This is a genomic window from Flavobacterium sp. PL11 (assembly GCF_035985025.1).
In the GTDB taxonomy this organism is placed as follows: domain Bacteria; phylum Bacteroidota; class Bacteroidia; order Flavobacteriales; family Flavobacteriaceae; genus Flavobacterium.
Genome location: NZ_JAXCIA010000005.1, coordinates 1 through 57,671, shown reverse-complemented (window position 1 = coordinate 57,671; position 57,671 = coordinate 1). Strand labels below are relative to the sequence as shown.

Here is a 57,671-nt window from a genome sequence, read left to right as displayed (position 1 = left end):
TATGGAGCTTAGGCTTCATTTTATAGCAATAGGCGGGAGCGCTATGCACAATCTCGCTTTAGCATTACACAATAAAGGTTATCAAGTTACCGGCAGTGACGATGCTATTTTTGAACCATCAAAATCAAGATTAAGTAAAAAAGGAATTTTACCAGAAGTATTGGGTTGGTTTCCTGAAAAAATAACTAACGACCTAGAAGCAGTTATAATAGGAATGCATGCTAAGGCTGATAATCCAGAATTATTAAAAGCACAGGAATTAGGACTAAAAATTTATTCTTATCCTGAATATTTATATGAACAGTCTAAAAATAAGACACGTGTTGTAATAGGAGGTTCTCACGGTAAAACTACTATTACATCAATGATTTTGCATGTGATGCACTATCATGATATTGCTGTAGATTATATGGTAGGTGCTCAACTCGAAGGATTTGAAACGATGGTTCACCTCACTGAAGAAAATGATTTCATCGTTTTAGAAGGAGATGAATATTTGTCTTCGCCTATCGATAGAAGACCAAAATTTCATTTATACCAACCTAATATTGCCTTGCTTTCTGGTATTGCTTGGGATCATATCAATGTATTTCCAACGTATGAAAATTATGTAGAGCAGTTTGAAATTTTCATTGGCAAAATCACAAATGGTGGAATTTTAGTTTACAATGAAGAGGATCCAGAGGTAAAGCGTGTTGCTGAAGCCGCAACAAATCCTATTCGAAAGATAGCGTATCAGACTCCGCAATATTCAGTGCAGGATGGAATTACATTACTTGCAACTCCGGAGGGCGATATGCCAATTGAAGTTTTTGGTGCACATAACTTAAATAATTTGGCTGGGGCCAAATGGATTTGTCAAAATATGGGTGTTGACGAAGCCGATTTTTATGAAGCAATTGCCAGTTTTAAAGGAGCATCAAAACGTTTAGAAAAAATAGCTGAAAGCAATAATAAAGTCGCTTATAAAGATTTTGCCCACTCGCCAAGTAAAGTAGCGGCGACGACGAAAGCGGTAAAAGAACAATATCCAAACCGCACTTTAATTGCCTGTTTAGAACTTCATACTTATAGTAGTCTTAATGCTGAATTTTTAAAAGAATATGAAGGTGCATTGCAATATGCAGATAAAGCAGTTGTGTTTTATTCGCCAGATGCCGTTAAAATAAAACAACTCGATGAGGTAAGCTATGACCAAATTGCTACTGCTTTTAATCGCAAAGACTTAATAATTTATACGAATCCAAAAGAATTTAAAGATTTTTTATTTGAACAAAATTTTGAGAATTCGGCTTTGTTGTTAATGAGTTCCGGTAATTATGGAGGTTTAAATTTTGATGAGGTAAAAGATTTAATTGTGAGTTAAAATTATGGTTATGAATTAATAAAAAATCGATGTTATGGCTGAAAATTCCTTTTTCCCTATTACCAATTGGTCTGAAGATGACAAACCACGAGAAAAACTAATGCTAAAAGGCAAAAGCGTTTTGAGTGATGCAGAACTGATTGCTATTTTAATAGGATCTGGAAGTAGAAATGAATCAGCCGTAGATTTGAGTAAACGAATTTTGGCCAGTGTAGATCACAATTTGAATGCATTAGGTAAAGTTTCGTTGTCGCAACTTATGCAGTTTAAAGGAATAGGGGAGGCCAAAGCAATTTCGATTATAGCAGCATTGGAGTTAGGAAGACGCCGAAGAACGGAAGATGTTGTCGAGTTAAAAAAAGTGACGTCGAGCAAAATTATTTTTGAGGTCATGCAACCCATTATTGGCGAGTTGCCGCATGAGGAGTTTTGGATTATCTATTTGAATAATTCAAATAAAGTAATTTCAAAGTCGCAGCTTAGTAAGGGTGGAATTACTGGAACTTTAGTAGATGTTAGACTTGTTTTTAAAACAGCACTTGAAGTAGGAGCTACAGGATTAATTTTATGTCACAATCATCCCTCGGGAACTTTAGTTCCAAGCGACGCCGACAAGCAGATTACTAGAAAATTAAAATTAGCAGGAGATAGTTTAGAAATAAAAGTGCTAGATCATCTTATAATTACTGAAACAAGTTATTATAGTTTTGTAGATGAAGGAATATTTTAAAATATAAAAATGAAACACACACATATAAAAGACGTTTTTTTTGATTTAGATCATACCTTGTGGGATTTTGACAAAAATTCAGGGTTAACATTTGAGCGCATTTTTAATGATAAATATCCTGAAATTCAAATTGTGGATTTTATAGAAAAATATGTTCCAATCAATCAAGCATGCTGGAAGCAGTTTCAATACGATCAAATAACTCATGAGGAATTGCGATATAATAGATTGAAACACTCTTTTGATGCAATTAGTTATGCTATTTCAGATGAGGAAATCGAGAAAATAGCAGTTGAATACATAACATTTCTGCCGCAAAATAATCACCTTTTTGACGGCACAATTGAATTATTAGAATATTTGAAACCTAATTATAATTTGCATATTATCACTAACGGATTTGCAGAAGTGCAGTTTAAAAAAATTAATAGTTCGAAAATAGGTTCCTATTTTCAAACTATTACCAATAGTGAAATGGCGGGTGTCAAAAAACCAAATCCGATCATATTTGATTTTGCTATAAATTTAGCTAAAGCCAAAAAAGCAAACAGTATAATGATTGGCGATAGCTTAGATGCTGATGTGCAAGGAGCACTTGATGCAGGATTAGAAGCTGTTTTTTTTAATGAAAGTAATATTGATGTTGAGCCTCATATTAAACAAATAAATTATTTATTAGAACTCAAAAAATACCTATAAATTATGAAAAAAATATTCTTATTGTTACTTGTGTTTTTAGTTGGTCATATTTATGCTCAATCAGTCAACGATTATAGTGCTGTAATTGTCCCAACAAAATATGAATTTTTAAAGTTAGAAAATCAGTATCGCTTAAATACATTAACAAAATTTGCTCTTGACAAAGCAGGATTTGTTGCTTTCTATACTAATGAGACTATTCCAGCTCAATATAATGATCGCTGTAGTTTGCTACGCGCTGATGTAATCAAGGAAAGTGGTTTTCTAGTTACTAAACTATATGTAGTTTTAAAAGACTGTAATGAAAAGGTTATATTTACATCTGCTGTTGGTAGAAGTAAGGCTAAAGATTTTGGTGTTGCGTATAGTGAAGCCTTAAATGATGCATTTCAATCTATTTATGATTTGGAATATAAATATAGTGGCGCTAGTTCAGTTGCAAAAGTGAGAGAGAAGCCTCAAGTAATGTCTGATACAGTAGTAGCAACTTCATTTCCAACAACAACGTCCGACATAAATGCAGCTGATTTACTTTACGCACAAGCCACTCCAACAGGATACCAATTGATCGACGCTACTCCAAAAGTAGTTATGAAATTAATGAAAACATCACAGCCTAATTCATTTATAGCGATTAAAGATACGCTTCAAGGCTCACTTATATTTAAAGAAAATCAGTGGTTTTTTGAGTATTATAATAATGATCAGCTAATTTCTGAGAAAGTGAATGTTAAGTTTTAGTACTTAAATTATTTTCCAAAAGCCAAAAGCCAATGGCAAAAATTTAATATCCATATTTATCTTTCCAGCGGTTTTTAAGAAATTCCCGGATGCTATTTTCTCTTGAATTATTTCCGGGAATATATATTGGTTTTTTAGATAGTCCATCAGGCAAAAATTCTTGCTCAGCAAAGTTGTTGCTATAATCATGAGAATATTTATATTCTTCACCATAACCCAACTCTTTCATTAATTTAGTGGGAGCATTACGCAAGTGAATAGGTACTGGTAAATCGCCTGTTTGTTTCACTAATTGTTGCGCTGTCCCTATTGCTAAATAAGAAGCATTACTTTTAGGTGAAGTGGCAAGGTAAACTGCACATTGACTCAAAATAATCCTACTCTCTGGATAACCTATTGTTGCTACAGCTTGAAAAGTATTGTTAGCCATAATAAATGCAGTAGGATTTGCATTACCAATATCCTCGCTACTAAGGATTAACATTCTTCGTGCAATAAATTTCACATCTTCACCGCCCTCAATCATTCTAGCCAGCCAGTAAACGGCGCCATTAGGATCACTTCCCCGAATAGATTTAATAAATGCAGATACTATATCATAATGTTGTTCGCCTGATTTATCATAAAGCACAGTATTTTGCTGTACTAATTCAAAAACGCGTTTATTAGTAATGATAATTTCATCATCATCCGAAGCGTTTATCACTAGTTCAAAAATATTTAATAGCTTGCGTCCGTCACCACCTGAAAGACGCAGTAGCGCCTCTGTTTCATTTAGTTTTATATTTTTAGTAACTAAGTAAGCATCAGTTTTCATTGCTCGCTCTAATAAAGACTCCAAATCATTTTTAGTAAAAGCATTCAATACATAAACCTGACAGCGGGAAAGTAAAGCGGGAATAACTTCAAAACTAGGGTTTTCAGTGGTAGCACCTATCAGCGTTATCCATCCTTTTTCGACGGCAGCTAATAAGGAATCCTGCTGTGACTTAGAAAAACGATGAATTTCATCAATAAACAAGATAGGATTTTTAGCTGTAAATAGACCGCCGCTTTGTTTTGCTTTTTCAATAACTTCTCTAATATCTTTCACACCAGAGTTAATAGCGCTTAAAATATAAAAGGGACGTTTAGATTCTTGTGCTATAATTTGTGCTAAGGTAGTTTTTCCAGTTCCAGGTGGTCCCCAAAAAATTAATGATGGAATAATTCCTTTCGCTATTTGTTGTGTCAAAGAGCCATTTGGACCAACCAAATGCGATTGACTTATGTAATCTTCTAACTTTTGTGGTCGTATACGTTCCGCAAGTGGTGCTTCCATGTTCTTTTAAAATCTGAAATCAAAAATCGTTAATCAAAAAGTAAGATTCTATAGTAAAAGGGCAAAATTACTGTTTTTTCAGGAGCTATTCCAGCTATCCGTTGCAATCTTGCATGCCGAACACCGGCAAGCAAGGATTTTCACTTTTATCTGGGCTATTGAACTATTTTTTAAAAGAAAAATTGAATAGGGTAGAATGAATTTTCTTTATTGCTTTTCGCTTTGAGACAATTCTAAGATATTTATAACAATCTTTGTCAAAGTTTGGAACTTTGACAAAGACGCTAACTATAATGAATTCCTTTTTAATGTGCTCTTTTATTTGAAGAAATTTAATTCTACGTACAAAGATGACAAAATAGCAATAATTTAGTTTTGGTTACATTTTTGAAATAGGAGAGTTTTGATTTACGATATTTACGCAATGGACAAAGATTTTAAATTTACTAACGCTGTAGTTATTTTACCACTTTCTTTTTTAGTATTATTGTGGTTTGTCTTTTGGTTAGAGGTACGCTTTGATTTTGATTTTATTCAAAACGGAATCTATCCTCGAACTTTTGCAGGATTGCAGGGCATAATTTTTAGTCCATTTATCCATGCTGATTTAGATCATCTCTACAATAATTCGGTTCCTATAATAGTGCTTTTAGCTGCTCTTCAGTTTTTTTATCCAAAGAAAGCCTTGCAGGTAATCCTATACGGAATTTTGGTTTCAGGTGCGATAACGTGGATTATAGGAAGAGAAAATTATCACATAGGAGCAAGTGGCTTAATTTATGTGCTGTTTAGTTTTATTTTTTTTAAAGGAATTCAAACTAAACATATTCGGCTTGTTGCCTTGTCTCTTGCCGTGATCATCGTATACGGTGGTTTAATTTGGTATATTTTTCCAACGCCTGATATTCGGGGCGAAAAATCTATTTCTTGGGAAGGTCATTTAGGAGGATTACTAGCAGGTTTCATTTTATCATTAGTATACCAAACTCCAGAATTTAAAAGAGTGCCTAAATACGAGTGGGAAAAACCAGATTACAATCCCGCCGATGATAAATTCATGCAACGTTTTGATGAAAACGGCAATTTTGTGAATTTACCTATAATTGAGGAGGAACCAATTTATTCTTATTATTCTTCTAATGTTTTAGTTGCTTATAAAATCACTCCTAACGAAAAAAGCGAATCAAAACCGCAGTCTTGATTCGCTTTAAATCTATTTATTTTTAATCCTTTCCCTTTAAAAAGGGTAGTATTAGATTATTGTCTTTGTCTTACCGCTTCATATAAAAAAGCGCCGCATGCAACAGAAACATTTAGTGATCCTATGGTTCCAAACATAGGTAGTTTAGCTTTTTCATCTACAATCTTTAAAACTGATGGGTTCACACCGCGGTCTTCTGAACCCATAATAATTGCTACAGGTTCATTTAGTGAAATATCGTAAATGTTTTTATCTGTTTTTTCAGTTGCTGCTACGGTTTTGATTCCGCTAGCTTGTAAAAGAAAAATAGCATCCTTAATGTGTTCCACCTTACAAATAGGAATATTAAATACTGCTCCAGCTGATGTTTTGACAGTATCTCCATTTACTGGTGCCGAACCCGCTTTTTGTACAATAATACCATTTACCCCAGTGCATTCAGCTGTTCTAATAATGGCGCCAAAATTACGAGCATCAGATATTTGATCTAAAATTAAAAATAATGGCTTCTTACCGTTTTCTATAACAGATTCTATTAAAGTTTCTAAATCAAAAAAGGATATAGGTGAAATGGTTGCAACTGCACCTTGATGGTTATTAGGCGTTAAGCGGTTTAGTTTTTCAACTGGAACATAGGAAAAATTGATATTCCCTCGTTTCATCACCTTCATTAAATCTTTCATTAGTTCGCTACTCGCTTCCTTTTGAATATAGACTTTATCTACTGTTGCGCCAGCTTGAATGGCTTCAATTATTGCTCTAATCCCAAAAATTTGATGTTCTTTTTCCATAGTGCAAATATATAAAAAAAACCATCAGCGAAAGCTGATGGTTTTAGTATTTACATTTTGTGAGAAATTAAAATTTATCCCAGAAAATACGCTTGATAACAGTGTTACCACCTAATTTAGATACTGCCGCATTCAAATTAGTTTCGTTTATTGTTTCTTCAGCTCCCGGATAAGTATATCTCTTAGGAACTTCTGTGATATTACCATAAGTAACAGGCGGTACATTCAATACAGGAAAATCTAAACGTCTATAGGAAGTCCAAGCTTCGAAACCTCTATTGTATAGAGCAATCCATGATTGTTCGCCTAATTTTCTTTGCCATGTACCTGTTGAAGTTGTATAATTTACATCTGTTCTTGCTAAATAAGTTGCAATGTCTGTACTTTCAACACCCCAGTCTTGCAATGAAGCTGTAACGGCTGCATTATAATGACTTTGAGCAGTACCACCCACAGCGATACCTCTTTCAACCGCTTCTGCTAATAAAAATTCTACTTCAGAATAAGTCAATAAAACTCCTGGATATGTAGGCTCTTTAATTGTAGGTGTCAAATGAGAAAAGTTATTATAAGTATTTAATTCACCGTATTTTCCACCTTTATAAATTCCAGAACCAGCAGGGAATTCAGTAAAATATTTAGATCTTCTGGGATCACTAAGCGCATTTAGCTTATTAACAAATGTATCAGCAGGTAAAAAATCATCTCTATTACTCGCTACTAAATCTACATATAAAGGATTAGTATTAGGTTGTACCGCTGCATATTTTAAATAAGCACTATCAGCACTACTCATAATAACACCATCAGCTACAGCTGACAATGCTTGAGCAGTAGCATAAATATGATCAACATCATCTATATTAATTGCCAATCTAAGACGAAGTGTATTGGCAAACTTTTTCCATTTTGATGCATTTCCTCCATAAACTAAATCAGCTCCACCAAAACTTCCAGCACTCACATCTAAAGCAGTTGAGGCATTTTTAAGTTTTAAGATAAGATCTTTGTAGATTGTTTGAGCATCGTCATATTTTGGCTGTGGAAATTTAATAATGTCTAAAGCTTCAGTATAAGGAACATCTCCAAATGTATCGACTAAAATACTATATGAATAAGCCGTCAAGATGTCAATGATAGCGATTTTATTATCGATAATTTTAGCTTGAGCAGGTGTTCCTGTAAAGGTTGCTTTTTGCGCAATTAAAATATCTTTTGCTTCTTTATAATCTCTTAGAACGTCTCTATAATATACTGTCCAGTGACGATCTGGAATAGTTCTACCAGTAAGATCGTATTGACTCTCTTGCGGATATTGTACCTCAGTCCATTGTTGAGCAAATAATCTAAATACATTAAAATTGACATTAGTGCTTGTCACTTGATCCATCATGGCATGCTCTGCACTTGTGAACAAGAAATTTGCTTCTGTGGTCGTAGGACGTTTTGTATCTGTGTTTAGTCCTGTAATATCATCACTACATGATGTTACAAATAAACTAAAAATAGGTATAAGTATTAAAAATTTATTTTTCATAATTTAAAATTTTATTGTTAGATTACAACCAATATTTCTGGTAGTTGGCAAAGAACCAATAGAAAGTCCTAGCGATCCTGCGTTAGATCCTAAACCACTCTCTGGATCTGCATCTGGTAGATTTTTTTGGATAATCCATAAATTTGATCCTATCAACGATATTTTAGCATCATTCAATTTCAACTTTGAAACAAATGTGCTTGGAAAGTTATAGGTAATATTTACTTCTCTTAATTTAATAAATCCAGCATCATATACATAAGCTTCTCTTGGTGCTGTCCCTCCAGTATAAGCTTGTGTAATTGCTCCTCCAGAAGCATATTCAACTCTTTTAGTATTCACAGTACCATCTGCATAAACACCTGGCAATATAACGCCACCACCATCTGCAATGCTACTTCTTTTAGGATTTCCTAAATCGTTGTTTCCAACAGTTTGTACGCCTAATCCTCCACCTACACCATACCACTGGTCAGTAGAAAATACATCTCCGCCGTGTTTGATATCAACTAGGAAACTAAGAGATAATGTTTTGTAAGAAAATTTGTTACGTATCCCCCCAACCCAGTCAGGATTTACATTACCAATAATATTATTAGTTGAGTTATTAAGCACATATCTACCAGTTGTTGCACTAATAATTCTTTGTCCATTTGCAGTATATGTATAATCAGTTCCTTTTAAAACTCCAAAAGGTTGACCAACGACCGCATTAAGAGTAACTCCTCCAGGAAATGAACTTACTTGTAAATTACTTACACCTTCAGCTAATTGAGTAACTAAGTTCTCATTCTTAGACCAGTTTAGATTAATGTCCCAAGCAAAATCATTAGTTTTAATTGGAGTTCCATTCAACTGAAGTTCAATACCTTTATTTTCAATCTTAGCTGCATTCAAAAATCTTGTAGAATTTCCTGTAGCTGTAGAATATGGTACACTTACCGCTTCTCCATCATTTATGTTTTTGTATAAACTTAAATCAACTCCAAGTCTCCTTTTGAACATTTGCATTTCAAGACCTACCTCATAAGTTTGAGTTTTAATAGGTTGTAAATTTGGATTGTTTTTAGTGCTATTTACAGAGTATTGCTGCTCTCCATTAAAAGCATCTGATTTAGAATACGTATCAACAAGAGCCAGTCCAGGTGTTCCCAATGGACTTTCAGAGTAACCTCCTCTTATTTTTCCAAATGATAACCAATCCATTTTTATGCTATTAGAAAAAACCCAGCTACTAGAAACAGAATTACTAAATAAATAGTTGTCCCCAACAGGTAAATTAGAAAAAGCATCTCTTCTAGAAGTAACATCTAAAAATAAGAAATCTCTAAAACCAAGTGAAGCTGATCCAAAATAACTATTAACACCACTCTTATTAGCTCTTTCGAAAGGGAATGGGCTCGTTGATAATGAGTTGTCAAGTGCATATAATTCTGGAACAATAAGTCCACCTTGCGTAGAAGCTATAATAGAATTAAATACATTTCTTCTAGCTGTTCCTCCTGCAACTGCAGAAAGATTAAAATCTTCACCTAAATCTTTTTTGAAAGTCAATAACAAGTCATAATTCTGTTCAGAAAAATTACCGTTATAACGTTGGTATCCTGAAGTTTCATCTAAGTTGTTAATACCAAATGATTTTGGCACAGAACCAACCGCCACTCTTTCCTCACGAATTTCAGAATAGCTATCTGTTGATATTTTACCAGTTACAGATAACCAATCATTGATCTTGTATGTTAAGTTTGCATAACCTACAAAACGATCTCTTGAGTCATTCTGATAGTTTTTATAACGTTCAAAATAAGGATTGTTCCAATACGCAGTTGTTCCATTCGTAGCTGATTTTCTATTCCAAGAAATATTTTGACCTCCTGAATTATTGTAAGCCTGCTCAAGTTGCTTAATGTCTACGTTATTTTGCCACCACTGACGAAAACCAGATACAAAGTTGTCTGCATAACCAGTCATATTTCTTCCTGTTGCAGCTTGATTAGAGAAATTAGCAAATGAAGTAAGTGATAACTTATCTGTAAATTCATGATTTAATTTTAAACTAAAATTATTTTTATTTAAATCACTATTAGGAAGAATTCCAGTTTGTTTAGTATTACTGAAATTAAATACTATGTTGCTTTTTTCGTTAGCATCTTCAAATGATACGCTATTTACAAGTGATAAAGAGTTTTTGAAAAAAGATGTTGGGTCATTCTTACCCGCTAACCACGGAGTAGCTTTTCCAAAATTTTCATTACCAGGATATGCAGAATACGCGTCCCACTGAAATAAGTTTAAGGATGCATCAAAGGGATCACCTACAGATGCGTCATCACCAAAGTATACATTTTTATTGCTATCATAGGATTCGCCATAACCTGCACCATATTCTTTCTGATATTTCACAAATGTGCTTTTGTCAATAGATCCAGATACTACTTCTGAAGAGATCGTTATACCCAATCCTTTTTTAGCTCTACCTTTTTTAGTAGTGATCATCAATACACCATTTCCAGCAAGATATCCGTACAAAGCTGATGCTGCTGCACCTTTTAAAACATTTATACTTTCAATATCGTCTGGATTAATATCCATACCATTATTTCCGTAATCAAATCCTTTTGCTCCTCTGGACTGTCCAGTTGTACCATCTATAGAATTGTTGGCATTATTGATAGGCATACCATCAACAACAATAAGCATCTCATTACTTTGTCCAATAGATTTGATACCACGTGATATTGCGCTAGTTGAACCACCAAAATTTGTATTTCGAGTAATGTTTACCCCAGCAACTTTTCCAGAAAGCTCATTTAAAAAGTTACCACTAGAAGTTCCAGATTTCAATTCCTCTGCTTTAACTTCTTGAGTTGCATACCCTAAAGATTTTTTTTCACGTTTAATTCCTAAAGCCGTAACTACTACTCCTTCAAGTTCTACTGAATCATCTTTTAATCTTACAGTAAGATTTGTAGCATTAGCTGTAACTTCTTGAGATTTCATCCCAATATAACTAAATGCCAAAACCTGTTTTGGCGTTGCTCTGATAGAAAATTTTCCATCGAAATCAGTTTGTGTTGAAGTTTGTGTTCCTTTCACTAATACGTTCACACCCGGTATAGGTAATCCTGCATTATCAGAAACAGTCCCTGTGACAACCCTTTCCTGCGCAAAGGTGATTTGCGCTACTAACACTAATAATAGTGTTAAGAATCCATTGAACTTTACTCTCATTTTTAATTTTTTTGAATTAGTTTTACAAACTTCACAATAAATTGTTAACGATCCTAATTTGTGTGCAGTTTTTTAAAGTATAAGTTTAAAATTTACTATTGATTAATCAGTAATCCTATCTATTTACGATGTTAAAAACAAAAATAATGTAAATTAAAGGCTGATTTTAAAGATTCAATAACTTTATTACTTTAACTAAATTAACTTAAAAATTTAAGAATTAATTTGTTATAATCTTAGCGATTTAAGAAATGTAATTCGAAAAAAAAATTAATTTTAAAAGAGTCAGTTTTAATGAGTAAAAATTATTTGAAACTTAGTTTCTTAAATAATAGCTTTTGATTGTAATTGGCTAAACTTTAAATGATAAAGATATATTGCTAATTTTTTATTTAAATGAATTGCATCTGAAATTAAATTGAAATAAGCTTACTTATAAAAAGCACATTTAATTTTCAATTTAAAAACGTTACTTAAAATATGATTTAAATAAATGTTGCTCAATCAAACCCAAAAGTGGTTTTTATAGACAATGTTAATTAACGAAAAACTTTACCATATAATAAAACGTAGTGTAGCTTTTTATTCTGCAGTTTACTGAAAAAGTATTCGTGACTAATGCATTTTATTTACGTTTTTTTTAAAACAGTAAATGCGAATAAATAATTATGTCATTTTGTATAGTTGAATCTTGGGACTAGCTCAAGCCCAGCTTATGTCGAAGTAGCTATTCTCATAGCCTTCCACTGCATTCAGGATTACAAAAAATTAAGATTTAAAATCATTGTTGCAAATGACAAAGTGCTGATTTTGTGTGTAAATTTGCAACGTTAAATTGTTTCGATTATTTAATCTGAATACCTTTTGAATCAATTTTTAATGACCACTTATAATATGAAAGACTTAAATTATTTAAAATTTTTTATGTAACAAAAAAACCATCAGCGAAAGCTGATGGTTTTTAAAATATTATAAGAGACCTAATAATTTATTCTATTCTACGTAAAACTTCGTAAAATTCTCTAGGCCCATCAGGTGATAAATAACCAACGGAAACATTTATTACATCTTTTCTATCATTTGTTCTTGTGACAAAATTAGAAGTTCCACACTTAGCATTAGTCATATTTCCTGCGTTAGACTCACATGTAATGATAGGCTGATTATTTAATTTGATATTAGCTCCAGAAGGATCTTGTAAAGAAACAGTTATTTTGTTAGCGTCATCAACAGAGAAGTACCATGGCTGTCCCGCAAAACTACCCACGTACTCAGTATGTTTGTATAATGTTTCTGAAATTGCTTCAATAACTCTTTTACCACCACCAGTAGCTGCAAAGGATGCTTGTGGTACACCAATTCTCCAGTAGCTACCTGTAATTATCTCATAAGTTCCTGCTAGACTGTTTGCTCCTAATGCCTTTACGGTAATCGTAATTGTATTCAACTCAGCTACAGATTCAGAAGATTCTTTAATCTCTAAAACTATATCTTTAAATACAAATGGAACCAAACCGCCAGTTAAAATCGATAAAGAACCTTTTGCTGTTTTTGTACCAGCAGGAATAGTAAATGATTTTACAGGTAGTGAAAACTCAACCCCTTCTTTAGCTACAGATTTAGGGCTCGTTGCAATAACCACCGTAACGTCTTTATCTAAGGGTAAACCTTTGCCACCATTATATGTTAAATCAAATTCATATTTTACTGGTGTGTTAGCAACGTCCTTAACAATATTTACCACATTTACTGGTTTAGCAAATGAGGTTAATACTGGGCCATTACCGAAATCTGTTTTATCTTGATCTAATATGGCATCACATGAGCTAAAAGCTAACACGAGCATTACTAGTCCTGCGACTCTTGATTTATTTAATATATTTCTCATGTTTTTAATTTTTATTTCCAAAATGGATTAGCAGTAAAGGGCGTTGTTGCTGTTTGAGCTGGAACATTCAGTGCATTTCGAGCGATTTCTGAACCAGGGTAAAGCAAGCGTACGGGACGAGTTCCACCACCTTCAACAGGTTGTGGTAAATTAGCTGGAAATCCAGTTCTAGTTTTTTCAATCCATAATTCAATTGAAGATGTACCATTTAATGCAACCCATTTTTGAGTGATTATCGCTTGAATTTTATTAGCTGATGATCCCCAGTTTACATTGGCAATGTCTTGAGAATAGTAAGTAGCAGCAGCAACTGCAGGGTTAGCAACACCTAATCTAGTAAATGAGGCTACAATTGCTTCTTCATATTTAGCTTTCGCAGCTGCTTCTCCACCTGCAATATATCCTCTTTGTATTGCTTCTGCCTGTAATAATAATGCTTCTGGCATTGACATTACAACTTGGTTTGCGTCAACAGTTGTAATTAGTCCGGGACCTACCTTAGATAAATTCTTAGAAGTAAATCCAGTACCCGGAAGCGTGGTAATTTGAGGAGCTCCTTTGAAAGCACCGCCAGTTTCAGCTGGGGCATACAATCTGTTTAAACGTGGATCATTAGTAGTTGTTAAGTAATTTAATACATAATCAGTCGCTACAGTAAAATCTCCTCTATCAGTTTGTGTATTTGTAGTAACATTTCTAAAATAGCCATAAAACGGGTTTTGCTTACTTGCATTATCGCTATAGCCTGGATTTGTACTTATGTCAGCTTGAATATAACCAGCGCCGTTAGCATTTATAGAAGCAATTTGCGCTTTGATATATGTATCTTGGTTAGTATTGCTTAGACGAACTAACATTCTTAACTTGATTGTATTAGCAAACCGAGCCCATCTCTTCATGTCTCCTCCATTCATAATGTCTTTACTACCAGGATTTTCAGCATTTGTTGGTAAACTTAATGCAGTTGATGCAGCAGTTGTCAATTCAGCAATAACAGCTTTATAAATAGTTTGCGCATCATCATACTTAGGAGTGATATTAGCACTTCTTAAGTTTGCCTCTGTGTAAGGAACATCTCCGTATAGATCTACCAAATACTGATACTGAAATCCTTTAAGTGTTACAGCGATTGCTTTATATGCGTCATAATTGACTGCACCTGATGCATCATTATAGTTTTGAACATACGTCAAATCTCTAAAAATAGTTGCATAAGAGGATTCAAAAATATTTCCATAAAAATTTGAATTTATAGTGTACCTATAAAATTCTTGATTAGCTGACCAGTTTGAAGGTGTTGCCCAATTGTATGCAAGGTATTGACCAAGGTAAGTCATTTGCTGTGCATTTAAAGCAGTGAGATTACGCTGTGCTGCTGGCAATGTCAAGCCTGGTGTAGATTCAGCAGGATTATTTGGATTTGTATTGACATCTAAATAATCACTACAACTTATTGTAGTCATAGTAGCGATTAATAGCACTACACATGATTTTACGATTTTTATTGTGTTCATATTTTTTATATTAAAATGTTATATTGAAGTTTAGACCAAACTGTCTTGTAGGTGGTGTTTGTGCTTGAGAACCTACACCTACACCGTTACCAGCATCTATATTAAATTCAGGATCTGTAGTGACATTGTCTTTTGGTCTTAAAGTCACAAGATTTCTACCAAATACACCTATATTCATAGACTGAATCCCTATTTTCGATGTAAAGTCACTTGAAAAGTCGTATGACAACGATACTTCTCTTAATTTTAATGTAGTCGCATCAGAAATATAATTTTCAGTAACATCGCTATAATCATCCCAAAAAGCATTTCCTCCACTTGCTGTCAAACGATTTGTATTTGCAATAAATCCTCCAGCACCATCAGAGTAAGACGAATTTGGGAATACAAATGGTTGTCTTCCTGCTGTAACACTATGTTGAGTTAAACCTGTAAATTCTAACAACTGATTTAAATTGTTATAAAATATATGTCCCGTTCTGTAATCAGCAACAGCATATAATGTAAATCCTTTATAAGTAAAGCTGTTATTTAAACCAACAATGTATTTAGGTGTAGTTTGCCCTTGCACTTGGTTTTGAGAGTCTTTTAATGGATTTCCATTATCACCAACTATAATTCGACCTTGTGGATCCCTAGAGTACGCTGGTGTTTTTAATAAAGGATATGATTCTCCTACTCTTGCTACAACAGCTGCTTCACCTAAACCACCTATTGGCACTTCCTCAAGTCCGTCGATCAAAGAAATAACTTCAGAATCAAAACCTGAATAATTCATTCCCAACTTCCAAGAGAAGTCTTCTGTTTTAACAAAAGTTCCCTTTAAATCAAGTTCAATACCAACGTTTTGAATCTCTCCTATATTAGTCAATATACTAGTAGCTCCAGATGTTGTTGACACGTTTATTGGTACAATTTGGTCAGTAGTATTTGTTTGATAGATTGTGCCATTAAATTGTAATCTATTATTAAACATTCCTAATTCAATACCTACTTCTTTTGATAAAGTAAATTCAGGATTTAAATTGATATCTGGATCTCTTGAACCTTGTGATAATGCAACTGTAGATCCATAAGGAAATCCAGCTGGCGCTGCAAATATGCCTTGTATATCATAAGCACCAGCGTCATTACCTGATTTAGTTACGTTGACCGTTGCTTTTAAAACGCTGATACCATTATCAGATTTTATATTTGGAAACGCATCTGAAACTAAAAACGATAATCCTGCACCTGGATAAAAGTAAGAGTTACTATCTTTAGGCAATGAAGACGACCAGTCGTTTCTTGCAGTTACGTTTAAGAAAATGTAATCTTTAAATCCTAAAGTAAGATCGCCATAAACACCTTGTCTTCTAAATAGTGTGGTAGATTCACCACCTCCTAATTCTCCTGTTCTTGTGGAAACATTATAAAAATCTGGAATAATTAAGTTACTTCCATTCACATCAATAGAATTAGCTGCTGTTAATCTAGTATTAGCGCCAGCAGTCATTTTAACACTAAATTTGTCATTAAAATTTTTATCAAATTTCAATAAAATATCGTTGTTAAGTCTTTGACCAGTATTGATACTTGCAGCAGTTCTTGGTCCGTAAGGATCCATATCAGAATAAGTGTTCTTTAATTGAAAGGCATATTTAAAAGCTCCGAATTGTCTTTTAAAATTTTGAGAGAAAGTCGTATAACCTGTATTTACTGATAATGTTAAATAGTCAGTAATGTCATAATCAATGTTTGACAAAATATTGAATTCATTATAATCTGTTTTTTCTCTTTGTGTGTCAATTATGAAATATGGATTTTCATAAAATCTATAAAAAGAAACTTCATTTCTAGTGTATTTTCCAGTTTGCCAGTTTTTCATTTGATCTAATGGAATATGCAATGGAGTGTTTAAAACATTCCAGTACACAGGACGACCTTGTCTTCCGCCAGAAGAACTTACTTGATTGGTATGTGCTCTAAAGAAAGAGACATTACCACCAACAGTTAATTTGTTAAATTTTCTACTTGCTTTTAATCTTCCATTAGTTCTATTGTAACTGTCATTAGGGACAATACCTGTAGTGTTAGTTTGGTCAATTGAAAACAAAAAATCGCTAGTTTCATCACCACCTTTTAATGTTACCCCGTGTCTAGTTGAAACGCCTGTATCAAAAAAGTTTCTTACATTGTTTTTAATTGGTGAAAAAGGAACCTGAAATACAGATCCATCATCTAACGTTTCACTAGCGTCTACTAAACGACCATCATAACGAGGACCCCAGTTAACATTTTCTAATGGATAAAGTGTTCCATCAGGAAACCCTCCTACACCAAATTCAGACTGAATTTCTGGTAGATAAGAAACATTCTCTATCTGAACCGAAGTATCATAGCTAATTGTTAATTTTCCACTACCTTTTTTAGTTGTTACTACTAATACACCATTTGCAGCTTCTGATCCATAAAGTGCAGATGCATTAGCTCCTTTTAAGATTGTTACGTTGTCAATATCATTTGGATTAATTCTATCGAGAACTCCTCTAGCTGATGGAAAACCATCAATTACGATAAGTGCTTGATTATTCCCTAACAATGATCTATTACCTCTTAAAACAACTCTTGTGTTTGGGTTAATACCGTTATTTACAATATTTACTTGTAAACCTGATACCTTACCTGCTAATGCTGTAGCCACGTTTACAGCTTTAGTTTTTGTCAATTCGTCACTTTTTAAATTTTCAGTACCATAAGAAAGTTCCTTTGGTCTTCTTTTAATACCTAATGCAGTAACTACTACACCTTCTAATAAAACTGAATCATCTTTCAGTTTAACATTGATATTTATGGAATTAGCAGTCACTTCTTGAGATTTCATCCCAATATAGCTAAATGCCAAAACCTGTCTAGGTGTTGCTCTGATAGAAAATTTTCCATCAAAATCAGTTTGTGTAGACGTTTGTGTTCCCTTTACTAATACATTCACACCTGGAATAGGCAATCCTGCATTATCGGAAACAGTCCCTGAAACAACCCTTTCTTGCGCAAAAGTGATTTGCGCTACTAACACTAGTAACAGTGTTAAGAATCCATTGAACTTTAGTTTCATTTTTAATTTTTTTGAATTAGTTTCACAAACTTCACAATAAATTGTTAACATTCCTAATATGTTTTAAGGTATTTTTAAGATAAATTTAAAATTTAACATTATAACTTATATGAGTTATTGTGTTAGAAAAAACGAATTCCTGTCTTTTGGCACGGCCATTTGCAAAGGCTAATTTTAATAATCCATTCTTAGTTTTTAATCCTATTCCTAGTCCTAAACCTATTAAATTATTTGATATTTCTAAGTTATCTACAGATGTTTTATTTTTTAAAATGCTATAGTCTAATATGGTATGAGCATAAAGATTTGGTGAAACTATATAACGATATTCTGTTTGAATATTTGAAAAATAATAGCCTTGCAAACTGTTTTCAGCAAATCCTCGTACACTATTTAAGCCGCCAAACCGGAATAATTCGTTTATAATATACCGCTTGCTTTGCAAATAACTATTTTGGCTATTTAGGTAAATAGAATTTCTTCTATTAAAATTGAAGGTATGTAGGGCGTTAATGTGAATGGCTAATTGACTGTCCTTTGAGTTGTTAGTGATTTCACTAATTTCTCTTTTGCCTAAAGAAATAGAAGCTGAAAATTTAGACTGTAAGGGGAAGAGAGCTTCTCTATTATTTTGTTTTACATATTCAAAGTTGGTATTTAAATTAGTGGTATTAAAGTCGCTGATCGATGCATTCAAAGATTTTTGAATATCACTTGATGCTGTAATGTGGTACCCCATGTATAAACGGGCGTTGTAATTGATATAATAGCTTAAATCAATTTTAGTGTCCGTATTTTGATAGGTCGAATCTTGTCTAAAAATGTTAAGTTGAGCCTTAATTCCAAAAGGAGTTTTAAAAAGGTAAGGAAGCTCTAAACTTGTTTTAAATGTTTTTTGCTCCTTTCCATCACTCTTCCAAAAAACGGAAAACTTCTCACCTCTTTGTAAAATATTTTCTAAACTAATATCTAAATATCCAGTAAAAATTATTTTTTTGTTTTCATCATTAGCAAATCCAAGAAAACCGTCAAATGTGTTGGAGCTTCTTTTTTCTAAGTAGACAAAAACGGAGGTCGTGTCTTTAGTAAATAAGATTTCAGGATATTTTATTTGATTAACGTAAGAAAAAGTATTAAACTCATCGTGAATTCGAGACAGTATTTTTTGATTAAAAACAGTATTTTTATACTTTTTAGAAACTTGCTTCAAATGTCCGGCCGGAAATTGAAGCTTATTCATAGTTTCTGGATAAATAAGTTTAATAGAACTAAGTATTCGCTGCTGGTTTAGTTCTACCTTTAGATCAGCTGTTAACTTGCCATCTTTTTTTTCAAGATTAATTAATTTTAATTCAGCTAGAGAGAAGCCTTTTTGCTCTAATTGCTCTATCGTTTGTTTTAAAAATGCCTCTATGTTGTGATACGGAATGTCAATTTTGCCGTCAGATATATTTGCTATAACTATATTTTTCACCGTTACATTCGATCCTATAGAGATACTTATGCATTGTGTTTTTTCACCTAGACTAAATTGAGCTTGATAAATCGAGTCCTTTATTGTTACTATATTAATTGGACTGTTTTCTAAATAACCTAACTGAGTTAGTTTACTTGACATTAATTTTATCTCTTTATCAATAGCAGTTAAATTATTATGTTTAGAACTGTACCGTATAGAATCTATTAAACTTGTTTCGAATTTTGTTTGTCCTACTATTGTTAACTCAATTTCTTGGGCAAAAGTGATTTGATTTAAGATTATAAAAAAAAGTAAAATTAATATCGCTTTCAAGGTTTAAGTAGTTTTTGAGAATTTAACGCAAATATCATTCGTTTAGCTTTCAATAAGAAATTTAAATGATTGAAAGTAGGAATAATATCTTATTCATACAGCGTTAGATCTAAGAGTAAATGTTTTCACTTAAAAAATAAATGGTCTAAATAGTCTTTCAAGTCAAGAAATATTATGAATAAAGGCATTTTAGTAAAATAAAATTTCATTATTTTTTACACTTTGGATTTGAATAAATATACTTTTAAAAGAAATAAGGTATTTCCGCAGCGGAAGTTAATTCTATGATAAAACTTTATTTTAAGCATTGAATTCTCCATTATCCCTTTGGAAAACAAATTATTAGTTGAAGGAAAAATTAATGATTTGTGGTTTGTGATGTAAAAAATATTTTCTACATTTGCAACCCCGTAAAAAGCGGGATTTTAATATAATAAGAAATTTTTAGTATTAATTATGCCAACAATTCAACAATTAGTAAGAACAGGAAGAACTCAGATGACTAAGAAGAGTAAATCGGTTGCTTTAGATTCTTGTCCTCAAAGAAGAGGGGTTTGTACGCGTGTTTACACTACAACACCTAAAAAACCAAACTCTGCAATGCGTAAAGTAGCGCGTGTACGTTTGACAAATGGTAATGAAGTAAATGCCTACATCCCTGGTGAAGGACACAATCTACAAGAGCACTCGATAGTATTAGTTAGGGGTGGAAGGGTAAAGGATTTACCAGGAGTTAGATATCACATCGTTCGTGGTGCACTTGATACGTCAGGAGTAGCTGGAAGAACGCAAAGAAGATCTAAGTACGGAGCTAAACGCCCAAAAGAAGCAAAAAAGTAATTAATTAGTCAAAAGTCAAAAGTCGAAAGTCGAAAGATCATTTATATGATGCTTTAAGACTTTTAGACGTTATGACTTTACGACTTTTTTTAAACAAAAAGACATGAGAAAAAGAGCGGCAAAGAAAAGACCACTTTTACCAGATCCAAGATTTAATGATCAACTGGTAACACGTTTTGTGAACAACTTAATGTGGGATGGAAAAAAATCGACAGCGTTTAAAGTATTTTATGATGCTATTGACATCATTGAGTCTAAAAAACAAGATGCAGAAAAGCCATCATTAGAGATATGGAAAGATGCTTTGACTAATGTTATGCCTCACGTAGAAGTACGTAGTCGTAGAGTAGGTGGAGCTACATTCCAAATTCCGATGCAAATTAGACCAGATAGAAAAATTTCGATGGCAATGAAGTGGTTGATACTTTATTCAAGAAGAAGAAATGAAAAATCTATGGCTCAAAGGTTAGCCTCTGAATGTTTAGCTGCGGCTAAAGAGGAAGGTGCTGCTGTTAAGAAAAGAATGGATACTCACAAAATGGCAGAAGCTAACAAAGCTTTCTCTCACTTTAGATTTTAATTCATAAGAAATGGCTAGAGACTTAAGATATACAAGAAATATTGGAATCGCTGCGCACATTGATGCTGGTAAAACAACCACAACTGAGCGTATTCTTTTCTATACAGGAAAAAATCACAAAATAGGGGAAACGCACGAAGGTTCTGCAACAATGGACTGGATGGCGCAAGAGCAAGAAAGAGGTATTACAATTACTTCTGCTGCTACAACTTGTGAGTGGAATTTCCCAACAAAGCAAGGTGAGAAATTACCTGAATCTTTACCGTATCACTTTAATATTATTGATACTCCTGGACACGTTGATTTTACTGTTGAAGTAAATCGTTCACTGCGTGTGCTTGATGGTTTAGTTTTCTTATTTAGTGCAGTGGATGGTGTTGAGCCACAATCTGAAACGAACTGGAGATTAGCGGATCAATACAGAGTGCCACGTATGGGATTCGTAAATAAGATGGATCGTCAAGGTTCAAACTTCTTAGGAGTGTGTCAGCAAGTTAGAGACATGTTAAAATCTAACGCAGTTGCAATTACTTTACCAATAGGGGAGGAAAATGATTTCAAAGGTGTCGTTGATTTGGTTAAGAACCAAGCTATCGTTTGGGATGATGCTGGTATGGGAGCGACTTACGAGATAGTGCCTATTCCTGCGGATATGGTTGACGAAGTAAAGGAATATCGTTCTGCATTAATTGAAGCTGTTGCTGATTATGATGAGAATCTTTTAGACAAATATATGGAAGATGAAACTTCTATAACTGAAGAAGAGATTAATAAAGCATTAAGAGCTGCTACAATTGATATGGCAATCATTCCTATGCTATGTGGATCATCGTTTAAAAACAAAGGAGTTCAGTTTTTATTAGATGCCGTTTGTAAATACCTACCATCTCCAATGGAGAAAGAAGGTATTTGGGGAATACATCCTGATGATGCTGATTTGCTAGAAGAAGATCAAGTTAAAATTTTGCGTAAGCCTTCAGTTTCTGAACCTTTTGCAGCATTAGCTTTTAAAATTGCTACTGACCCATTCGTAGGTCGATTAGCTTTCTTCCGTGCTTACTCAGGACGTTTAGATGCAGGTTCGTATATTTTAAATACACGTTCAGGAAATAAAGAAAGAATTTCTCGTATCTATCAAATGCATGCCAACAAGCAAAATCCAATCGATTTCATCGAGGCGGGTGATATTGGTGCAGCAGTTGGGTTCAAAGATATCAAGACTGGAGATACAATGTGTGATGAAAAACACCCAATTATTCTTGAGTCAATGAAATTTCCAGCTCCGGTAATCGGGGTTGCAATTGAGCCTAAAACTAAGGTTGATGTTGATAAAATGGGTATGGCTCTGGCTAAATTAGCGGAAGAAGACCCAACATTTACAGTAAGAACAGATGAGGCTTCTGGCCAAACTATTATTTCTGGAATGGGAGAACTTCACTTAGATGTGCTTATCGATCGTATGAGACGTGAGTTTAAAGTTGAAGTAAACCAAGGTGAACCTCAAGTTGAATATAAAGAAGCTTTTACAAGATCAGCTCAACATAGAGAAACATACAAGAAACAATCTGGTGGTCGTGGTAAATTCGGTGATATCGTATTTAAACTAGAGCCAGCAGATGAAGTGGATGGTAAAGCTCCTGTTGGATTGCAATTTGTAAATGCAGTAAAAGGTGGTAACGTTCCTAAAGAATATATTCCATCTGTTGAAAAAGGGTTTAGAGAAGCTATGAAAACGGGTCCTTTAGCAGGATACCAAGTAGATAGTTTGAAAGTAACTTTATTAGACGGATCTTTTCACCCTGTCGATTCAGATGCATTATCATTTGAATTAGCAGCTAGAATGGGATACAGAGAAGTAGCTAAAGCTGCTGGAGCTGTCATCCTTGAGCCAATCATGAAAATGGAAGTGATTACACCAGAAGAAAATATGGGAGATATTGTAGGTGATATCAACCGTCGTAGAGGTCAGGTGAATGATATGGGCGATAGAGCTGGTGCAAAAACAATAAAAGCAGATGTGCCGTTATCAGAAATGTTTGGTTATGTTACAACATTAAGAACACTTTCTTCTGGTAGAGCAACTTCTACAATGGAATTTTCACACTACGCTGAAACACCTGCTAATATTTCAGAAGCAGTAATTAAAAAAGCAAAAGGAAACGCTTAATCTTTAAGAAAATGAGTCAAAAAATCAGAATAAAATTAAAATCTTACGATCACATGTTGGTAGACAAGTCTGCTGAAAAGATTGTAAAAACGGTTAAGAGTACAGGCGCAGTAGTTACAGGACCAATTCCTTTACCAACTCACAAAAAACTTTTCACTGTATTGCGTTCTCCACACGTTAACAAGAAAGCGAGAGAGCAATTTGAAGTAATGTCATATAAGAGATTGATTGACATTTATTCATCATCATCTAAAACTATTGATGCACTAATGAAACTTGAATTGCCAAGTGGAGTTGAAGTTGAGATCAAAGTTTAAGTAGTTTAAGAGTAAAAAAGGACGCTGCTTTTGATTGAAAAATATTTTTTTGGTTTGTGTGTAAATAATTTATACTTTTGCACCACTTTAAAAAAATAGGATTCGGTTAATAGCTGCGTTCTATGTTTATATTTAATAATTAATAATTAATAATTATGTCTGGGTTAATTGGTAGAAAAATCGGCATGACTAGCATTTTCGACGAGAACGGGAAAAATATTCCTTGTACAGTAATCGAAGCTGGACCATGTGTTGTTACCCAAGTCAGAACCAAAGGTGTTGACGGGTACGAAGCGTTGCAACTTGGTTTCGATGACAAAAACGAGAAACATTCCACTAAAGCGGCTTTAGGTCACTTTAAAAAAGCGGGAACTGTAGCTAAGAAAAAAGTCGTTGAATTCCAAGATTTTGCAACTGAACAAAAATTAGGAGATCTTATTGATGTTTCTATTTTTGCTGAAGGAGAATTTGTAGATGTACAAGGTGTATCTAAAGGTAAAGGTTTTCAAGGGGTTGTAAAACGTCACGGTTTTGGTGGTGTTGGACAAGCAACTCACGGTCAACACAACCGTTTAAGAGCGCCAGGTTCTGTAGGAGCTTCTTCTTATCCATCTAGAGTATTCAAAGGAATGCGTATGGCTGGACGTATGGGAGGAGATAATGTAAAAGTTCAAAACCTTAGAGTTTTAAAAGTAGTGGCTGAAAAGAACCTACTGGTTATAAAAGGATGTGTTCCTGGTCATAACAACTCTTATGTAATCATTCAGAAGTAATGGAAGCAATAGTATTAGATTTCAACGGAAAAGATACTGGAAGAAAAGTTCAACTTTCTGATTCAGTATTTGGTATAGAACCAAACAATCACGCAGTATACCTTGATGTTAAGCAATATCTTGCTAATCAAAGACAAGGAACGCACAAGGCTAAAGAAAGAGCTGAAGTAGCGGGAAGTACGCGTAAGATAAAAAAACAAAAAGGAACTGGTACTGCTCGTGCGGGTAGTGCAAAGAATCCATTGTTTAAAGGTGGTGGAACAGTTTTTGGACCAAGACCAAGAAGTTATTCATTCAAATTGAATAAAAACTTGAAAAGATTGGCTAGAAAATCTGCTTTCTCAATTAAAGCTAAAGAGTCAAATATAATTGTACTAGAAGACTTTAATTTTGAAACACCAAACACTAAAAATTTCATTAATGTTTTGAAAGCTTTAGAGTTAGAAAATAAAAAATCACTATTTGTGTTGGGCGATACTAATAAAAATGTATATTTGTCCTCACGCAATTTAAAAGGGTCTAGCGTTGTAAGTAGCTTAGAATTAAGCACTTACGCTATTCTAAACGCTAATAACTTAGTACTTTTAGAGAGTTCTTTAGAGATAATTGAAGAAAATTTAAGTAAATAATAGGATATGAGCATCATAATTAAGCCTATAGTAACGGAAAAAGTAACCAAAGAAAGTGAAGTTTTAAACCGTTTCGGCTTCGTTGTTGACAAAAAAGCAAATAAAGTACAAATTAAGAAAGCTATAGAAGCTGCTTATGGAGTAACGATTTTGAGTGTTAACACGATGAACGTAAGACCGGATAGAACGACTAAATACACTAAAAGTGGTTTAATCAGTGGAAAGACAAATGCTATTAAAAAAGCAATTGTACAAGTACAAGAAGGAGAAACAATTGATTTTTACAACAATATCTAAGATAAAATGTCAGTAAGAAAATTAAAACCTATTACCCCAGGTCAGCGATTTAGAGTTGTGAATGGTTATGACGCCATTACAACTGATAAGCCGGAACGCTCTTTGATAGCGCCGATAAAAAACTCTGGTGGTAGAAATAGTCAAGGAAAGATGACCATGCGTTATACGGGTGGTGGTCACAAGCAGAGATATCGTATCATTGATTTCAAACGTACAAAAGAAGGAATTCCAGCTACAGTGAAATCAATCGAATATGATCCAAATCGCACTGCTTTTATCGCACTGTTAGCTTATGCTGATGGTGAGAAAACGTATGTTATTGCTCAAAACGGATTGAAAGTTGGACAGAAATTAGTTTCTGGTCCAGAATCTCAACCTGAAATTGGTAATACTTTACCTTTAAGTAAAGTTCCACTTGGAACTGTAATTTCTTGTATCGAATTGAGACCAGGGCAAGGAGCAGTAATTGCTCGTTCTGCTGGGACATTTGCTCAGTTAATGGCAAGAGATGGAAAATATGCAACAATCAAAATGCCTTCAGGAGAAACAAGATTAATCTTGTTAACTTGTTCGGCTACAATTGGTGCAGTATCTAATTCAGATCATCAATTAGTTGTATCAGGAAAAGCTGGTAGATCAAGATGGTTAGGAAGAAGACCTAGAACAAGACCTGTTGCAATGAACCCTGTCGATCACCCAATGGGTGGTGGTGAAGGACGTTCTTCTGGTGGACATCCACGTTCAAGAAATGGAATACCAGCAAAAGGTTATAGAACTCGTTCTAAGAAAAACCCGAGTAACAAGTATATCGTAGAACGTAGAAAGAAATAATAAGATATGGCACGTTCATTAAAAAAAGGACCTTTTGTTCATTATAAGTTAGACAAGAAAGTTCAAGAAAACATCGCAGGTGGAAATAAAGGAGTGGTTAAGACTTGGTCTAGGGCTTCAATGATTACTCCAGACTTTGTTGGACAAACTATCGCTGTTCATAACGGTCGTCAGTTTGTACCAGTTTACGTAACAGAAAACATGGTAGGTCACAAATTAGGAGAATTTTCACCAACTAGATCTTTTAGAGGTCATGCTGGAGCAAAAAATAAAGGTAAAAAATAAGAAGCAATGGGAGTTCGTAAAAGAGAAACAGCAGATGCGAGAAAAGAGGCTAATAAGTCTATTGCTTTCGCAAAATTGAATAACTGCCCTACTTCACCTAGAAAAATGCGCTTAGTAGCGGACTTGGTAAGAGGTCAGAAGGTAGAGAGAGCATTGAACATCTTAAGATTTAGTTCTAAAGAAGCTTCTAGAAAATTAGAGAAATTGGTTTTATCTGTAATTGCCAACTGGCAAGCAAAAAACCCTGAAGCTAATATGGAAGAAGCGGGTTTATTTGTAAAAACGATAACAGTAGATGGTGGAATGATGTTGAAAAGACTTCGTCCAGCGCCACAAGGTCGTGCGCACAGAATTAGAAAACGTTCTAACCACGTAACAATCGTGCTTGGATCTATTAATAACACACAAGCAATTTAATACAAGATGGGACAAAAGACAAATCCAATTGGAAATAGACTTGGTATCATCAGAGGATGGGACTCAAACTGGTATGGTGGAAATGACTATGGTGATAAACTTGCCGAAGATTATAAAATCAGAAAGTACATCCATGCTCGATTATCAAAAGCTAGTGTATCAAAAGTAATCATCGAGAGAACTTTGAAACTTGTAACCGTTACTATCACTACTGCTAGACCTGGTATCATTATCGGAAAAGGTGGCCAAGAGGTAGACAAGTTAAAAGAAGAACTTAAGAAAATTACTGACAAAGAGGTTCAAATCAACATCTTTGAAATCAAAAGACCTGAGTTAGATGCTTATTTAGTTGCAACAAGCATCGCTCGTCAAATCGAAAGCCGTATTTCTTACAGACGTGCAATCAAAATGGCTATTGCTGCTTCTATGCGTATGAACGCTGAAGGTATCAAAGTTTTGATTTCTGGTCGTTTGAATGGTGCAGAGATGGCACGTTCAGAAGGTTTCAAAGAAGGAAGAATTCCTCTATCAACTTTCAGAGCTGATATTGATTATGCTTTGGCTGAAGCTCATACTACCTATGGTAGAATGGGGATCAAAGTATGGATCATGAAAGGTGAAGTTTATGGAAAGAGAGATCTTTCTCCACTTGCTGGAATGGACAAAAAACAATCTGGTACTGGTGGAGGTAAAGGTGGCGATTCTCCAAGAGGAGATAGAAAGCCTTTTAACAAAGGTGGTAAACCAGACGCTCGTAAACGAAAGTAAATTTTTAAATTAAAGAAAAATGTTACAGCCTAAAAGAACAAAATACCGTAAGGTACAAAAAGGTAAAATGAAAGGAAACTCTCAAAGAGGGCATGAACTTTCTAATGGAATGTTTGGTATTAAATCTGTACATGAAGATGGAATGTTCTTAACTTCTCGTCAAATTGAAGCTGCGCGTATTGCTGCAACTCGTTTCATGAAAAGAGAGGGACAATTATGGATCAAAATATTTCCAGACAAACCAATTACTAAGAAGCCTCTTGAGGTACGTATGGGTAAAGGAAAAGGAGCCGTTGAATATTGGGCTGCTGTTGTTAAACCCGGAAGAATTATGTTTGAAGTTGGAGGAGTACCTTTGTCAGTTGCAAAAGAGGCGTTACGTCTTGCAGCTCAAAAGCTTCCAGTAAAAACTAAGTTCGTTGTTGCTAGAGATTTCGAAGCATAATTTATACTATATTATGAAACAATCAGAAATAAAAGATCTTTCTGCAGCAGAGTTGCAAGAAAAGCTTAGCCAGTCTAAGAAAACATATGCTGATCTAAAAATGGCTCACGCTATTTCACCAATTGAAAACCCACTTCAAATTAGAAGTGCGAGAAGAGTGGTTGCTAGATTAGCTACAGAACTTACTAAAAGAGAGTTACAATAACTGTAGTCTGCTGAAAGATGGAAGAAAAAAGAAATTTAAGAAAAGAAAGAATTGGTGTTGTCACTTCAGACAAAATGGATAAGTCTATTGTTGTTGCTGAAGTACGTAAAGTAAAACACCCATTATACGGTAAGTTCGTGTTGAAAACTAAAAAGTATCACGCACACGACGAAATGAACGACTGTAACATTGGCGATACGGTAAGGATCAGCGAAACGCGTCCTTTAAGTAAAACTAAATGTTGGAGGTTAGTTGAAATCTTAGAAAGAGCTAAATAATTATGGTACAACAAGAGTCAAGATTAAAAGTAGCAGATAATACGGGAGCAAAAGAAGTTTTAACTATCCGTGTTTTAGGAGGTACCAAAAGAAGGTATGCCTCTGTTGGTGACAAAATTGTAGTTTCTATCAAAGATACAGCACCTAACGGAAGCGTTAAAAAAGGAGCTGTTTCAACTGCAGTTGTTGTTCGTACCAAAAAAGAAGTGAGAAGAGCTGATGGTTCTTATATCCGTTTCGATGACAATGCATGTGTTCTTTTGAATGCTGCAGGGGAAATGAGAGGGACTCGTGTTTTTGGTCCAGTAGCAAGAGAACTTCGTGAAAAACAATTCATGAAAATTGTATCATTAGCACCAGAAGTGCTTTAATTCGTTTTAAGATGATAAAGCTAAAAATTAAATCAGGTGACATCGTAAGAGTAATTGCTGGAGACCATAAAGGTGCTGAAGGTAAAGTATTGCGTGTGGACAAAGAAAAGAACAAAGCAATTGTTGAAGGTGTAAACATGGTTTCTAAACACACGAAACCAAGTGCTAAAAGCCCTCAAGGTGGTATTGTAAAGAAAGAAGCTTCTATACAAATATCTAACATCTCTTTAATTGATCCTAAAACTAAGGAAACAACTAGAGTTGGTATTAGAGTAGAAGGAGATAAGAAAGTAAGATTTTCAAAAAAATCTAATCAAGTACTATAGTAATGGCATATATACCTAGACTAAAAGAAGAATATAAGAGCAGAGTAATTGCTTCTCTTAAAGAGGAATTCGGATACATAAACGTAATGCAAGTTCCCAAATTGGAAAAAATCGTTTTAAGTAAAGGAGTTGGTGCAGCTGTATCTGATAAAAAACTAATTGACTATGCAGTTGATGAGTTAACAAAGATCACTGGACAGAAAGCAGTATCTACTATCTCTAAGAAAGACGTTGCGTCATTTAAATTGAGAAAAGGGATGCCTATTGGAGCAAAAGTTACTTTACGTGGAGAAAGAATGTATGAGTTTTTAGATAGACTTGTGACTTCAGCTTTACCACGTGTTAGAGATTTCAGTGGTATTAAAGCTACTGGATTTGACGGAAGAGGTAATTATAATCTTGGTGTTTTGGAACAAATCATTTTCCCAGAAATTGATATTGATAAAGTAAACAAAATATCAGGTATGGATATCACTTTTGTAACATCTGCAAAAACCGATAAAGAAGCAAAGTCTCTATTAACAGAATTAGGATTACCTTTTAAAAAGAATTAAGACATGGCTAAAGAATCAATGAAAGCCCGCGAGGTTAAGAGAGAAAAAACAGTAGCTAAATATGCTGAGAAAAGAAAAGCTTTGTTAGAAGCTGGAGATTTCGTAGGTTTGCAAAAGTTACCGAAAAATGCTTCACCAGTTCGTTTGCACAATCGTTGTAAATTAACAGGTAGACCAAGAGGTTATATGCGTCAATTCGGTCTTTCACGTGTAACATTTCGTGAAATGGCAAATAACGGATTGATTCCAGGTGTGAAAAAAGCATCTTGGTAAGACGTAATTTTATTACGTTCTGATACAGGCACAACTTACGTTTTGTCTGTATCATTAATATTTATAAATTGGTCTCAGGTTCAATAAGATCGTCTTAAAGAAAACCAAGATCGCAAATTAATACAAATGTATACAGATCCTATTGCCGATTATTTGACAAGAGTTCGTAACGCTGTGGCAGCAAACCACAAAGTTGTCGAAATTCCTGCATCTAATCTAAAAAAAGAAATAACCAAGATCTTATTTGATCAAGGTTATATCTTGAGTTACAAATTTGAAGACAACGCCGTTCAGGGTTCAATCAAGATTGCTTTGAAGTATGATAAAGATACTAAAGAGTCCGTAATTAAAGATATCCAAAGAATTAGTAAACCAGGTTTACGTAAATATTCAAGTTCTTCATCTATTCCAAGAATCCTTAACGGTTTAGGGATTGCGATCGTGTCAACTTCAAAAGGTTTAATGACTGGAAAGAAAGCAAAGCAGCTTAATGTTGGTGGTGAAGTAATTTGTTACGTATACTAATTTAAAGACTATATAAAGATGTCAAGAATAGGTAAAAGCCCAGTAACAATACCAGCTGGTGTAACTGTTGAAGTTGCTAACGGTATTATTACAGTTAAAGGAAAAAATGGTCAACTAACTCAGGAGTTTTCGGACGTAACTGTTACAGTTGAAGGCGATCAAGTTCAAGTTGAAAGATCGTCTGATCATAAAGATCAAAGAGCAAAACACGGATTGTATAGATCATTAATCAATAACATGATTATTGGAGTTACAGATGGTTTTACAAAGTCTTTAGAATTGGTTGGAGTTGGTTATAGAGCTACAAGTCAAGGACAAAAATTAGATTTAGCACTTGGATTCTCTCATAATATTGTTTTAGAGATAGCTTCTGAAGTTACTTTAGAAACAATATCAGAAAAAGGTAAGAACCCTATCGTTAAATTAACATCATTTGACAAACAACTTTTGGGCCAAGTAGCTGCGAAAATCAGAGGTTTCCGTAAGCCTGAGCCGTACAAAGGAAAAGGTGTTAAATTCGTAGGTGAAGTATTAAGAAGAAAAGCAGGTAAATCAGCTTAAAAAATAAGATTATGTCATTAACAAAACCTGAAAGAAGACAAAGAATTAGATTCAGAATTAGAAAGACAATTAGTGGTACAGCTACTAATCCAAGACTATCTGTATTTAGAAGTAACAAAGAAATTTATGCTCAACTTATTGATGACGTAAACGGAGTTACTTTACTAGCAGCTTCTTCAAGAGAAAAAGAAATAGGTAACGGTACGAACATTGAAGTAGCTTTAGCAGTTGGAAAACTAGTTGCTGAAAAAGCATTAAAAGCTGGTTTTGATGTGGTAACTTTCGATAGAGGAGGTTATTTATATCACGGTCGTATTAAATCATTAGCGGAAGGCGCAAGAGCGGCTGGACTTAAATTCTAATATAGTATGTCTAATAGTAAATACAAGAATGTAGAGTTAGTAAAGCCAAGTGGTCTTGAATTAAAAGATCGTTTGGTAAGTGTAAATCGTGTTACTAAGGTTACAAAAGGTGGTAGAGCATTTGGTTTTTCTGCTATCGTAGTTGTAGGTGATGAAAACGGAGTAGTTGGACATGGTTTAGGGAAATCTAAAGACGTTTCTGAAGCAATTGCGAAAGCAGTAGAAGATGCAAAGAAAAATCTAGTAAAAATTCCTCTAAATGGTCTTTCAGTTCCTCACGAACAAAAAGGTAAATTTGGTGGTGCACGTGTGTTCTTAATTCCAGCCTCTCATGGTACAGGAGTTATTGCTGGTGGAGCTGTTCGTTCAGTTCTTGAATCAGTAGGAATTCATGATGTATTGTCTAAATCGCAAGGATCTTCAAATCCTCACAACGTAGTAAAAGCTACTTTTGATGCTTTATTACAAATGAGAAGTGCTTATGCTGTTGCAAAACAGAGAGGTGTTTCTTTAGAAAAAGTTTTTAAAGGTTAATTCAAGGAAATTATGGCTAAATTATTAGTAAAACAAGTTAGAAGCAAAATCAACTGTCCACTTACTCAAAAAAGAGGATTAGAAGCTTTAGGTCTACGTAAAATGGGACAAGTTGTAGAGCATGATTCAAACCCTGCAATCCTTGGGATGATAAATAAAGTTAAACACTTAGTTTCTGTTGAGGAAGCTAAATAACAAATACTGTTATGAATTTAAGTAACTTACAACCTGCTGAAGGTTCTACACACAATCAAAATAAAAGATTAGGTAGAGGAGAAGGTTCTGGAAAAGGTGGTACTTCTGCAAGAGGACACAAAGGAGCAAAATCTCGTTCTGGTTATTCTAAAAAGATTGGATTTGAAGGAGGGCAAATGCCCCTTCAAAGACGTGTACCTAAGTTTGGTTTTACAAACATCAATCGTAAAGATTACGAAGGTGTAAATCTTGATACACTTCAACATTTAGTTGATAATGGTGTTATTAAAGATACTGTTGATATGACAGTTTATGTTGCAAATCGTTTAGCTACTAAAAATGAAATCGTAAAGATTTTAGGTAGAGGTGAACTAACTGCAAAATTAAAAGTAACCGCTCACAAATTTACTGCTACTGCAAAAGCCGCTATTGAAGCTGCTGGTGGAGAAGCGGTAACAATGTAATTTTTCTATTAATATGAAGAAATTTATTGAATCAATAAGTAATGTTTGGAAAATTGAAGAACTTAAAAATAGAATCTTAATAACATTAGGATTACTTATAGTTTATCGGTTTGGGGCGCAAGTTACCCTTCCAGGCATTGATGCTACACAGTTGGGTAATTTAGCTGGGCAAACCAAAGAAGGAATTGGTTCAATTCTTGACATGTTTACTGGAGGTGCATTTTCTCAAGCTTCTGTTTTTGCTTTGGGAATTATGCCCTATATCTCTGCTTCTATTGTAGTACAGCTTATGGGAATAGCAATTCCTTATTTGCAAAAATTACAAAGTGATGGAGAAAGCGGTAGAAAAAAGATTAATCAAATTACACGTTGGTTGACAATTGCTATTACTTTAGTTCAAGGTCCAACTTACATCTATAATTTATATAGAACATTACCAGGCAATGCATTTTTATTGGGGTTCAATTCATTTGAATTCTTATTTTCATCAGTTATCATTTTAGTTACAGGTACAATTTTTGCCATGTGGTTAGGAGAAAAAATCACTGATAAAGGTATAGGAAATGGTATTTCATTATTGATCATGGTTGGTATATTGGCTAGATTTCCACAAGCTTTTATTCAAGAATTTACAACTAGAGTTACTAATAATAATGGTGGCCCAATGTTATTGGTTATTGAAATTATAGTGTGGTTACTCGTTATTATTTGTTGTGTTCTATTAGTGATGGCGGTGAGAAAGATTCCAGTACAGTATGCTCGTCGTACTACATCAGGAGATTTTGAGCAAGATATGCTAAATGGAAATAGACAATGGATTCCTTTAAAGCTTAATGCTTCTGGAGTTATGCCGATCATATTTGCACAGGCAATTATGTTTATACCAGCTGCTTTAGCAGGTTTATCTAAATCTGATGCGTCCCAATCTATTGTAGGTGCTTTTAGTAATATGTTTGGATTTTGGTATAATTTAGTATTTGCAACTTTAATAATTGTATTTACATTCTTTTATACCGCGATTACAGTTCCTACTAATAAAATGTCAGATGATTTAAAGAGGAGCGGTGGTTTTATTCCAGGCATACGTCCAGGGGTTGAAACTTCTGATTATCTTGATAAAGTAATGTCTTTAATAACTTTTCCAGGTTCTTTATTTCTAGCCTTAATTGCTGTGTTCCCAGCGATAATAGTAAGTATTATGGATGTGCAACAATCTTGGGCAATGTTTTTTGGAGGTACTTCATTAATAATTATGGTTGGTGTTGCCATAGATACAATGCAGCAAATCAATTCATATTTGTTGAATAGACATTATGATGGTTTAATGAAAAGTGGTAAAAATAGAAAAGCAGTAGCTTAACTTTATGGCAAAACAATCAGCAATAGAACAAGACGGGTCAATCATTGAAGCATTATCAAATGCGATGTTCCGTGTAGAATTAGAGAATGGACATATTGTAATAGCCCATATATCTGGAAAAATGCGTATGCATTACATCAAATTATTACCTGGTGATAAAGTGAAACTAGAAATGAGCCCTTATGATTTGTCAAAGGCAAGAATTACTTATAGATATTAAATAGGCCATAGGCAAAAGGCAATAGGTGATAAGCTTAAAGCAGAAAGCATATAGCATAAAGCAATTTAAAATGAAAGTTAGAGCTTCAGTAAAAAAGAGAAGTCCCGAGTGCAAGATTGTGCGTAGAAAAGGGAGATTGTACGTAATAAACAAAAAGAATCCTAGATTTAAACAAAGACAAGGATAATTATGGCAAGAATAGCAGGGGTAGACATCCCGAAAAATAAGAGAGGTGTTATAGCACTTACCTACATCTTTGGATTAGGAAAAAGTAGAGCAATTGAGATTTTAGAAAAAGCTCAAGTTAGCCAAGATAAAAAAGTTCAAGATTGGAATGACGACGAAATCGGAGCAATTCGTGAAGCTGTTGGTGTTTTTAAAATTGAAGGTGAATTGCGTTCTGAGGTTTCTTTAAACATCAAACGTTTAATGGATATTGGTTGTTATAGAGGTATCCGTCATAGATCAGGTCTTCCATTAAGAGGACAAAGAACTAAAAACAACTCTAGAACTAGAAAAGGTAAAAGAAAAACTGTTGCTAACAAGAAAAAAGCAACTAAATAATAAGTAATATGGCTAAAGCAACTGCAAAAAAACGTAAAGTTATCGTTGAATCAACGGGAGAAGCTCATATTTCTGCTACTTTTAACAATATCATCATTTCTTTGACAAACAAAAAAGGTGAAGTTATTTCATGGTCTTCAGCTGGAAAAATGGGTTTTAGAGGTTCTAAAAAGAATACTCCATACGCAGCCCAAATGGCAGCAGAAGATTGTAGTAAAGTAGCTCTTGAAGCTGGATTGAAAAAAGTGAAGGTGTATGTAAAAGGACCAGGAAACGGACGTGAGTCTGCTATTCGTTCCTTACATAACGGTGGAATTGAAGTTACAGAGATTATCGATGTTACTCCAATGCCACACAACGGATGTCGTCCTCCAAAAAGACGTAGAGTTTAATAATATATTTAAGTATAACTAGGTAGAATACACGATTATCGAAGGATATGACCTGAATTCATAATCTCTACCTTAATTAATTTTTAGAAATGGCAAGATATACTGGTCCAAAAACTAGAATTGCTCGTAAATTTGGCGAAGCAATTTTCGGAGATGACAAAGCATTCGAAAGAAGAAGTTACCCACCTGGACAACACGGGATGGCTAAGAAAAGAGGTAAAAAATCTGAATATGCAATCCAGTTAATGGAAAAGCAAAAAGCTAAATATTCTTATGGAATATTAGAAAAGCAATTTAGAGGTTTGTTTAAAAAAGCATCGGCTACTAAAGGAGTAACTGGTGAAGTGCTTTTACAATTGTGTGAAGCAAGATTAGACAATGTTGTTTTTAGAATGGGAATTGCTCCTTCTAGAAGAGGTGCTAGACAATTAGTTTCGCACAGACACATTACTGTAAATGGTGATGTTGTAAATATCGCATCTTATCACTTAAAACCAGGTGACAAAGTTGCAGTTCGTGAAAAATCTAAATCTTTAGATGCTATCGAACGTTCTTTATCTAATTCAAGTCATGTTTATGAGTGGATTACTTGGAATAACGACGTTAAAGAAGGTACTTTTGTAACTGTACCAGCTAGACTTCAAATTCCAGAAAACATTAAAGAACAATTAATCGTAGAGTTGTACAACAAATAATAATTGACTTAGTCGAAATTTATGGCAATATTTAATTTTCAGAAGCCCGATAAAGTTATCATGATCAATTCCACTGATTTTGAAGGTAAATTTGAATTTAGACCTTTAGAACCTGGTTACGGATTGACTGTTGGTAATGCACTTAGAAGAGTTTTGCTTTCAGCATTAGAAGGTTATGCAATTACATCGGTTCGCATAGAAGGTGTAGATCATGAGTTTTCTACTATAGCAGGAGTTGTTGAAGACGTTACCGAAATTATTCTTAATCTAAAACAAGTACGTTTTAAACGTCAAATTGAAGATGTAGATAATGAATCAGTTACAATTTCTGTTTCTGGTAGAGATCAATTAACAGCTGGTGATTTTCAAAAATTTATTTCAGGTTTTCAAGTTTTGAACCCAGAACTAGTAATTTGTAATTTAGATAGTAAAATCAAACTTAATTTCGATTTAACAATCGAAAAAGGTAGAGGATACGTTCCCGCTGAAGAGAATAAAAAACAGAATGCTGCAATTGGAACTATATATACAGATTCAATTTTTACTCCGGTAAAAAATGTTAAATACACGATCGAAAATTTTCGTGTAGAGCAAAAAACAGATTATGAAAAATTAGTTTTTGAAATAAAAACCGATGGCTCTATTAATCCAAAAGATGCTTTAACTGAAGCTGCAAAAGTTCTTATTCATCATTTTATGTTATTTTCTGACGAAAGAATTACACTTGAGGCTGACGAAATTGCACAAACAGAATCGTATGATGAAGAATCATTACACATGAGACAATTGCTTAAAACTAAGCTTGTGGATATGGATCTTTCTGTAAGAGCATTAAATTGCTTGAAAGCGGCTGAAGTTGATACACTTGGTGATTTAGTATCGTTCAATAAAAATGACCTAATGAAATTCCGTAATTTTGGTAAAAAATCTTTAACTGAACTTGATGAACTTGTTGCAGTTAAAAATTTAAACTTCGGTATGGATTTAGCAAAATACAAATTAGATAAAGAATAAATTACTTCATATTTTGATCTCCAAAAAGGATAGTATCAAGATGAAAGTATTAAAAAAAACGTCATGAGACACGGAAAAAAATTCAATCACTTAAGCAGACAGACTTCACATAGGAAAGCTATGTTAGCTAATATGGCTTGCTCTCTTATTGAGCATAAGCGTATTAATACTACTGTTGCTAAAGCAAAAGCGCTTAAACAATTTGTTGAGCCTTTAATAACTAAATCTAAAGCCGATACGACTCATAATCGTCGTATTTGCTTCGCTTACTTGCGTAGTAAATATGCGGTAACTGATTTGTTTAGAGACGTAGCTGCTAAAGTTGGTGATCGTCCAGGTGGATACACGCGTATCATTAAAGTTGGAAATCGTTTAGGAGATAATGCTGATATGGCAATGATCGAATTAGTAGATTTCAATGAACTTTACAACGGAGGTAAAAAAGAAGTTAAAAAAGCAAAAAGCCGTCGTGGTGCTAAAGCTAAGAAAGCAGATGATGCTTCTGAGCCTGTTGCTCCAGCTGCTGATGCTGAAACAACGACTGATCCAGTAGAATAATTATGAAAATAATAATTCAATAAAATCAAGGATAAGCTATTTATAGTTTATCCTTTTTTTTTGAATTTTTTTGGAGCAATAATTATAGTTTCAGTTCGCTAATCTTCCTGCTGTGCGCTGTATCTCCTTGCCCAAAATCTGGGCAAGGAGGATGCCGCTTCCATCAGGTCTATGATACATAAATGATATATTGAGGGTATATCGTCCATAAAGCTTTAGCTTAAAATAGTAGATAATATTTTTGCCTACACTATTTTAAAAAATTAATTTTGTAGCGTACTGATTATTTTATCGAGTCAGTATTTTTAACACAACACAATATTTACATAACTACTAATGAAATACACAACAAGAAAAAGCGCTATTCTACTATTAAGTGACGGAACCATGTTCCACGGAAAGTCGATAGGCATAAGTGGAACTACTTTTGGTGAAGTTTGTTTCAATACAGGAATGACCGGCTATCAAGAAATATTTACTGATCCTTCTTATTTTGGACAATTAATGGTTGCCACTAATGCACATATTGGTAATTACGGAGTGAATGATGCTGAGATAGAATCTGATAGTATTAAGATATCGGGATTAATTTGTAAAAATTTCAGTTTTAATTATTCTCGTGCTGATGCATCGGGAGGTTTGGAAGATTACTTTATAAAGCAAGATCTAATTTGTATTTCTGATATTGATACGAGAGCTCTTGTGAGTTATATTCGTGACAACGGAGCTATGAATGCTGTTATCTGTACAGACGATACTTCCATCGAAGATTTGAAAACGGCTTTATCTAACGTTCCTGATATGAAAGGCTTAGAATTAGCATCTCAAGTTTCAACTAAAACACCGTATTTTTATGGAAATGAGAATGCGACTTACAAAATATCTGCTCTTGATTTAGGAATCAAAACTAATATATTGCGTAATCTCGCTAACAGAGATTGCTATATTAAAGTTTTCCCCTATGATTCTTCTTATCAAGATTTATCCACTTTTGAGCCCGATGGTTATTTTTTATCAAATGGCCCTGGCGATCCTGAACCACTTGCTAGCGCAATACAAGTTGCTAAAGAGATTTTAGATCAAGATAAGCCTTTATTCGGTATATGTCTTGGACATCAAGTCATTGGATTAGCAAATGGAATTTCTACATACAAAATGTTTAATGGACATAGAGGTATTAATCATCCGGTAAAAAATATTATTACTGGCAAGGGAGAAATTACCTCGCAAAATCATGGTTTTGCTGTTAACAAGGAGGAACTTGAAAACAATCCTGATTTAGAAATAACTCATGTGCACTTAAATGATGGAACAGTGGCTGGGATGCGTATGAAGAATAAGAATTGTTTCTCTGTTCAATACCATCCAGAAGCCAGTCCTGGCCCACATGATTCATCATACTTATTTGACCAATTTATAGATAATATCAAACAATAAAAAAGATGATTTACTTTTAAGTAAGTACTTATAATAATAGAAAGGGATTTGCTTTTATGTGAAAGTGTATCCCTTTTTTGTTTATTTATAACCCCTGTTTTTTAAACTATCAGTAAATCATTTGATCAATTATGTTTTTATATTTTGGAGTCCTATTTTTAATTGATAAGCATTTACAACGTTTTCGTTAATAAGATTCATTGTTTTCACTAAATGAATCGAAAAGATAGGATATATTTGTATTTTAAATTTAAATATTTAGTATATGAGCATAATTATCAAAATTCACGCAAGACAAATTTTCGATTCAAGAGGAAATCCTACTATTGAAGTAGATGTAATTACAGACAATGGTATATTAGGTAGAGCCGCAGTTCCTTCTGGAGCGTCAACTGGCGAGCATGAAGCTGTTGAGTTACGTGATGGAGGGCAAGCATATCTTGGAAAAGGTGTTTTAAATGCTGTGAAAAATGTGAATACACTTATTGCTGAAGAACTTTTAGGTGTCTCAGTTTTTGAACAAAATTTAATTGATCAAATGATGATCGATTTAGATGGTACTCCAAATAAATCTAACTTAGGTGCTAATGCAATTTTAGGGGTTTCTCTTGCCATTGCAAAAGCTGCTGCAAATGAGTTAGGTTTGCCTTTATACAGATACGTAGGCGGTGTTTCTGCAAATACTTTACCCGTGCCTATGATGAACATCATCAATGGTGGGTCGCATTCTGATGCACCCATTGCTTTTCAAGAATTTATGATCATCCCTGTAAAAGCGGCTACTTTCACGCATGCAATGCAAATGGGAACTGAGATCTTTCATAGCTTAAAAAAAGTACTTCATGATAGAGGACTTTCTACAGCGGTAGGAGACGAAGGTGGTTTTGCACCAAATCTTGCTGGAGGAACCGAAGATGCATTAGATACAATAAAGCAAGCAGTTGAAAAAGCAGGTTATGTTTTTGGAGAAGACATTATGATTGCTTTAGATTGTGCAGCTGCTGAATTTTACGTTAATGGTCAGTATGACTATTCTAAATTTGAAGGGGATACAGGTAAAGTGAGATCATCGGCGGAACAAGTAGAATATTTAGCTGAATTAGCTGCTAACTATCCTATTATCTCTATTGAAGATGGTATGGATGAGAATGACTGGGATGGATGGAAATTACTTACTGAAAAAATAGGTGATAAAGTCCAGTTAGTTGGAGATGATTTATTTGTTACCAATGTGCAACGTTTATCAACAGGAATTGAAAAAGGAATTGCCAATTCAATTTTGATAAAAGTAAATCAAATAGGGACATTATCAGAAACAATTGCTGCAGTAAATATGGCTAAAAACGCTGGATACACATCTGTGATGTCCCATCGTTCTGGCGAGACAGAGGATAATACAATTGCTGACTTAGCAGTAGCTTTAAATTGTGGTCAAATAAAAACGGGTTCTGCATCACGTTCAGATCGTATGGCAAAATACAATCAATTATTACGTATTGAGGAAGAGCTAGGTGATACAGCTTATTTTCCAGCAAAAAAAGCTTTCAAAATTAAGTAAATATTTCAATATTATTTTCTAAAACCGTTCTTTCAAAGAGCGGTTTTTTTTGTTATATTTAACACAATCCCGAAACGTCGGGATTTTGCAAAATCGAAACCTTTTTGGAGATTTTTTCTCTAATAGGTTTTTTTTTATTTGGGCGTGCCCTTGTTGTTCAACATTTATTTCCAGTTACAACTCATGGCTAGCAACAAAAGCGGGTTTTCTGTTCTATTTTTTTTTAGAAAAATGGAACATTCTTCTAAAAAAAGAGCTCCTTCAATCCCTCACACGAAAACAGTAACAGTCAATTAAAATTAATTGTATAAATCGAAAAACAGAAAGGCAGTTACAAAAAGTACATTTCACATACAACAAAAATGAATGCGTTTAAAAAACGCTCGTTTTTATATTATTTTAAAGATAAGACGTCAAATTTCTATTCCCTTATACTTAACAAACATTAGGAGTATGAAAATTAAGAATTTATCGAAAGTTCTTTTATTTTATAAAGCAGGATTAACTGTAAAAGGGAAACCGGAATTAGAAAAATCAAACCAACTATAAAGAGTAAAACCGTGATAAAAGTAGCTCCCGTGATAATAATAAGCACCGCAGAAACGGTCGAAAGATTTACTCCTAAGTATTTGTTGAGTCGTAAAATACCGATTCCATGCAACACAAAAGCACATCCAATAAAAATGCACAACACAATCTATAAAATATCTTCAGATTCTGAAGGTGAAAACCAACAATAAATATCAAAAAAATAGGCTATGCCAAATAGTATCATAATTAAAACAGAACTTATTCGAAGTAAATAATTTTTAAAAATTTTTCCGCTAATCACAAAACCGGCATAGAAAAAGAGCATTGTAATGAAAGACATGATTTTTACAGCGACATAGAATTCACTTGAAATAATTAAAGTCTTATTTAATTCTAAATCTACACCAACATAAACTTCTACAAAACCAAGAATTAAATAAACAAGTCCTAGAATAAACGCTAGGTTTAAAATCTGAAAATCTTGTTTCGAAACCGATAATGGACTCGAATTGTCTAAAGAAAAAAAATCCTTAATGGTTTCTAAATTTTGGTCTAATGCGACTAAAATTGTTTTTATTGTGTAACTTCTTGGCGTTACTTCTCCAGCTTCAATCCGTTGAATAGTTCGAACGCTAATGTTGCATTTTTCAACTAACTCTTCTTGCGTTAGTCCTTTTTCGTTGCGTAAGTTCGTTAGAATCTTACCTAATTCTGGTTGTCTCATATACTTTTTATTAATTTTAAGGCAATACTACAAACCTTCTTTTTTTACTGCAACTATTTTAGGGGGAATTGACCCGACAATCACCCGACACATTAGATAAGCTCAGTAAATATGACGAAATGGAATAAGTAAAAAAATCACTTCTACAAACTTACATCCATAAAACAATCTCATTCTATTTGACATCCATCAAATTCTAATCTCGCAATTTAGAATCAAAGTACATACTAAATCTGATCATTTATTTGAATCGAATGAAATTCAAATCTAATTTAGTTCTTTTTCTGTTTAACTGCATGTTTGTTTTTCTCAAAACAAAACAATTGAGAGTTTGACATTGGTTCCAAGCTAATTTAAAAACGAACAAGAAAAAGCTAAGATATTAAATACAATTTCCGAACTATACAAAACATCAAATCCAAAAAGGAGGTATTTTCAGATCGTATGGCTAAATACAATCAATTATTACGTATTGAGGAAGAGCTAGGTGATACAGCTTATTTTCCAGCAAAAAAAGCTTGCAAAATTAAGTAAATATTTCAATATTATTTTCTAAAACCGTTCTTACAAAGAGCGGTTTTTTTGTTATATTTAACACAATCCTTGTGTTATTCTCTTTTTATTTAATCTTTAATTCCTTAGTTTTGGTAAAATATTATTTTAAAAAGTTTATTTCAATCATATTATGTCAAAAACAGCAATATTAGAAGTTGATAATGAGAAATTCGAACTGCCTATAGTTACAGGAAGTGAAGATGAAGTTGGTATCGATATTAGTAAATTACGTGATTTATCAGGAATGATAACCTTAGATCCAGGTTATAAAAATTCAGGATCTTGTACTAGCGAAATTACTTTCTTAGATGGGGAGTTAGGAATTTTACGTTATAGAGGATACTCTATTGAGGATTTAGCTGAAAAAGGACACTTTCTTGAAGTTTCCTATTTGGTGATTTTTGGTGAACTACCAACTCCAGAGCAATTAAATCAATTCGAAAAAGACATTACAAGACACACTTTAGTTAATGAGGAAATGAAAAGCATCATTGATGGTTTTCCTAAAACAGCACACCCAATGGGCGTTTTAGCGGCATTAACTAGTGCATTAACTGCTTTTAATCCTAAATCAGTAAATGTTGAGAATGAGAAAGAAATGTACGATGCAGTTTGCAAAACTATGGCTAAGTTCTTAGTTATTGCAACTTGGACCTATCGAAAAAGTATGGGTTATCCTTTAAATTATTACGATAATACTAAAGGGTATGTAGAGAATTTCATGCGATTAATGTTTGAATTACCAACAGGACCATATACGCCAAATCCAGTGGTGATTGATGCCATCGATAAATTATTCATTCTTCATGCTGATCACGAGCAAAATTGCTCCACATCAACGGTGAGAATGGTTGGATCTTCGCATGCAGGATTATTTGCTTCAATTTCAGCGGGAGTTTCTGCACTTTGGGGACCATTACACGGCGGCGCTAATCAGGCAGTTCTTGAAATGCTAGAAGAAATTCATAGAACTGGTGGCGATGCTGATAAATATTTGGCTAAGGCCAAAGATAAAAATGATCCATTCCGCTTGATGGGCTTTGGACATCGAGTTTACAAAAATTTCGATCCAAGAGCAAAGATCATTAAAAAAGCAGCAGATGAAGTATTATCAACCTTAGGAGTTGATGATCCAATTCTTGCTATTGCTAAAAAACTAGAAGAATCAGCCCTTGTAGATGAATATTTTGTTTCAAGAAAATTATATCCTAACGTAGATTTCTACTCTGGAATTATTTATAGAGCATTGGGTATTCCTACTGACATGTTTACCGTCATGTTTGCCATAGGTCGTTTGCCAGGTTGGATTGCACAATGGAAAGAAATGCGTGAAAACAAAGAACCAATTGGTAGACCAAGACAAATTTATGTAGGACATCCATTAAGAGAATTTAAAGCATCAGAAAACAGATAAATTCAAATTCAAAAGCTTCACAAATTAGTGAAGCTTTTTTTATATTTGTCAAAAGCTAAAAACATGTTAGAGTTAAATATAAGTAATGAAACCTCCAAATTAAAAGCAGTAGTTTTAGGCTCGGCTTTTGCGTGCGGACCAACGCCTCAAGCAGCTGAAGCTTATGATCCTAAATCATTAGAGCATATTTTAGCAGGAACCTATCCGCAGGAAATAGATATGGTCGCTGAAATGGAGGCGTTTGTCAATGTACTACATAAATACGATGTAACCGTTTTTCGTCCTGAGAATATAGAAAATTACAACCAAATATTTACTAGAGACATAGGTTTTGTAATAGGTGATATTTTTATAAAATCAAATATTTTGCCAGATCGAGAACGAGAATTAGACGCAATTCAGTATGTTATTGATCAAATAAATCCTATAAAAACAGTTCGCCCACCAGAGGAAGTGCATATAGAAGGCGGTGACGTAATGCTTTGGAATAATTATATTTTCATTGGCACTTATTGTGGTAGTGATTATAAAGACTATATTACGGCACGGACTAATAAGGAAGGCGTTCAATATATAAAAAACCTATTTCCTAATAAAATTGTTAAGGAATTTGATTTAGTAAAATCAAAGGTAGAAGCTCGTGACAATGCCTTGCATTTAGATTGTTGTTTTCAACCTGTAGGAAACGATAAAGCAATCATTTATAAAAATGGATTTCGCGACGAAGCAGATTATTTTTTCTTAGTAAACCTTTTTGGAGCACAAAATGTATTTCACATTACACGAGATGAGATGTATGATATGAATTCAAATGTATTTTCTATTGATTCTAATGTGGTCGTTTCAGAAAAGAATTTTACCCGACTTAATAATTGGCTGCGTGAAAATGATTTTGTAGTAGAAGAAATTCCATATTCTCAAATAGCTAAGCAAGAGGGTTTGCTGAGATGTTCTACTTTACCGTTGATAAGAGAAGTGTAAAAAATAGCAATTAAGTAAAGAATTGAAAATAAGACAATAACTATAAATATTCCCTTTATGGGATAAAGGATATGAAACAAACAACAAATTCAATAGTGATGATTCGGCCGGTTGCTTTTAGAATGAATGAGCAAACCGCTGTTAATAATTATTATCAAAAAGTGATAGACGGATTACTGCCCGCCACTGTAAATGCAAAGGCACAAGAGGAATTTGATACTTTTGTAGAAAAATTACGAGCAGTAGGAATCGATGTTACTGTAGTTGATGACACAGTGGAACCAAGTACTCCCGATAGTATATTTCCAAACAATTGGATTTCGTTCCATGAAAATGGGGATGTTGCCTTATACCCTATGTTTGCTGAAAACCGTCGTGAAGAAAGACGTGAAGAAATTTTAGATCTTTTAGAAGACAAAGGATTTGTGATCCATAATATTGTAGATTATACATCGGCTGAGGAGGATGGTTTTTTTCTGGAGGGAACAGGAAGTCTACTTTTAGATAGAGCTAATAGTAAGGCGTATTGTGCTTTATCACCACGAGCTGACGAAGAATTGTTTATAGAATTCTGTGAGGATTTTGATTATGCTCCAGTTATTTTTGAAGCATTTCAAACTGTAGGTGGAGAACGCAAATTGATTTATCATACTAATGTGATGATGTGTATAGGCGAAACTTTTGCAGTGATTTGTACCGATTGTATTGATGATAAGAAAGAGCGTAAAATGGTTTTAGATAATCTAAAAGAGAATAACAAAGAGATCATTCTAATCACCGAAGCACAAATGAATAATTTTGCGGGAAATATGCTTGAAGTTCTTGGAGCAAATGATAAAAGATATGTGATAATGAGTGCAGCAGCGCATCAGTGCTTGACGCCAAAACAAATTGAACAATTAGAAAAACATGCCGAAATATTAAGCTCAAGTTTAGACACAATAGAAGCGTGCGGCGGTGGAAGTGCTAGATGCATGATGGCTGAAATTTTCTTGCCAAAAAAATAAACTAAAAAGCTCTGACAAGAATTAAATTCTTATCAGAGCTTTTTTTATTACAAATTAGTTTTTATAATATTGATAATAGCGCTTACAATATATTGTATCCCAATTGCAATGACAATAAAACCCACAATTCTAGAAATAGCTACAATTCCTGATGCACCGAGAATCTTAGCTAGATAATGAGCACTTCTCAATATTATAAAAATAGTAACAGCAATAGCTAATATGGCAAATGAAGATATTATAATCTCCATAGTTTCATTGTGTTCCTGGTAAAATGCGATCAGTAAAGAGATAGATCCAGGACCAGCAAGCATAGGAATTGCAAGTGGAGTCAAAGCAACATCGTTTCTTTTTTGCGCATCTGTTTCTGCTTTTTTACTAATACCTCTCTTTTTAGTAAATTTGCCAGAAAGCAATGAAAACCCTGAATTTACGATTATAATTCCGCCCGCTATTCTAAGGGCATCGATACTAATTCCAAAAAAAATTAAAACATATTGCCCTATAAAAAAGGATACAATCAGGATAATAAATACGTTGATTGCGGTCCAAAGAGAAATTCTAGAACGTTCTTTTTTAGTGTCATGTTGTGTAAGTCCTACAAATATTGGAACAGTACCAATAGGATTTAAAACCGAGAAAAGAGCAACAAATAAATAAATAAACAAATCCATAATTTCATTTTAGTTCTGCAAAAATACTCTTTTTTTAATTTTTAGTGTTATGCTATTGTTTTTATTGCACGGACATCTAAGCGTGTAAATTATGAAAAGAATATCCTTTTTGCTTACTTTTGTACCATACACTTTTAGAATATGATAAAGAATAAAAAAACATTGGTATTAGGCGCAACAACTAAACCAGAACGCTATGCTTTTAAAGCAATCAATATGTTAGTCGATAAAGGGCATTCAGTACTTGCATTAGGTCAAAATGCAGGGGAAGTAGCTGGTATAAAAATCCAAACCAAAGCGATCCCTTTAAAAAACATAGATACGGTTACGTTATATCTTAACCCAACACGTCAACGTGACTATTATAATTATATAGTAGAGACAAAACCCAAACGTGTGATTTTTAATCCGGGCACCGAAAACCCAGAATTTTATCAGTTATTAAAATTAAATGATATTAAGGTCGAAGTCGCTTGTACATTAGTATTATTAACTACAAATCAATATTAAATAAAGTGAATTTCTTTATATTGAATACTACTTTATTTTACAACACAAATTTTTAATAAAAAGATTTTATTCGAAAGCATCAATAAATCGTATATAAATACTCTTATTTTTTTAAAATAAATAATACCAAGGAAATTAATAGAAGGTTTTTAGTCTTCATTGTTTTTTGTCAAATTGAATATAGAATTAAAAAACTACTATAAATTGATTGATAATAATATATATCATTGAAAGAGTTAAAACAATTTTAAGATTTACCAAATTTCTAATTCCCAAAATCACTACTTTTATTGTTATGGAATTTTCGTCAAAATTAATAGAGAAAGCGGTAAATGAAGTTTCTCAATTACCAGGAATTGGTAAGCGTACTGCTTTGCGATTGGTTTTACATTTATTAAAACAACCAAAGGAACAAACTGCCTATTTGTCACAAGCACTAGTTGCAATGCGTGATGATATTAAATATTGTGAAAGCTGCCACAATATATCAGATAGTAAGTTATGTGAGATTTGTTCCAACAAAAACAGAAATCATAAAATCATTTGTATTGTCGAGGATATTAGAGATGTAATGGCTATTGAAAATACAGGTCAATTTAGAGGAATTTATCACGTTCTAGGCGGTAAGATTTCTCCAATTGATGGTGTTGGTCCTAGTCAACTAAATATAAATAGTTTAGTTGAAAAAGTAAAATCAGGAACTGTTACCGAAATTATTTTTGCCTTGAGCTCAACAATGGAAGGCGATACAACAAATTTTTATATTTACAAGCAAATTGCAAATTACCAAATCATAATATCAACAATTGCACGAGGTATTGCTGTGGGTGATGAACTGGAGTATGCAGATGAAGTAACATTAGGCAGAAGTATTTTACAAAGAATTCCTTTTGAAAGCGGTTTTAAAACTAATTAATTGACTTTATCGAGATTGTAATGATATAAATAGTAGTACTATGGGCAAACACGGATTTTACATCGTAATTATAATTTGTGTGTTTTGCTCGTCTTGTATTTCAACTAATGATTTGATTTACCTTCAAAAAAAAGATAATACAACATTAGTACCTACAATTACAACAGTTCTATCAAAACCCTATCGATTACAAATAAACGATATATTAAGTATTTCTATCAAAGCATCAGATCCAAAATTAGTGAGTATATTTAGCACTAGTATAGGAGAGGCTTCTTTTTCAAAATCACAAGCTGGATTATATTTTGATGGTTTTACTGTTGACGATCATGGTAAAATTCGAATCCCAGTTTTAGGTGAAATAAATGTCATAGGTTATACCTTAGAAGAGGTGAGATTGACAATTGAAAAACAATTGTCCGATGAATATTTTAATAAAGAAGCTAATATTTTTGTTATAGTTAAATTAGCAGGATTCCAATATACAATTAATGGTGAAGTTGGTAATCCTGGTAGCAAAGTTCTATTTCAGCAAGAAGTTACTATTTTAGAAGCTATTGCTAATGCTGGCGACATTACCATTACCGGAAATAGAAAAACGGTTACTATCATTCGAAAAAAAAGTACTGGATTTGAAGTTCATGAAATAGATCTTACCAATAGGAATGTATTGCAATCACCCTATTTTTATTTGCAACCCAATGATTATGTGTATATAAAACCACTTAAACAAAAAAGTTGGGGTTCTGGCAAAACAGGTTTAGAATCACTAGGAACTGTTGTAACGCTATTATCTTTAGTCGCAACGACTTTTTTATTAATAAAAAAATAATAACCGATATACTCCAATGCTAAATCCTAATGATTTTTCGAATCTTGATGATGAAGTCAATTTTGATTTCAAAGGATTTTTGATAAAAATCGCAAGTTATTGGAAATGGTTTTTGGTTAGTTTAATACTTTCTTTTACACTTGGGTATCAAATTAATATTCGCAAGGAGAAAATTTATGGAATTGAAACGCTAATTGCTGTAAGAGAGGAAAATAATCCTTTATTTACTTCTAATACCAGTTTAGTTTTTAATTGGGGCGGTATTTCTGATCAAGTGCAATCCATCTCTACAACGCTAAAATCTCGATCACATAATGAATTAGTAGTTGATAAATTAAACTATTATATTGATTATTTAGTGCAAGGTGATTATAATCTTATTGATGGGTATGGTACAGTTCCTTTTACAGTAAATATCGATAAATCAAAACCGCAACTTCTAGATCATGAAATTGGAATTAAATTTTTAAATGCATCTGAATATGAGCTCACTATTAAATTCGAGGAATCTCCTATTTCTATTATTACATATATCATAAATAATATTGCCACTATAGTTACACCTTCTAATAATTTCAGCAAGAAATATAAAATAGGGCAGCAAGTTTCATTACCGTTTTTAAACTGGAATTTACAAATAAATGAAACCTCTAGTTCTTATATAGGAAAAGAATATTTTGTGCGTTTTAATAATTTTGATAGCACCGTATCTTCTTACAGAGAAATAAATGTTATCTCGGATAATAAAGGAGGCTCAATAATCACTTTAGGATTAATGGGCACCAATAAAGCCAAAATGGTAACCTACTTAAATGCTACTGTTGAAATGCTTATTAAAAAACAGTTAGAAAGCAAAAATCAGTTTGCAACTAATACCATTGCTTTTATAGACAGCACATTAATAGCAATGGAATCCCAGCTTAAAGCAACAGGAAATGAGCTAAAAATTTTTAGAAAGGGAAAAAATATTTATAATATTACTGATGGAGGAGCGAAGTTCTCAGAGAATATTCTAGCATTTGATGTAAAAAAAGAGGAATTGAATAGAAAGTTGTCCTATTATAATTCTTTGAGATCCTATCTTTTAAGCAGCACAAATTACGCAAAGCTTCCTGCTCCTTCAGTGGCAGGAATCGAAGATCCAAATATTGTGACCAATGTATCAAAACTGATTGCGCTATCAACACAAAGATCTGAAATGGTTTACGCCGTAAAGAGCGATAAGATTTTTAATGATTTTGATAATCAAATGAAAGCATTAAAAAACGTGCTTTTGGAAAATATAGCTACGGCTAAAGTTTTAGTAGAGAATGATTTAGCATTAATTAAGAATAAAATAAATACATCTGAAAATACTATAAAACAGCTTCCAGAGGATCAGCAAGAATTAATTAAGATTAAGAGGAAATATGACTTAAACGATAATATTTATAATACTTTTCTTCAAAAACGGAGTGAAGCAGATATTGTAAAAGCTGCTAATCTATCTGATATACATTTTATTGATCCAGCTAAGGATGTTGGAGAAGGATTACTTGGACCTAGAACTTCAATTAACTATCTTATCGCGTTTTTTATAGGAATTCTTATTCCATTATTGATCTTATTTATACTATTTTTTATTAATAATACAGTTCAAAATACAGATGATATCAGTAGATTGACTACCATTCCTTTAATAGGAATTATAGGAGTTGATCAGCAAGGAAGTAATTTAGCTGTATTTAATCAAACAAAATCTGCTTTGTCAGAATCCTTTCGAGCTATTCGTTCCTCTCTACAATTTCTTTATAAACAGCAAAAACTAGGTGGGGCTAAAACCGTAATGATCACTTCCTCTGTAAGTGCTGAAGGCAAGACATTTTGTGCAGTGAATATCGCGACTGTTTTTGCATTAAGCGAAAAGAAAACAATACTAATTGAACTTGATTTACGGAAACCTAAGTTGGCTAATGAGTTTACTCTAACCAATGATGCAGGAGTTGTAAATTATTTAATAGTGCAAAAAACAGTCGATGAAATCATAAATCATACCGCTGTTCCCTATTTAGATGTGATCTTATCGGGCCCTATTCCTCCAAATCCTGCTGAAATGATGATGAATGAACGTCTCGGCGAACTCATTAATGAATTAAAGAAAAAGTATGATTATATTATTTTAGACACGCCACCAGTTGGTTTGGTTTCAGATGCCTTGGAAATTGCTCAGTATTGTGACGTTACCTTATACATTGTAAGGCAAAATTTCACTAAGAAAGGGATGATTAGTCTTATAAACAACCGAGTTAAACGAGGTGAATTAAAAAATATAAGTATAATTTTGAACGCCGTAGAAAATAAAGCAAGATACGGTACTAATTATGGGTATAGTTCATACTCTGAAGGTTATTTTAAATCGCAAAAACCTAAGAATATTTTTAATAAACTGTTTAAACTAAGAGGGAATTAGCGAATTAGATTAAAAGCAGAGAACAATAAATTATTTATAAAATACAAATACAGTTATTAAAGAATGGAAATCACAAAAATTTGTTGCATTGGCGCTGGATATGTAGGTGGTCCAACTATGGCAGTAATCGCTCAAAAATGCCCACATATACAAGTCACAGTTGTTGATTTGAATGCAGAACGTATAGAAGCTTGGAATGATAAAGATTTAAGTAAAATACCTATTTATGAGCCAGGATTAGATGTGATTGTTGGTGAGGCTAGAAATAGAAATTTATTTTTTTCCACAGATGTAGATAAAGCTATTGATGAGGCTCAAATTATTTTTATATCAGTAAACACACCTACTAAAACGTATGGTAAAGGAAAAGGGATGGCAGCTGATTTAAAGTATATTGAATTGTGCGCCAGACAAATTGGTAGAGTAGCTAAGAATAATAAGATTGTAGTTGAGAAATCAACTTTACCAGTGCGAACAGCTGAAGCTATTAAGAGTATATTGGATAACACTGGAAACGGTGTCCAATTCCAAATATTATCAAATCCTGAATTTCTAGCAGAAGGAACCGCTGTGCAAGATTTACTAAATCCTGATCGTATATTAATAGGTGGTGATACGACTCCTGAAGGGCAAGAAGCAATTCATTCACTTGTGCAAGTATATTCAAACTGGGTTGCTAGTGATAAAATATTGACTACTAATGTATGGTCATCAGAGTTGTCTAAACTAACTGCAAATGCTTTTTTAGCACAGCGAATTTCATCTATTAATGCGATTTCAGAGTTATGTGAAAAAACGGGTGCTGATGTCAATGAAGTTTCTAAAGCGATTGGAATGGATAGCAGGATTGGATCAAAATTTTTAAAAGCCTCAGTTGGTTTTGGAGGGTCATGCTTTCAAAAAGATATCCTCAATTTAGTTTACATCTCTAAATCCTATGGCTTGCATCAAGTCGCTGATTACTGGGAACAAGTGATTATAATGAATGATCACCAAAAAAGCCGCTTTTCGAGTAATATTTTGCAAACACTTTATAACACCGTTTCTGACAAAAAGATCACTTTTTTAGGCTGGGCTTTTAAGAAAGATACAAATGATACTCGCGAATCTGCTGCTATTTATGTAGCGGATGATTTAATAAACGAGCACGCCAATATTGCTGTGTACGATCCTAAAGTTACAAGTAAGAAAATAATTGACGATCTAAATTATTTAGAATCGAGATCCGCTGCTGCTAATGCTGAAAGCGTGATTTGTTATAATGATCCTTATGATGCTTGCAAGGATGCTCATGCTATCGCAATCTTAACAGAGTGGGACGAATTTAAAGCATATAACTGGCAAAAAATATATGACCAGATGAAAAAGCCTGCTTTTATTTTTGACGGTAGAAATTTATTAGATGCTGCTGAACTAGAAGCAATCGGCTTTGTTTATCAAGCTGTAGGTTCTTAATAATGCATTTTTTATAAATTTAGGGGATTAAATTTATTTCAATAGATACAATTGCTCCAGTTTAAAACAGAATTAGCTTAAAAATCACTCGAAAAGACGCGATTAAGGATCGAATAGACATGAGTGATCTTCGAACTGACGCAAAATTTGCTTTGATAGATGTATTATAGTTTAGATAATGAAAATCAATATAGTTTCATAATCATTGAAAATTAAAAGCAATGAAGCAATCGTATGTATATATTCTCCGCTGTTCTGATAAATCTTATTATACGGGTGTAACCAGTAATTTAGAAAGCCGAATGTTTAAGCACAATTCAGGTTTTTATGTAGACAGTTACACTTTTAAAAGAAGACCATTAGAATTAGTTTTTTATTGTGAGTTCACAGATATTATTTTAGCAATTGAAAAAGAGAAACAGATTAAAAAGTGGTCTAAGGCTAAAAAGGAAGCCCTTATAAATGGAAACTTTAATGATCTGATTAATTTAGCCAAAAAGAAGTTCGATAAATAGTAGCATTTATTGCGATTAATTTTTCCGTCAATTCCCTTTTTATTATTTTTCAAGATCTGAATTGGAAATAAAAGTTATTGACAGTAGCCAATCCCGCAATCTTTCACAAGACCGCGCGTCGCTTCGAGTGTTTTTGGCTAGCAGGATTATGAATAGAAACGAATGTATGTAGCCAAAAAAGTACCGAGTTCTCGATACAATTTTTAAAGCTACAACATTCCGTTAATCATGAACATAGTAATGGCTTTAAAAATCACTCGAACAGACGCGAGGAGAATTTGAAAAGGCATTAAGTATCAAGTAATTTCAAAGAAAGTCCAAATTTAAGTGTTTCTACTTAATTTTTGAATCAAGACCGCGCGTCCCTTCGAGTGTTTTTGGCTAGCAGGGTTTTGTTTAGAAAGTAAACTTAGTCTAGCCAAAAAAATATCGAGAAGTCGATACAATTTTTAAAGCTACAGCAACTCGTTGATTGACAAAAATACAATTAGCTTTAAAAATCACTCGAACAGACGCGAGGAGAATTTGAAAAGGCATTAAGTATCAAGTAATTTCAAAGAAAGTCCAAATTTAAGTGTTTCTACTTAATATTTGAATCAAGACCGCGCGTCCCTTCGAGTGTTTTTGGCTAGCAGGGTTTTGTTTAGAAAGTGGATTTAGTCCAGCCAAAAAAATATCGAGAAGTCGATACAAATTTTAAAGCTACAGCAACTCGTTGATTGACAAAAATACAATTAGCCTTAAAAATTACTCGAACAGACGCGAGTAGGGTTTGAACAGATGATAAGTAGCGTTCGAAAGTATGCAATTGGCGACAGAGTAGATGTTAGGTAAATCTATATAAAAACAAATAATATTAATTTTGTTTGTAAAATGGTATACAATACAACTCTTGAATCAAGACCGCGCGTCCCTTCGAGTTTTTTTGGCTTCAAATTTCTGTTTAGAAAGTGGATTTAGTCCAGCCAAAAAAGTACCGAGTTCTCGATACAATTTTTAAAGCTACAGCAACTCATTGATTGACAAAAATACAATTAGCTTTAAAAATCACTCGAACAGACGCGAGTAAGGTTTGAACAGATGATAAGTAGCGTTCGAAAGTATGCAATTGGCGACAGAGTAGATGGTAGGTAAATCTATATAAAAACAAATAATATTAATTTCGTTTGTAAAATGGTATGCAATACAACTCTTGAATCAAGACCGCGCGTCCCTTCGAGTTTTTTTGGCTTCAAATTTCTGTTAAGAAAGTGGATTTAGTCCAGCCAAAAAAATATCGAGAAGTCGATACAATTTTTAAAGCTATAACATTCCGTTAATCATGAACATAGTAATGGCTTTAAAAATCACTCGAACAGACGCGAGGAGAGTTTGAAAAGATTATAAGTAATTTCAATTAAAGTTTAAATTTACGTGTTTCTACTTAATATTTGAATCAAGACCGCGCGTCCCTTCGAGTTTTTTTGGCTATCAGGGTTATGAATAGAAACGAATGTATGTAGCCAAAAAAGTATCGAGAAGTCGATACAATTTTTAAAGCTATAACATTCCGTTAATCATGAAAATAGTAATGGCTTTAAAAATCACTCGAACAGACGCGAGTAAGGTTTGAAAGTCTGAATGTGCAAAAGTCTATATTACCGTCCCTTCGAGTGTTTTTGGCTAGCAGGGTTTTGTTTAGAAAGTGGATTTAGTCCAGCCAAAAAAATATCGAGAAGTCGATACAATTTTTAAAGCTACAGCAACTCGTTGATTGACAAAAATACAATTAGCTTTAAAAATCACTCGAACAGACGCGAGGAGAATTTGAAAAGGCATTAAGTATCAAGTAATTTCAATTAAAGTTTAAATTTAAATGTTTCTACTTAATATTTGAATCAAGACCGCGCGTCCCTTCGAGTTTTTTTGGCTTCAAATTGCTGTTAAGAAAGTGGATTTAGTCTAGCCAAAAAAGTACCGAGTTCTCGATACAATTTTTAAAGCTATAACATTCCGTTAATCATGAAAATAGTAATGGCTTTAAAAATCACTCGAACAGACGCGAGGAGAGTTTGAAAAGATTATAAGTAGTTTCAATTAAAGTTTAAATTTACGTGTTTCTACTTAATATTTGAATCAAGACCGCGCGCCCCTTCGAGTGTTTTTGGCTAGCAGGATTATGAATAGAAACGAATGTATGTAGCCAAAAAAGTACCGAGTTCTCGATACAATTTTTAAAGCTATAACATTCCGTTAATCATGAACATAGTAATGGCTTTAAAAATCACTCGAACAGACGCGAGTAAGGTTTGAAAGTCTGAATGTGCAAAAGTCTATATTACCGTCCCTTCGAGTGTTTTTGGCTAGCAGGATTATGAATAGAAACGAATGTATGTAGCCAAAAAAGTACCGAGTTCTCGATACAATTTTTAAAGCTATAACATTCTGTTAATCATGAACATAGTAATGGCTTTAAAAATCACTCGAACAGACGCGAGTAAGGTTTGAAAGTCTGAATGTGCAAAAGTCTATATTACCGTCCCTTCGAGTGTTTTTGGCTAGCAGGATTATGAATAGAAACGAATGTATGTAGCCAAAAAAATATCGAGAAGTCGATACAATTTTTAAAGCTACAGCAACTCGTTGATTGACAAAAATACAATTAGCTTTAAAAATCACTCGAACAGACGCGAGGAGAGTTTGAAAAGGCATTAAGTATCAAGTAATTTCAATTAAAGTTTAAATTTAAGTGTTTCTACTTAATATTTGAATCAAGACCGCGCGTCCCTTCGAGTTTTTTTGGCTTCAAATTTCTGTTAAGAAAGTGGATTTAGTCCAGCCAAAAAAATATCGAGAAGTCGATACAATTTTTAAAGCTACAGCAACTCGTTGATTGACAAAAATACAATTAGCTTTAAAAATCACTCGAACAGACGCGAGGAGAGTTTGAAAAGATTATAAGTAGTTTCAATTAAAGTTTAAATTTACGTGTTTCTACTTAATATTTGAATCAAGACCGCGCGCCCCTTCGAGTGTTTTTGGCTAGCAGGATTATGAATAGAAACGAATGTATGTAGCCAAAAAAGTACCGAGTTCTCGATACAATTTTTAAAGCTATAACATTCCGTTAATCATGAACATAGTAATGGCTTTAAAAATCACTCGAACAGACGCGAGTAAGGTTTGAAAGTCTGAATGTGCAAAAGTCTATATTACCGTCCCTTCGAGTGTTTTTGGCTAGCAGGATTATGAATAGAAACGAATGTATGTAGCCAAAAAAGTATCGAGAAGTCGATACAATTTTTAAAGCTACAGCAACTCGTTGATTGACAAAAATACAATTAGCTTTAAAAATCACTCGAACAGACGCGAGTAGAATTTGAAAAGGCATTAAGTATCAAGTAATTTCAATTAAAGTTTAAATTTAAGTGTTTCTACTTAATATTTGAATCAAGACCGCGCGTCCCTTCGAGTTTTTTTGGCTTCAAATTGCTGTTAAGAAAGTGGATTTAGTCTAGCCAAAAAAGTACCGAGTTCTCGATACAATTTTTAAAGCTATAACATTCCGTTAATCATGAAAATAGTAATGGCTTTAAAAATCACTCGAACAGACGCGAGTAGGGTTTGAACAGATAATAAGTAGCGTTCGAAAGTATGCAATTGGCGACAGAGTAGATGTTAGGTAAATCTATATAAAAACAAATAATATTAATTTTGTTTGTAAAATGGTATGCAATACAACTCTTGAATCAAGACCGCGCGTCCCTTCGAGTTTTTTTGGCTTCAAATTTCTGTTAAGAAAGTGGATTTAGTCCAGCCAAAAAAATATCGAGAAGTCGATACAATTTTTAAAGCTACAGCAACTCGTTGATTGACAAAAATACAATTAGCTTTAAAAATCACTCGAACAGACGCGAGGAGAATTTGAAAAGGCATTAAGTATCAAGTAATTTCAAAGAAAGTCCAAATTTAAGTGTTTCTACTTAATATTTGAATCAAGACCGCGCGTCCCTTCGAGTGTTTTTGGCTAGCAGGGTTATGAATAGAAACGAATGTATGTAGCCAAAAAAGTATCGAGAAGTCGATACAATTTTTAAAGCTATAACATTCATTTAATCATGAAAATAGTAATGGCTTTAAAAATCACTCGAACAGACGCGAGTAAGGTTTGAACAGATAATAAGTAGCGTTCGAAAGTATGCAATTGGCGACAGAGTAGATGTTAGGTAAATCTATATAAAAACAAATAATATTAATTTCGTTTGTAAAATGGTATGCAATACAACTCTTGAATCAAGACCGCGCGTCCCTTCGAGTTTTTTTGGCTATCAGGGTTATGAATAGAAACGAATGTATGTAGCCAAAAAAATATCGAGAAGTCGATACAATTTTTAAAGCTACAGCAACTCATTGATTGACAAAAATACAA

59 protein-coding genes are annotated in these 57,671 nt (G+C 33.5%); 49 read left to right on the top strand and 10 right to left on the bottom strand.

Translation table 11 applies throughout. The annotated features are described in order from the left end of the window. The first annotated feature begins 1 nt into the window (after position 1). The 4 genes from RCH18_RS04100 to RCH18_RS04085 are packed head-to-tail and all read left to right on the top strand — an operon-like array spanning position 2 to position 3,536. Positions 2–1,366: a UDP-N-acetylmuramate--L-alanine ligase gene (locus tag RCH18_RS04100; RefSeq protein ID WP_326935566.1), complete on the top strand. Its 1,365-nt coding sequence runs from the start codon at positions 2–4 to the stop codon at positions 1,364–1,366. A 34-nt stretch (positions 1,367–1,400) separates the two neighbouring features. Continuing rightward, positions 1,401–2,096 carry a RadC family protein gene (radC, locus tag RCH18_RS04095; RefSeq protein WP_326935480.1) on the top strand — a complete coding sequence of 232 codons (696 nt, stop codon included), beginning with the start codon at positions 1,401–1,403 and terminating at the stop codon, positions 2,094–2,096. A 9-nt stretch (positions 2,097–2,105) separates the two neighbouring features. Then, a complete protein-coding gene (locus tag RCH18_RS04090) occupies positions 2,106–2,795 on the top strand; it encodes a YjjG family noncanonical pyrimidine nucleotidase (RefSeq protein ID WP_326935479.1) in 690 nt (229 codons plus the stop codon). A gap of 3 nt (positions 2,796–2,798) precedes the next feature. Next, the gene (locus RCH18_RS04085; RefSeq protein ID WP_326935478.1) at positions 2,799–3,536 is read left to right on the top strand and encodes a hypothetical protein; all 738 of its coding nucleotides are present in this window, start codon (positions 2,799–2,801) and stop codon (positions 3,534–3,536) included. Positions 3,537–3,579: 43 nt separating this feature from the next. Here the strand turns inward: RCH18_RS04085 and RCH18_RS04080 are convergent, their stop codons facing one another. Further along, complete coding sequence (locus RCH18_RS04080; RefSeq protein ID WP_326935477.1) at positions 3,580–4,857, bottom strand: replication-associated recombination protein A; 1,278 nt, start codon at positions 4,855–4,857, stop codon at positions 3,580–3,582. A 424-nt stretch (positions 4,858–5,281) separates the two neighbouring features. Here RCH18_RS04080 and RCH18_RS04075 point away from each other — a divergent pair, with 424 nt between their 5' ends. Then, positions 5,282–6,058: a rhomboid family intramembrane serine protease gene (locus RCH18_RS04075; RefSeq protein WP_326935565.1), complete on the top strand. Its 777-nt coding sequence runs from the start codon at positions 5,282–5,284 to the stop codon at positions 6,056–6,058. A 56-nt stretch (positions 6,059–6,114) separates the two neighbouring features. Here RCH18_RS04075 and rlmB read toward each other — a convergent pair whose 3' ends face one another. The 7 genes from rlmB to RCH18_RS04040 form a co-directional block, all read right to left on the bottom strand. Further along, positions 6,115–6,849 carry a 23S rRNA (guanosine(2251)-2'-O)-methyltransferase RlmB gene (gene rlmB, locus RCH18_RS04070; RefSeq protein WP_326935476.1) on the bottom strand — a complete coding sequence of 245 codons (735 nt, stop codon included), beginning with the start codon at positions 6,847–6,849 and terminating at the stop codon, positions 6,115–6,117. A 67-nt stretch (positions 6,850–6,916) separates the two neighbouring features. Beyond that, positions 6,917–8,386 carry a SusD/RagB family nutrient-binding outer membrane lipoprotein gene (locus RCH18_RS04065; RefSeq protein ID WP_326935475.1) on the bottom strand — a complete coding sequence of 490 codons (1,470 nt, stop codon included), beginning with the start codon at positions 8,384–8,386 and terminating at the stop codon, positions 6,917–6,919. A 3-nt stretch (positions 8,387–8,389) separates the two neighbouring features. Beyond that, complete coding sequence (locus tag RCH18_RS04060) at positions 8,390–11,617, bottom strand: SusC/RagA family TonB-linked outer membrane protein (protein ID WP_326935474.1); 3,228 nt, start codon at positions 11,615–11,617, stop codon at positions 8,390–8,392. A gap of 988 nt (positions 11,618–12,605) precedes the next feature. Then, positions 12,606–13,505 carry a hypothetical protein gene (locus tag RCH18_RS04055; protein ID WP_326935473.1) on the bottom strand — a complete coding sequence of 300 codons (900 nt, stop codon included), beginning with the start codon at positions 13,503–13,505 and terminating at the stop codon, positions 12,606–12,608. 11 nt (positions 13,506–13,516) lie between these two features. Beyond that, the gene (locus RCH18_RS04050) at positions 13,517–15,019 is read right to left on the bottom strand and encodes a SusD/RagB family nutrient-binding outer membrane lipoprotein (protein ID WP_326935472.1); all 1,503 of its coding nucleotides are present in this window, start codon (positions 15,017–15,019) and stop codon (positions 13,517–13,519) included. A 10-nt stretch (positions 15,020–15,029) separates the two neighbouring features. Beyond that, positions 15,030–18,113 carry a SusC/RagA family TonB-linked outer membrane protein gene (locus RCH18_RS04045; protein WP_326935471.1) on the bottom strand — a complete coding sequence of 1,028 codons (3,084 nt, stop codon included), beginning with the start codon at positions 18,111–18,113 and terminating at the stop codon, positions 15,030–15,032. Between the two features lie 85 nt (positions 18,114–18,198). Further along, positions 18,199–19,905: a hypothetical protein gene (locus tag RCH18_RS04040; RefSeq protein ID WP_326935470.1), complete on the bottom strand. Its 1,707-nt coding sequence runs from the start codon at positions 19,903–19,905 to the stop codon at positions 18,199–18,201. Positions 19,906–20,361: 456 nt separating this feature from the next. Here RCH18_RS04040 and rpsL point away from each other — a divergent pair, with 456 nt between their 5' ends. From rpsL to eno, 34 genes are all read left to right on the top strand, one after another. Next, entirely contained in the window at positions 20,362–20,745 is a 384-nt protein-coding gene (gene rpsL, locus RCH18_RS04035) for a 30S ribosomal protein S12 (protein WP_022828353.1), read from the top strand. 103 nt (positions 20,746–20,848) lie between these two features. After that, the gene (gene rpsG / locus RCH18_RS04030; RefSeq protein ID WP_035668130.1) at positions 20,849–21,325 is read left to right on the top strand and encodes a 30S ribosomal protein S7; all 477 of its coding nucleotides are present in this window, start codon (positions 20,849–20,851) and stop codon (positions 21,323–21,325) included. A 10-nt stretch (positions 21,326–21,335) separates the two neighbouring features. Next, entirely contained in the window at positions 21,336–23,492 is a 2,157-nt protein-coding gene (gene fusA / locus RCH18_RS04025) for an elongation factor G (protein ID WP_326935469.1), read from the top strand. 11 nt (positions 23,493–23,503) lie between these two features. After that, positions 23,504–23,809 carry a 30S ribosomal protein S10 gene (rpsJ, locus tag RCH18_RS04020; RefSeq protein ID WP_011963470.1) on the top strand — a complete coding sequence of 102 codons (306 nt, stop codon included), beginning with the start codon at positions 23,504–23,506 and terminating at the stop codon, positions 23,807–23,809. A gap of 155 nt (positions 23,810–23,964) precedes the next feature. Beyond that, a complete protein-coding gene (gene rplC / locus RCH18_RS04015) occupies positions 23,965–24,582 on the top strand; it encodes a 50S ribosomal protein L3 (protein ID WP_072945403.1) in 618 nt (205 codons plus the stop codon). Then, complete coding sequence (gene rplD / locus RCH18_RS04010; protein ID WP_326935468.1) at positions 24,582–25,211, top strand: 50S ribosomal protein L4; 630 nt, start codon at positions 24,582–24,584, stop codon at positions 25,209–25,211. Before rplC ends, rplD begins: the two co-directional genes overlap by 1 nt. Positions 25,212–25,217: 6 nt before the next feature. After that, the gene (gene rplW, locus RCH18_RS04005; protein ID WP_066081040.1) at positions 25,218–25,508 is read left to right on the top strand and encodes a 50S ribosomal protein L23; all 291 of its coding nucleotides are present in this window, start codon (positions 25,218–25,220) and stop codon (positions 25,506–25,508) included. Positions 25,509–25,514: 6 nt separating this feature from the next. Then, positions 25,515–26,339: a 50S ribosomal protein L2 gene (rplB, locus tag RCH18_RS04000; RefSeq protein ID WP_072992303.1), complete on the top strand. Its 825-nt coding sequence runs from the start codon at positions 25,515–25,517 to the stop codon at positions 26,337–26,339. Between the two features lie 6 nt (positions 26,340–26,345). After that, positions 26,346–26,624, top strand: coding sequence for a 30S ribosomal protein S19 (gene rpsS / locus RCH18_RS03995; protein WP_007136562.1), 279 nt, complete (start codon positions 26,346–26,348; stop codon positions 26,622–26,624). A 6-nt stretch (positions 26,625–26,630) separates the two neighbouring features. Next, on the top strand, positions 26,631–27,041 hold the full coding sequence (gene rplV / locus RCH18_RS03990) for a 50S ribosomal protein L22 (protein ID WP_066081038.1): 411 nt from the start codon (positions 26,631–26,633) through the stop codon (positions 27,039–27,041). A 6-nt stretch (positions 27,042–27,047) separates the two neighbouring features. Continuing rightward, entirely contained in the window at positions 27,048–27,809 is a 762-nt protein-coding gene (rpsC, locus tag RCH18_RS03985; RefSeq protein WP_326935467.1) for a 30S ribosomal protein S3, read from the top strand. Positions 27,810–27,828: 19 nt separating this feature from the next. Further along, positions 27,829–28,254, top strand: coding sequence for a 50S ribosomal protein L16 (gene rplP, locus RCH18_RS03980; protein ID WP_007803637.1), 426 nt, complete (start codon positions 27,829–27,831; stop codon positions 28,252–28,254). 13 nt (positions 28,255–28,267) lie between these two features. Then, positions 28,268–28,459 carry a 50S ribosomal protein L29 gene (rpmC, locus tag RCH18_RS03975; protein ID WP_326935466.1) on the top strand — a complete coding sequence of 64 codons (192 nt, stop codon included), beginning with the start codon at positions 28,268–28,270 and terminating at the stop codon, positions 28,457–28,459. 17 nt (positions 28,460–28,476) lie between these two features. Beyond that, the gene (gene rpsQ, locus RCH18_RS03970) at positions 28,477–28,737 is read left to right on the top strand and encodes a 30S ribosomal protein S17 (protein ID WP_072992295.1); all 261 of its coding nucleotides are present in this window, start codon (positions 28,477–28,479) and stop codon (positions 28,735–28,737) included. A 2-nt stretch (positions 28,738–28,739) separates the two neighbouring features. Further along, positions 28,740–29,108, top strand: a complete 369-nt coding sequence (gene rplN, locus RCH18_RS03965) for a 50S ribosomal protein L14 (protein WP_026717863.1) — start codon at positions 28,740–28,742, stop codon at positions 29,106–29,108. An 11-nt stretch (positions 29,109–29,119) separates the two neighbouring features. After that, a complete protein-coding gene (rplX, locus tag RCH18_RS03960) occupies positions 29,120–29,434 on the top strand; it encodes a 50S ribosomal protein L24 (RefSeq protein ID WP_326935465.1) in 315 nt (104 codons plus the stop codon). A gap of 2 nt (positions 29,435–29,436) precedes the next feature. Next, positions 29,437–29,988, top strand: coding sequence for a 50S ribosomal protein L5 (gene rplE / locus RCH18_RS03955; protein WP_072992290.1), 552 nt, complete (start codon positions 29,437–29,439; stop codon positions 29,986–29,988). Between the two features lie 3 nt (positions 29,989–29,991). Beyond that, a complete protein-coding gene (rpsN, locus tag RCH18_RS03950) occupies positions 29,992–30,261 on the top strand; it encodes a 30S ribosomal protein S14 (protein ID WP_007136553.1) in 270 nt (89 codons plus the stop codon). A 126-nt stretch (positions 30,262–30,387) separates the two neighbouring features. Continuing rightward, positions 30,388–30,786 carry a 30S ribosomal protein S8 gene (gene rpsH, locus RCH18_RS03945; RefSeq protein ID WP_026707006.1) on the top strand — a complete coding sequence of 133 codons (399 nt, stop codon included), beginning with the start codon at positions 30,388–30,390 and terminating at the stop codon, positions 30,784–30,786. 18 nt (positions 30,787–30,804) lie between these two features. Next, the gene (rplF, locus tag RCH18_RS03940; RefSeq protein WP_326935464.1) at positions 30,805–31,347 is read left to right on the top strand and encodes a 50S ribosomal protein L6; all 543 of its coding nucleotides are present in this window, start codon (positions 30,805–30,807) and stop codon (positions 31,345–31,347) included. A gap of 11 nt (positions 31,348–31,358) precedes the next feature. Beyond that, positions 31,359–31,709 (top strand): 50S ribosomal protein L18, encoded by a 351-nt coding sequence (gene rplR / locus RCH18_RS03935; protein ID WP_326935463.1) that lies wholly within the window; start codon positions 31,359–31,361, stop codon positions 31,707–31,709. A 6-nt stretch (positions 31,710–31,715) separates the two neighbouring features. Next, the gene (gene rpsE, locus RCH18_RS03930) at positions 31,716–32,243 is read left to right on the top strand and encodes a 30S ribosomal protein S5 (protein WP_121925773.1); all 528 of its coding nucleotides are present in this window, start codon (positions 31,716–31,718) and stop codon (positions 32,241–32,243) included. A 12-nt stretch (positions 32,244–32,255) separates the two neighbouring features. Further along, on the top strand, positions 32,256–32,438 hold the full coding sequence (rpmD, locus tag RCH18_RS03925) for a 50S ribosomal protein L30 (protein ID WP_026706255.1): 183 nt from the start codon (positions 32,256–32,258) through the stop codon (positions 32,436–32,438). Positions 32,439–32,449: 11 nt separating this feature from the next. Then, positions 32,450–32,902: a 50S ribosomal protein L15 gene (gene rplO, locus RCH18_RS03920; RefSeq protein WP_326935462.1), complete on the top strand. Its 453-nt coding sequence runs from the start codon at positions 32,450–32,452 to the stop codon at positions 32,900–32,902. A 13-nt stretch (positions 32,903–32,915) separates the two neighbouring features. Next, positions 32,916–34,262, top strand: coding sequence for a preprotein translocase subunit SecY (secY, locus tag RCH18_RS03915; RefSeq protein ID WP_326935461.1), 1,347 nt, complete (start codon positions 32,916–32,918; stop codon positions 34,260–34,262). A gap of 4 nt (positions 34,263–34,266) precedes the next feature. After that, positions 34,267–34,482: a translation initiation factor IF-1 gene (infA, locus tag RCH18_RS03910; RefSeq protein WP_007136545.1), complete on the top strand. Its 216-nt coding sequence runs from the start codon at positions 34,267–34,269 to the stop codon at positions 34,480–34,482. Positions 34,483–34,552: 70 nt separating this feature from the next. Next, positions 34,553–34,669 (top strand): type B 50S ribosomal protein L36, encoded by a 117-nt coding sequence (ykgO, locus tag RCH18_RS03905; RefSeq protein WP_008992256.1) that lies wholly within the window; start codon positions 34,553–34,555, stop codon positions 34,667–34,669. A 2-nt stretch (positions 34,670–34,671) separates the two neighbouring features. Then, entirely contained in the window at positions 34,672–35,046 is a 375-nt protein-coding gene (gene rpsM / locus RCH18_RS03900) for a 30S ribosomal protein S13 (RefSeq protein WP_072992272.1), read from the top strand. Between the two features lie 8 nt (positions 35,047–35,054). Then, positions 35,055–35,438 (top strand): 30S ribosomal protein S11, encoded by a 384-nt coding sequence (gene rpsK / locus RCH18_RS03895; protein ID WP_024981527.1) that lies wholly within the window; start codon positions 35,055–35,057, stop codon positions 35,436–35,438. Between the two features lie 89 nt (positions 35,439–35,527). Further along, the gene (gene rpsD / locus RCH18_RS03890; RefSeq protein WP_072992271.1) at positions 35,528–36,133 is read left to right on the top strand and encodes a 30S ribosomal protein S4; all 606 of its coding nucleotides are present in this window, start codon (positions 35,528–35,530) and stop codon (positions 36,131–36,133) included. 21 nt (positions 36,134–36,154) lie between these two features. Next, entirely contained in the window at positions 36,155–37,147 is a 993-nt protein-coding gene (locus RCH18_RS03885; protein ID WP_326935458.1) for a DNA-directed RNA polymerase subunit alpha, read from the top strand. 63 nt (positions 37,148–37,210) lie between these two features. Continuing rightward, entirely contained in the window at positions 37,211–37,705 is a 495-nt protein-coding gene (rplQ, locus tag RCH18_RS03880; RefSeq protein ID WP_326935457.1) for a 50S ribosomal protein L17, read from the top strand. Between the two features lie 336 nt (positions 37,706–38,041). After that, complete coding sequence (gene carA, locus RCH18_RS03875) at positions 38,042–39,142, top strand: glutamine-hydrolyzing carbamoyl-phosphate synthase small subunit (protein ID WP_326935456.1); 1,101 nt, start codon at positions 38,042–38,044, stop codon at positions 39,140–39,142. 265 nt (positions 39,143–39,407) lie between these two features. Then, complete coding sequence (eno, locus tag RCH18_RS03870) at positions 39,408–40,700, top strand: phosphopyruvate hydratase (protein WP_326935455.1); 1,293 nt, start codon at positions 39,408–39,410, stop codon at positions 40,698–40,700. A gap of 697 nt (positions 40,701–41,397) precedes the next feature. On the opposite strand, the gene RCH18_RS03865 is transcribed toward eno, so the two are convergent. Beyond that, a complete protein-coding gene (locus RCH18_RS03865; RefSeq protein ID WP_326935454.1) occupies positions 41,398–41,955 on the bottom strand; it encodes a helix-turn-helix domain-containing protein in 558 nt (185 codons plus the stop codon). 381 nt (positions 41,956–42,336) lie between these two features. On the opposite strand from RCH18_RS03865, the gene RCH18_RS03860 reads away from it, so the two are divergent. The 4 genes from RCH18_RS03860 to ctlX all read left to right on the top strand — a co-directional run bounded on the left by RCH18_RS03860 (position 42,337) and on the right by ctlX (position 45,912). Next, on the top strand, positions 42,337–42,489 hold the full coding sequence (locus tag RCH18_RS03860) for a hypothetical protein (protein ID WP_326935564.1): 153 nt from the start codon (positions 42,337–42,339) through the stop codon (positions 42,487–42,489). Between the two features lie 151 nt (positions 42,490–42,640). Next, positions 42,641–43,924, top strand: coding sequence for a citrate synthase (locus tag RCH18_RS03855; protein ID WP_326935453.1), 1,284 nt, complete (start codon positions 42,641–42,643; stop codon positions 43,922–43,924). A 63-nt stretch (positions 43,925–43,987) separates the two neighbouring features. Beyond that, positions 43,988–44,905 carry a dimethylarginine dimethylaminohydrolase family protein gene (locus RCH18_RS03850; protein WP_326935452.1) on the top strand — a complete coding sequence of 306 codons (918 nt, stop codon included), beginning with the start codon at positions 43,988–43,990 and terminating at the stop codon, positions 44,903–44,905. Positions 44,906–44,976: 71 nt separating this feature from the next. Beyond that, positions 44,977–45,912 (top strand): citrulline utilization hydrolase CtlX, encoded by a 936-nt coding sequence (ctlX, locus tag RCH18_RS03845; RefSeq protein ID WP_326935451.1) that lies wholly within the window; start codon positions 44,977–44,979, stop codon positions 45,910–45,912. A gap of 47 nt (positions 45,913–45,959) precedes the next feature. On the opposite strand, the gene RCH18_RS03840 is transcribed toward ctlX, so the two are convergent. Continuing rightward, positions 45,960–46,586: a MarC family NAAT transporter gene (locus tag RCH18_RS03840; protein WP_326935450.1), complete on the bottom strand. Its 627-nt coding sequence runs from the start codon at positions 46,584–46,586 to the stop codon at positions 45,960–45,962. A 144-nt stretch (positions 46,587–46,730) separates the two neighbouring features. On the opposite strand from RCH18_RS03840, the gene RCH18_RS03835 reads away from it, so the two are divergent. The 6 genes from RCH18_RS03835 (at position 46,731) to RCH18_RS03810 (ending at position 53,263) form a co-directional block, all read left to right on the top strand. Next, positions 46,731–47,096, top strand: coding sequence for a CoA-binding protein (locus RCH18_RS03835; RefSeq protein ID WP_326935563.1), 366 nt, complete (start codon positions 46,731–46,733; stop codon positions 47,094–47,096). A gap of 295 nt (positions 47,097–47,391) precedes the next feature. Further along, positions 47,392–48,012, top strand: a complete 621-nt coding sequence (gene recR / locus RCH18_RS03830) for a recombination mediator RecR (protein WP_326935449.1) — start codon at positions 47,392–47,394, stop codon at positions 48,010–48,012. 40 nt (positions 48,013–48,052) lie between these two features. Then, positions 48,053–48,844 (top strand): polysaccharide biosynthesis/export family protein, encoded by a 792-nt coding sequence (locus RCH18_RS03825; RefSeq protein WP_326935448.1) that lies wholly within the window; start codon positions 48,053–48,055, stop codon positions 48,842–48,844. Positions 48,845–48,860: 16 nt separating this feature from the next. Beyond that, positions 48,861–51,293 (top strand): exopolysaccharide transport family protein, encoded by a 2,433-nt coding sequence (locus RCH18_RS03820; protein ID WP_326935447.1) that lies wholly within the window; start codon positions 48,861–48,863, stop codon positions 51,291–51,293. Between the two features lie 63 nt (positions 51,294–51,356). After that, positions 51,357–52,748 carry a UDP-glucose 6-dehydrogenase gene (locus RCH18_RS03815; protein ID WP_326935446.1) on the top strand — a complete coding sequence of 464 codons (1,392 nt, stop codon included), beginning with the start codon at positions 51,357–51,359 and terminating at the stop codon, positions 52,746–52,748. A 221-nt stretch (positions 52,749–52,969) separates the two neighbouring features. Then, positions 52,970–53,263 (top strand): GIY-YIG nuclease family protein, encoded by a 294-nt coding sequence (locus RCH18_RS03810; RefSeq protein ID WP_326935445.1) that lies wholly within the window; start codon positions 52,970–52,972, stop codon positions 53,261–53,263. Positions 53,264–57,671 lie beyond the last annotated feature (4,408 nt).

What these genes read in the sequence shown, in the direction of transcription:
- rpsN (WP_007136553.1), top strand. Translation starts at nt 29,992, where the DNA reads ATGGCTAAAGAATCAATGAAAGCCCGCGAGGTTAAGAGAGAAAAAACA.
- rpsH (WP_026707006.1), top strand. Translation starts at nt 30,388, where the DNA reads ATGTATACAGATCCTATTGCCGATTATTTGACAAGAGTTCGTAACGCT.
- carA (WP_326935456.1), top strand. Translation starts at nt 38,042, where the DNA reads ATGAAATACACAACAAGAAAAAGCGCTATTCTACTATTAAGTGACGGA.
- RCH18_RS03820 (WP_326935447.1), top strand. Translation starts at nt 48,861, where the DNA reads ATGCTAAATCCTAATGATTTTTCGAATCTTGATGATGAAGTCAATTTT.
- rpsC (WP_326935467.1), top strand. Translation starts at nt 27,048, where the DNA reads ATGGGACAAAAGACAAATCCAATTGGAAATAGACTTGGTATCATCAGA.
- RCH18_RS03825 (WP_326935448.1), top strand. Translation starts at nt 48,053, where the DNA reads ATGGGCAAACACGGATTTTACATCGTAATTATAATTTGTGTGTTTTGC.
- rpsL (WP_022828353.1), top strand. Translation starts at nt 20,362, where the DNA reads ATGCCAACAATTCAACAATTAGTAAGAACAGGAAGAACTCAGATGACT.
- rplE (WP_072992290.1), top strand. Translation starts at nt 29,437, where the DNA reads ATGGCATATATACCTAGACTAAAAGAAGAATATAAGAGCAGAGTAATT.
- rplO (WP_326935462.1), top strand. Translation starts at nt 32,450, where the DNA reads ATGAATTTAAGTAACTTACAACCTGCTGAAGGTTCTACACACAATCAA.
- rpsQ (WP_072992295.1), top strand. Translation starts at nt 28,477, where the DNA reads ATGGAAGAAAAAAGAAATTTAAGAAAAGAAAGAATTGGTGTTGTCACT.
- RCH18_RS04075 (WP_326935565.1), top strand. Translation starts at nt 5,282, where the DNA reads ATGGACAAAGATTTTAAATTTACTAACGCTGTAGTTATTTTACCACTT.
- rplR (WP_326935463.1), top strand. Translation starts at nt 31,359, where the DNA reads ATGTCATTAACAAAACCTGAAAGAAGACAAAGAATTAGATTCAGAATT.
- rplV (WP_066081038.1), top strand. Translation starts at nt 26,631, where the DNA reads ATGGGAGTTCGTAAAAGAGAAACAGCAGATGCGAGAAAAGAGGCTAAT.
- rpsD (WP_072992271.1), top strand. Translation starts at nt 35,528, where the DNA reads ATGGCAAGATATACTGGTCCAAAAACTAGAATTGCTCGTAAATTTGGC.
- rpsM (WP_072992272.1), top strand. Translation starts at nt 34,672, where the DNA reads ATGGCAAGAATAGCAGGGGTAGACATCCCGAAAAATAAGAGAGGTGTT.
- RCH18_RS03815 (WP_326935446.1), top strand. Translation starts at nt 51,357, where the DNA reads ATGGAAATCACAAAAATTTGTTGCATTGGCGCTGGATATGTAGGTGGT.
- rplQ (WP_326935457.1), top strand. Translation starts at nt 37,211, where the DNA reads ATGAGACACGGAAAAAAATTCAATCACTTAAGCAGACAGACTTCACAT.
- RCH18_RS04080 (WP_326935477.1), bottom strand. Translation starts at nt 4,857, where the DNA reads ATGGAAGCACCACTTGCGGAACGTATACGACCACAAAAGTTAGAAGAT.
- rpmC (WP_326935466.1), top strand. Translation starts at nt 28,268, where the DNA reads ATGAAACAATCAGAAATAAAAGATCTTTCTGCAGCAGAGTTGCAAGAA.
- RCH18_RS03865 (WP_326935454.1), bottom strand. Translation starts at nt 41,955, where the DNA reads ATGAGACAACCAGAATTAGGTAAGATTCTAACGAACTTACGCAACGAA.
- eno (WP_326935455.1), top strand. Translation starts at nt 39,408, where the DNA reads ATGAGCATAATTATCAAAATTCACGCAAGACAAATTTTCGATTCAAGA.
- RCH18_RS04065 (WP_326935475.1), bottom strand. Translation starts at nt 8,386, where the DNA reads ATGAAAAATAAATTTTTAATACTTATACCTATTTTTAGTTTATTTGTA.
- RCH18_RS04100 (WP_326935566.1), top strand. Translation starts at nt 2, where the DNA reads ATGGAGCTTAGGCTTCATTTTATAGCAATAGGCGGGAGCGCTATGCAC.
- rplD (WP_326935468.1), top strand. Translation starts at nt 24,582, where the DNA reads ATGGAAGCAATAGTATTAGATTTCAACGGAAAAGATACTGGAAGAAAA.
- RCH18_RS03840 (WP_326935450.1), bottom strand. Translation starts at nt 46,586, where the DNA reads ATGGATTTGTTTATTTATTTATTTGTTGCTCTTTTCTCGGTTTTAAAT.
- RCH18_RS03810 (WP_326935445.1), top strand. Translation starts at nt 52,970, where the DNA reads ATGAAGCAATCGTATGTATATATTCTCCGCTGTTCTGATAAATCTTAT.
- rplC (WP_072945403.1), top strand. Translation starts at nt 23,965, where the DNA reads ATGTCTGGGTTAATTGGTAGAAAAATCGGCATGACTAGCATTTTCGAC.
- RCH18_RS04060 (WP_326935474.1), bottom strand. Translation starts at nt 11,617, where the DNA reads ATGAGAGTAAAGTTCAATGGATTCTTAACACTATTATTAGTGTTAGTA.
- secY (WP_326935461.1), top strand. Translation starts at nt 32,916, where the DNA reads ATGAAGAAATTTATTGAATCAATAAGTAATGTTTGGAAAATTGAAGAA.
- RCH18_RS03885 (WP_326935458.1), top strand. Translation starts at nt 36,155, where the DNA reads ATGGCAATATTTAATTTTCAGAAGCCCGATAAAGTTATCATGATCAAT.
- rpsK (WP_024981527.1), top strand. Translation starts at nt 35,055, where the DNA reads ATGGCTAAAGCAACTGCAAAAAAACGTAAAGTTATCGTTGAATCAACG.
- rplB (WP_072992303.1), top strand. Translation starts at nt 25,515, where the DNA reads ATGTCAGTAAGAAAATTAAAACCTATTACCCCAGGTCAGCGATTTAGA.
- ctlX (WP_326935451.1), top strand. Translation starts at nt 44,977, where the DNA reads ATGAAACAAACAACAAATTCAATAGTGATGATTCGGCCGGTTGCTTTT.
- RCH18_RS04055 (WP_326935473.1), bottom strand. Translation starts at nt 13,505, where the DNA reads ATGAGAAATATATTAAATAAATCAAGAGTCGCAGGACTAGTAATGCTC.
- fusA (WP_326935469.1), top strand. Translation starts at nt 21,336, where the DNA reads ATGGCTAGAGACTTAAGATATACAAGAAATATTGGAATCGCTGCGCAC.
- rpsS (WP_007136562.1), top strand. Translation starts at nt 26,346, where the DNA reads ATGGCACGTTCATTAAAAAAAGGACCTTTTGTTCATTATAAGTTAGAC.
- rpsG (WP_035668130.1), top strand. Translation starts at nt 20,849, where the DNA reads ATGAGAAAAAGAGCGGCAAAGAAAAGACCACTTTTACCAGATCCAAGA.
- recR (WP_326935449.1), top strand. Translation starts at nt 47,392, where the DNA reads ATGGAATTTTCGTCAAAATTAATAGAGAAAGCGGTAAATGAAGTTTCT.
- RCH18_RS04050 (WP_326935472.1), bottom strand. Translation starts at nt 15,019, where the DNA reads ATGAACACAATAAAAATCGTAAAATCATGTGTAGTGCTATTAATCGCT.
- rplP (WP_007803637.1), top strand. Translation starts at nt 27,829, where the DNA reads ATGTTACAGCCTAAAAGAACAAAATACCGTAAGGTACAAAAAGGTAAA.
- RCH18_RS03855 (WP_326935453.1), top strand. Translation starts at nt 42,641, where the DNA reads ATGTCAAAAACAGCAATATTAGAAGTTGATAATGAGAAATTCGAACTG.
- radC (WP_326935480.1), top strand. Translation starts at nt 1,401, where the DNA reads ATGGCTGAAAATTCCTTTTTCCCTATTACCAATTGGTCTGAAGATGAC.
- rpsE (WP_121925773.1), top strand. Translation starts at nt 31,716, where the DNA reads ATGTCTAATAGTAAATACAAGAATGTAGAGTTAGTAAAGCCAAGTGGT.
- rpmD (WP_026706255.1), top strand. Translation starts at nt 32,256, where the DNA reads ATGGCTAAATTATTAGTAAAACAAGTTAGAAGCAAAATCAACTGTCCA.
- RCH18_RS04090 (WP_326935479.1), top strand. Translation starts at nt 2,106, where the DNA reads ATGAAACACACACATATAAAAGACGTTTTTTTTGATTTAGATCATACC.
- rplN (WP_026717863.1), top strand. Translation starts at nt 28,740, where the DNA reads ATGGTACAACAAGAGTCAAGATTAAAAGTAGCAGATAATACGGGAGCA.
- RCH18_RS03850 (WP_326935452.1), top strand. Translation starts at nt 43,988, where the DNA reads ATGTTAGAGTTAAATATAAGTAATGAAACCTCCAAATTAAAAGCAGTA.
- RCH18_RS04045 (WP_326935471.1), bottom strand. Translation starts at nt 18,113, where the DNA reads ATGAAACTAAAGTTCAATGGATTCTTAACACTGTTACTAGTGTTAGTA.
- ykgO (WP_008992256.1), top strand. Translation starts at nt 34,553, where the DNA reads ATGAAAGTTAGAGCTTCAGTAAAAAAGAGAAGTCCCGAGTGCAAGATT.
- rpsJ (WP_011963470.1), top strand. Translation starts at nt 23,504, where the DNA reads ATGAGTCAAAAAATCAGAATAAAATTAAAATCTTACGATCACATGTTG.
- rplF (WP_326935464.1), top strand. Translation starts at nt 30,805, where the DNA reads ATGTCAAGAATAGGTAAAAGCCCAGTAACAATACCAGCTGGTGTAACT.
- rplX (WP_326935465.1), top strand. Translation starts at nt 29,120, where the DNA reads ATGATAAAGCTAAAAATTAAATCAGGTGACATCGTAAGAGTAATTGCT.
- rplW (WP_066081040.1), top strand. Translation starts at nt 25,218, where the DNA reads ATGAGCATCATAATTAAGCCTATAGTAACGGAAAAAGTAACCAAAGAA.
- RCH18_RS04085 (WP_326935478.1), top strand. Translation starts at nt 2,799, where the DNA reads ATGAAAAAAATATTCTTATTGTTACTTGTGTTTTTAGTTGGTCATATT.
- infA (WP_007136545.1), top strand. Translation starts at nt 34,267, where the DNA reads ATGGCAAAACAATCAGCAATAGAACAAGACGGGTCAATCATTGAAGCA.
- rlmB (WP_326935476.1), bottom strand. Translation starts at nt 6,849, where the DNA reads ATGGAAAAAGAACATCAAATTTTTGGGATTAGAGCAATAATTGAAGCC.